The organism is Halomonas sp. GFAJ-1, from assembly GCF_000236625.2.
In the GTDB taxonomy this organism is placed as follows: domain Bacteria; phylum Pseudomonadota; class Gammaproteobacteria; order Pseudomonadales; family Halomonadaceae; genus Vreelandella.
Genome location: NZ_AHBC01000040.1, coordinates 115,343 through 172,340 on the forward strand (window position 1 = coordinate 115,343; position 56,998 = coordinate 172,340).

At 53.9% G+C, this 56,998-nt stretch carries 56 protein-coding genes (2 of these 56 cut by a window edge); 37 read left to right on the forward strand and 19 right to left on the reverse strand.

Features of this window, described 5'->3' with window-relative positions; translation table 11 throughout:
* From tsaE to MOY_RS11745, 10 genes are all read left to right on the forward strand, one after another.
* Positions 1-115: the end of a tRNA (adenosine(37)-N6)-threonylcarbamoyltransferase complex ATPase subunit type 1 TsaE gene (tsaE, locus tag MOY_RS11700; RefSeq protein WP_009099940.1), read on the forward strand. It extends 383 nt beyond the left edge of the window; 115 of the gene's 498 nt are visible here — the last part of the coding sequence; its start codon lies off the left edge, out of view; it ends in the stop codon at positions 113-115.
* Entirely contained in the window at positions 106-1,584 is a 1,479-nt protein-coding gene (locus MOY_RS11705; protein ID WP_009099942.1) for an N-acetylmuramoyl-L-alanine amidase, read from the forward strand. The genes tsaE and MOY_RS11705 overlap by 10 nt, the downstream gene beginning before the upstream one ends.
* A gap of 46 nt (positions 1,585-1,630) precedes the next feature.
* Positions 1,631-3,547, forward strand: coding sequence for a DNA mismatch repair endonuclease MutL (mutL, locus tag MOY_RS11710; protein WP_009099944.1), 1,917 nt, complete (start codon positions 1,631-1,633; stop codon positions 3,545-3,547).
* A gap of 37 nt (positions 3,548-3,584) precedes the next feature.
* Positions 3,585-4,523, forward strand: coding sequence for a tRNA (adenosine(37)-N6)-dimethylallyltransferase MiaA (gene miaA, locus MOY_RS11715; protein WP_035540674.1), 939 nt, complete (start codon positions 3,585-3,587; stop codon positions 4,521-4,523).
* Between the two features lie 137 nt (positions 4,524-4,660).
* On the forward strand, positions 4,661-4,909 hold the full coding sequence (hfq, locus tag MOY_RS11720; protein WP_009099947.1) for an RNA chaperone Hfq: 249 nt from the start codon (positions 4,661-4,663) through the stop codon (positions 4,907-4,909).
* A gap of 36 nt (positions 4,910-4,945) precedes the next feature.
* A complete protein-coding gene (gene hflX, locus MOY_RS11725; protein ID WP_009099950.1) occupies positions 4,946-6,256 on the forward strand; it encodes a ribosome rescue GTPase HflX in 1,311 nt (436 codons plus the stop codon).
* Positions 6,257-6,420: 164 nt separating this feature from the next.
* Positions 6,421-7,695, forward strand: a complete 1,275-nt coding sequence (hflK, locus tag MOY_RS11730; RefSeq protein WP_009099952.1) for an FtsH protease activity modulator HflK — start codon at positions 6,421-6,423, stop codon at positions 7,693-7,695.
* Positions 7,696-8,580: a protease modulator HflC gene (gene hflC / locus MOY_RS11735; RefSeq protein WP_009099954.1), complete on the forward strand. Its 885-nt coding sequence runs from the start codon at positions 7,696-7,698 to the stop codon at positions 8,578-8,580. It abuts the gene before it with no gap.
* Between the two features lie 199 nt (positions 8,581-8,779).
* Positions 8,780-9,973 carry an ATP phosphoribosyltransferase regulatory subunit gene (locus MOY_RS11740; protein WP_009099956.1) on the forward strand — a complete coding sequence of 398 codons (1,194 nt, stop codon included), beginning with the start codon at positions 8,780-8,782 and terminating at the stop codon, positions 9,971-9,973.
* Entirely contained in the window at positions 9,973-11,268 is a 1,296-nt protein-coding gene (locus MOY_RS11745; RefSeq protein ID WP_009099957.1) for an adenylosuccinate synthase, read from the forward strand. Before MOY_RS11740 ends, MOY_RS11745 begins: the two co-directional genes overlap by 1 nt.
* Before the next feature lie 103 nt (positions 11,269-11,371).
* Here MOY_RS11745 and cobO read toward each other — a convergent pair whose 3' ends face one another.
* Positions 11,372-11,971, reverse strand: coding sequence for a cob(I)yrinic acid a,c-diamide adenosyltransferase (gene cobO, locus MOY_RS11750; RefSeq protein WP_009099959.1), 600 nt, complete (start codon positions 11,969-11,971; stop codon positions 11,372-11,374).
* A 211-nt stretch (positions 11,972-12,182) separates the two neighbouring features.
* On the opposite strand from cobO, the gene MOY_RS11755 reads away from it, so the two are divergent.
* From MOY_RS11755 to MOY_RS11770, 4 genes are all read left to right on the forward strand, one after another.
* Positions 12,183-12,668, forward strand: a complete 486-nt coding sequence (locus MOY_RS11755; protein ID WP_009099961.1) for a YajQ family cyclic di-GMP-binding protein — start codon at positions 12,183-12,185, stop codon at positions 12,666-12,668.
* A gap of 80 nt (positions 12,669-12,748) precedes the next feature.
* Positions 12,749-15,379 carry an aminopeptidase N gene (pepN, locus tag MOY_RS11760; RefSeq protein ID WP_009099964.1) on the forward strand — a complete coding sequence of 877 codons (2,631 nt, stop codon included), beginning with the start codon at positions 12,749-12,751 and terminating at the stop codon, positions 15,377-15,379.
* 39 nt (positions 15,380-15,418) lie between these two features.
* The gene (yegS, locus tag MOY_RS11765; RefSeq protein ID WP_009099966.1) at positions 15,419-16,378 is read left to right on the forward strand and encodes a lipid kinase YegS; all 960 of its coding nucleotides are present in this window, start codon (positions 15,419-15,421) and stop codon (positions 16,376-16,378) included.
* Positions 16,379-16,443: 65 nt separating this feature from the next.
* Positions 16,444-17,283 (forward strand): hypothetical protein, encoded by an 840-nt coding sequence (locus tag MOY_RS11770; RefSeq protein ID WP_009099968.1) that lies wholly within the window; start codon positions 16,444-16,446, stop codon positions 17,281-17,283.
* Positions 17,284-17,414: 131 nt separating this feature from the next.
* Here the strand turns inward: MOY_RS11770 and MOY_RS11775 are convergent, their stop codons facing one another.
* The gene (locus MOY_RS11775) at positions 17,415-17,618 is read right to left on the reverse strand and encodes a cold-shock protein (RefSeq protein WP_009099969.1); all 204 of its coding nucleotides are present in this window, start codon (positions 17,616-17,618) and stop codon (positions 17,415-17,417) included.
* 134 nt (positions 17,619-17,752) lie between these two features.
* On the opposite strand from MOY_RS11775, the gene MOY_RS11780 reads away from it, so the two are divergent.
* The gene (locus MOY_RS11780) at positions 17,753-18,409 is read left to right on the forward strand and encodes a LysE family translocator (protein WP_035540677.1); all 657 of its coding nucleotides are present in this window, start codon (positions 17,753-17,755) and stop codon (positions 18,407-18,409) included.
* Positions 18,410-18,446: 37 nt separating this feature from the next.
* Here MOY_RS11780 and MOY_RS11785 read toward each other — a convergent pair whose 3' ends face one another.
* Positions 18,447-20,396, reverse strand: a complete 1,950-nt coding sequence (locus MOY_RS11785; protein ID WP_009099971.1) for a transglycosylase SLT domain-containing protein — start codon at positions 20,394-20,396, stop codon at positions 18,447-18,449.
* A 100-nt stretch (positions 20,397-20,496) separates the two neighbouring features.
* On the opposite strand from MOY_RS11785, the gene MOY_RS11790 reads away from it, so the two are divergent.
* The 4 genes from MOY_RS11790 to sixA all read left to right on the forward strand — a co-directional run bounded on the left by MOY_RS11790 (position 20,497) and on the right by sixA (position 24,503).
* A complete protein-coding gene (locus MOY_RS11790) occupies positions 20,497-20,844 on the forward strand; it encodes a YkvA family protein (protein ID WP_035540639.1) in 348 nt (115 codons plus the stop codon).
* A gap of 100 nt (positions 20,845-20,944) precedes the next feature.
* Positions 20,945-22,849 carry a molecular chaperone HtpG gene (htpG, locus tag MOY_RS11795; protein ID WP_009099973.1) on the forward strand — a complete coding sequence of 635 codons (1,905 nt, stop codon included), beginning with the start codon at positions 20,945-20,947 and terminating at the stop codon, positions 22,847-22,849.
* A 99-nt stretch (positions 22,850-22,948) separates the two neighbouring features.
* Entirely contained in the window at positions 22,949-24,016 is a 1,068-nt protein-coding gene (locus MOY_RS11800; RefSeq protein WP_009099974.1) for an NAD(P)H-dependent glycerol-3-phosphate dehydrogenase, read from the forward strand.
* The gene (sixA, locus tag MOY_RS11805; RefSeq protein WP_009099975.1) at positions 24,009-24,503 is read left to right on the forward strand and encodes a phosphohistidine phosphatase SixA; all 495 of its coding nucleotides are present in this window, start codon (positions 24,009-24,011) and stop codon (positions 24,501-24,503) included. Before MOY_RS11800 ends, sixA begins: the two co-directional genes overlap by 8 nt.
* Before the next feature lie 91 nt (positions 24,504-24,594).
* Here the strand turns inward: sixA and gatB are convergent, their stop codons facing one another.
* The 3 genes from gatB to gatC all read right to left on the reverse strand — a co-directional run bounded on the left by gatB (position 24,595) and on the right by gatC (position 27,890).
* On the reverse strand, positions 24,595-26,049 hold the full coding sequence (gatB, locus tag MOY_RS11810; RefSeq protein WP_009099976.1) for an Asp-tRNA(Asn)/Glu-tRNA(Gln) amidotransferase subunit GatB: 1,455 nt from the start codon (positions 26,047-26,049) through the stop codon (positions 24,595-24,597).
* Positions 26,049-27,509, reverse strand: a complete 1,461-nt coding sequence (gatA, locus tag MOY_RS11815) for an Asp-tRNA(Asn)/Glu-tRNA(Gln) amidotransferase subunit GatA (protein ID WP_009099978.1) — start codon at positions 27,507-27,509, stop codon at positions 26,049-26,051. The genes gatB and gatA overlap by 1 nt, the downstream gene beginning before the upstream one ends.
* 93 nt (positions 27,510-27,602) lie before the next feature.
* Positions 27,603-27,890: an Asp-tRNA(Asn)/Glu-tRNA(Gln) amidotransferase subunit GatC gene (gatC, locus tag MOY_RS11820; protein ID WP_009099979.1), complete on the reverse strand. Its 288-nt coding sequence runs from the start codon at positions 27,888-27,890 to the stop codon at positions 27,603-27,605.
* Positions 27,891-28,119: 229 nt separating this feature from the next.
* On the opposite strand from gatC, the gene MOY_RS11825 reads away from it, so the two are divergent.
* The 7 genes from MOY_RS11825 (at position 28,120) to tldD (ending at position 38,163) form a co-directional block, all read left to right on the forward strand.
* The gene (locus tag MOY_RS11825; protein ID WP_009099980.1) at positions 28,120-29,157 is read left to right on the forward strand and encodes a rod shape-determining protein; all 1,038 of its coding nucleotides are present in this window, start codon (positions 28,120-28,122) and stop codon (positions 29,155-29,157) included.
* A gap of 23 nt (positions 29,158-29,180) precedes the next feature.
* Positions 29,181-30,122, forward strand: coding sequence for a rod shape-determining protein MreC (gene mreC / locus MOY_RS11830; RefSeq protein WP_009099981.1), 942 nt, complete (start codon positions 29,181-29,183; stop codon positions 30,120-30,122).
* On the forward strand, positions 30,122-30,610 hold the full coding sequence (gene mreD, locus MOY_RS11835; protein ID WP_009099982.1) for a rod shape-determining protein MreD: 489 nt from the start codon (positions 30,122-30,124) through the stop codon (positions 30,608-30,610). Before mreC ends, mreD begins: the two co-directional genes overlap by 1 nt.
* Positions 30,611-30,692: 82 nt before the next feature.
* Positions 30,693-31,331 carry a Maf family protein gene (locus tag MOY_RS11840; RefSeq protein ID WP_009099985.1) on the forward strand — a complete coding sequence of 213 codons (639 nt, stop codon included), beginning with the start codon at positions 30,693-30,695 and terminating at the stop codon, positions 31,329-31,331.
* Between the two features lie 57 nt (positions 31,332-31,388).
* Positions 31,389-32,852 carry a ribonuclease G gene (rng, locus tag MOY_RS11845; RefSeq protein ID WP_009099987.1) on the forward strand — a complete coding sequence of 488 codons (1,464 nt, stop codon included), beginning with the start codon at positions 31,389-31,391 and terminating at the stop codon, positions 32,850-32,852.
* Positions 32,852-36,712 carry a YhdP family phospholipid transporter gene (locus MOY_RS11850; RefSeq protein ID WP_009099988.1) on the forward strand — a complete coding sequence of 1,287 codons (3,861 nt, stop codon included), beginning with the start codon at positions 32,852-32,854 and terminating at the stop codon, positions 36,710-36,712. Before rng ends, MOY_RS11850 begins: the two co-directional genes overlap by 1 nt.
* Positions 36,709-38,163, forward strand: coding sequence for a metalloprotease TldD (gene tldD, locus MOY_RS11855; protein WP_009099989.1), 1,455 nt, complete (start codon positions 36,709-36,711; stop codon positions 38,161-38,163). Before MOY_RS11850 ends, tldD begins: the two co-directional genes overlap by 4 nt.
* A gap of 7 nt (positions 38,164-38,170) precedes the next feature.
* On the opposite strand, the gene yjgA is transcribed toward tldD, so the two are convergent.
* Complete coding sequence (gene yjgA, locus MOY_RS11860) at positions 38,171-38,692, reverse strand: ribosome biogenesis factor YjgA (RefSeq protein ID WP_009099990.1); 522 nt, start codon at positions 38,690-38,692, stop codon at positions 38,171-38,173.
* 97 nt (positions 38,693-38,789) lie between these two features.
* On the opposite strand from yjgA, the gene pmbA reads away from it, so the two are divergent.
* On the forward strand, positions 38,790-40,130 hold the full coding sequence (gene pmbA / locus MOY_RS11865; protein ID WP_009099992.1) for a metalloprotease PmbA: 1,341 nt from the start codon (positions 38,790-38,792) through the stop codon (positions 40,128-40,130).
* Between the two features lie 40 nt (positions 40,131-40,170).
* On the opposite strand, the gene MOY_RS11870 is transcribed toward pmbA, so the two are convergent.
* From MOY_RS11870 to MOY_RS11915, 10 genes are all read right to left on the reverse strand, one after another.
* The gene (locus MOY_RS11870) at positions 40,171-40,440 is read right to left on the reverse strand and encodes an HPr family phosphocarrier protein (RefSeq protein ID WP_009099995.1); all 270 of its coding nucleotides are present in this window, start codon (positions 40,438-40,440) and stop codon (positions 40,171-40,173) included.
* 61 nt (positions 40,441-40,501) lie between these two features.
* Positions 40,502-41,419 carry an RNase adapter RapZ gene (gene rapZ / locus MOY_RS11875; protein WP_009099996.1) on the reverse strand — a complete coding sequence of 306 codons (918 nt, stop codon included), beginning with the start codon at positions 41,417-41,419 and terminating at the stop codon, positions 40,502-40,504.
* Positions 41,420-41,494: 75 nt separating this feature from the next.
* Complete coding sequence (ptsN, locus tag MOY_RS11880) at positions 41,495-41,965, reverse strand: PTS IIA-like nitrogen regulatory protein PtsN (RefSeq protein ID WP_009099998.1); 471 nt, start codon at positions 41,963-41,965, stop codon at positions 41,495-41,497.
* A gap of 4 nt (positions 41,966-41,969) precedes the next feature.
* Positions 41,970-42,278, reverse strand: a complete 309-nt coding sequence (gene hpf / locus MOY_RS11885; protein ID WP_009100000.1) for a ribosome hibernation-promoting factor, HPF/YfiA family — start codon at positions 42,276-42,278, stop codon at positions 41,970-41,972.
* Positions 42,279-42,365: 87 nt separating this feature from the next.
* Positions 42,366-43,781 carry an RNA polymerase factor sigma-54 gene (locus MOY_RS11890; RefSeq protein WP_009100001.1) on the reverse strand — a complete coding sequence of 472 codons (1,416 nt, stop codon included), beginning with the start codon at positions 43,779-43,781 and terminating at the stop codon, positions 42,366-42,368.
* Positions 43,782-43,886: 105 nt separating this feature from the next.
* Positions 43,887-44,654 (reverse strand): LPS export ABC transporter ATP-binding protein, encoded by a 768-nt coding sequence (gene lptB, locus MOY_RS11895; RefSeq protein WP_009100003.1) that lies wholly within the window; start codon positions 44,652-44,654, stop codon positions 43,887-43,889.
* An 11-nt stretch (positions 44,655-44,665) separates the two neighbouring features.
* Positions 44,666-45,157 (reverse strand): lipopolysaccharide transport periplasmic protein LptA, encoded by a 492-nt coding sequence (lptA, locus tag MOY_RS11900; RefSeq protein WP_009100005.1) that lies wholly within the window; start codon positions 45,155-45,157, stop codon positions 44,666-44,668.
* Between the two features lie 8 nt (positions 45,158-45,165).
* On the reverse strand, positions 45,166-45,738 hold the full coding sequence (lptC, locus tag MOY_RS11905) for an LPS export ABC transporter periplasmic protein LptC (protein WP_009100008.1): 573 nt from the start codon (positions 45,736-45,738) through the stop codon (positions 45,166-45,168).
* Positions 45,738-46,280 carry a KdsC family phosphatase gene (locus tag MOY_RS11910; RefSeq protein ID WP_009100010.1) on the reverse strand — a complete coding sequence of 181 codons (543 nt, stop codon included), beginning with the start codon at positions 46,278-46,280 and terminating at the stop codon, positions 45,738-45,740. Before MOY_RS11910 ends, lptC begins: the two co-directional genes overlap by 1 nt.
* 29 nt (positions 46,281-46,309) lie before the next feature.
* Entirely contained in the window at positions 46,310-47,296 is a 987-nt protein-coding gene (locus tag MOY_RS11915; RefSeq protein ID WP_009100012.1) for a KpsF/GutQ family sugar-phosphate isomerase, read from the reverse strand.
* A 305-nt stretch (positions 47,297-47,601) separates the two neighbouring features.
* On the opposite strand from MOY_RS11915, the gene MOY_RS11920 reads away from it, so the two are divergent.
* From MOY_RS11920 to hisD, 9 genes are all read left to right on the forward strand, one after another.
* A complete protein-coding gene (locus tag MOY_RS11920; protein ID WP_035540681.1) occupies positions 47,602-48,423 on the forward strand; it encodes an ATP-binding cassette domain-containing protein in 822 nt (273 codons plus the stop codon).
* Positions 48,424-49,224: a lipid asymmetry maintenance ABC transporter permease subunit MlaE gene (mlaE, locus tag MOY_RS11925; protein WP_009100015.1), complete on the forward strand. Its 801-nt coding sequence runs from the start codon at positions 48,424-48,426 to the stop codon at positions 49,222-49,224.
* A 16-nt stretch (positions 49,225-49,240) separates the two neighbouring features.
* Positions 49,241-49,705, forward strand: a complete 465-nt coding sequence (gene mlaD, locus MOY_RS11930; protein ID WP_009100017.1) for an outer membrane lipid asymmetry maintenance protein MlaD — start codon at positions 49,241-49,243, stop codon at positions 49,703-49,705.
* A gap of 67 nt (positions 49,706-49,772) precedes the next feature.
* Positions 49,773-50,432 carry an MlaC/ttg2D family ABC transporter substrate-binding protein gene (locus MOY_RS11935; protein ID WP_009100019.1) on the forward strand — a complete coding sequence of 220 codons (660 nt, stop codon included), beginning with the start codon at positions 49,773-49,775 and terminating at the stop codon, positions 50,430-50,432.
* Positions 50,429-50,767: an STAS domain-containing protein gene (locus MOY_RS11940; RefSeq protein ID WP_009100021.1), complete on the forward strand. Its 339-nt coding sequence runs from the start codon at positions 50,429-50,431 to the stop codon at positions 50,765-50,767. The genes MOY_RS11935 and MOY_RS11940 overlap by 4 nt, the downstream gene beginning before the upstream one ends.
* A gap of 86 nt (positions 50,768-50,853) precedes the next feature.
* A complete protein-coding gene (locus tag MOY_RS11945) occupies positions 50,854-51,105 on the forward strand; it encodes a BolA family protein (RefSeq protein WP_009100024.1) in 252 nt (83 codons plus the stop codon).
* Between the two features lie 11 nt (positions 51,106-51,116).
* A complete protein-coding gene (gene murA / locus MOY_RS11950) occupies positions 51,117-52,379 on the forward strand; it encodes a UDP-N-acetylglucosamine 1-carboxyvinyltransferase (RefSeq protein ID WP_009100026.1) in 1,263 nt (420 codons plus the stop codon).
* A 28-nt stretch (positions 52,380-52,407) separates the two neighbouring features.
* On the forward strand, positions 52,408-53,061 hold the full coding sequence (gene hisG, locus MOY_RS11955; protein ID WP_009100028.1) for an ATP phosphoribosyltransferase: 654 nt from the start codon (positions 52,408-52,410) through the stop codon (positions 53,059-53,061).
* A gap of 13 nt (positions 53,062-53,074) precedes the next feature.
* Positions 53,075-54,391 (forward strand): histidinol dehydrogenase, encoded by a 1,317-nt coding sequence (gene hisD / locus MOY_RS11960; protein WP_009100031.1) that lies wholly within the window; start codon positions 53,075-53,077, stop codon positions 54,389-54,391.
* A 23-nt stretch (positions 54,392-54,414) separates the two neighbouring features.
* Here the strand turns inward: hisD and MOY_RS11965 are convergent, their stop codons facing one another.
* Positions 54,415-55,659: a Do family serine endopeptidase gene (locus MOY_RS11965; RefSeq protein WP_009100033.1), complete on the reverse strand. Its 1,245-nt coding sequence runs from the start codon at positions 55,657-55,659 to the stop codon at positions 54,415-54,417.
* Between the two features lie 138 nt (positions 55,660-55,797).
* On the opposite strand from MOY_RS11965, the gene MOY_RS11970 reads away from it, so the two are divergent.
* Positions 55,798-56,559, forward strand: coding sequence for a Nif3-like dinuclear metal center hexameric protein (locus tag MOY_RS11970; protein ID WP_009100035.1), 762 nt, complete (start codon positions 55,798-55,800; stop codon positions 56,557-56,559).
* A gap of 116 nt (positions 56,560-56,675) precedes the next feature.
* On the opposite strand, the gene MOY_RS11975 is transcribed toward MOY_RS11970, so the two are convergent.
* On the reverse strand, positions 56,676-56,998 hold the 3' portion of the coding sequence (locus MOY_RS11975) for a ZapG family protein (protein ID WP_009100037.1). 133 nt of this gene lie beyond the right edge of the window; the window shows 323 of its 456 coding nt (coding positions 134-456); its start codon lies off the right edge, out of view — the gene reads right to left on this strand; its stop codon occupies positions 56,676-56,678.

A 56,998-nucleotide genomic window follows, 5' to 3' on the forward strand; every position in this document is an offset into this window, starting at 1 on the left:
AGGGCGACGGGCGCTGTTGACGGCAGGCAGTACCTTCGGTGAGAGCGTTGTGGAAGCCCTTGCCAAGCAAGCAGATAACATGCAACAGGAGCATGGTGTGACTCAATGGATATGAACGGCACGCTAAAGCACCTGGCTCGCATATTCGTAGCTGGGTGTTTAGCCCTCACAGCAAGCGTTTCATCGTTACAAGCGGCAACGGTTGAAAGTATGCGGCTATGGTCAGCCCCTGATCACGCGCGCCTGGTGTTTGACCTTTCTGCAGCGGCCACTGCCAATGTTTTCTCGCTGGATAACCCTGCGCGCCTGGTGATCGATCTTGACGAGAGTCGAATGGACACCGACGCCTCCACCTTGCCACTGGACGGCAGCGCTATTGATGCTGTCCGTACTGGAACCCGAGACGGCGGTGGCCTGCGGGTTGTGTTGGAGCTTAACCGTGAAATATCGCCGCGCCATTTTACGCTTCCCCCTAATGATCAGTACGGCCATCGCTTGGTGGTCGACCTTGAGTACCCGGGTGAGAGTGCGGTAGAAAATCCCATTGACCCTATTGAGGCGATGATCCGCGATCAAGAGATAATGGCCCAGCGCGCTAATGTTCAGGCGGATGCGCAGGTGCCCGTTAGCCAAGCAGCGCCGGCCGCTGAGCAGCGTCCAGCGGAAGTTCAGCCAGCCCAGGCGCACCCGCAGCGCGATATTATCATTGCCATTGATCCAGGGCACGGTGGTGAAGACCCAGGCGCAATTGGCCCTGCAGGCACCCGAGAAAAAGATGTCGTGCTGGAGATATCTCGGCGCTTAGCGGCAGAGATAAATAGTGCCACTGGCTTTAAAGCGGTATTAATTCGCGATGGCGATTACTATCTTGGGCTTCGTCAGCGCACTCAGCTTGCCCGAGAGCAGAAGGCCGACTTTTTTGTCTCTATTCATGCTGATGCCTTTACCAGCCCACGCCCTCAGGGCAGCTCGGTGTATGCGCTTTCTCAGCGGGGTGCATCGTCAGAAACTGCTCAGTGGTTGGCCGATAGCGAAAACCGTGCAGATTTAATCGGCGGTGTTGATGGCAATCTTTCCCTGCGCGATAAAGACCAGGTACTGCGCGGAGTGCTGCTTGACCTCACCATGACCGCCACATTAAACGACTCGCTCTCTATTGGGGGGCAGGTGCTAGAGCAACTGGGGCGCGTTAATCGTTTGCATAAGTCGCGAGTCGAGCAAGCGGGCTTTATGGTGCTTAAATCACCGGATATTCCTTCTTTGCTGATCGAGGTTGGGTTTATTTCTAATCCCGATGAAGAGCGACGTCTTCGTGACCCAGTGCATCAGCAGGGGCTATCCACTGCTATCTTTAAGGGCATGCGCGAGCACTTCGAACGCAACCCGCCTCCGGCAAGCCTGCTGGCCTGGCAGCGTGACAACCATCGCCGACCCAGTAGTAATGAGTATCGAATCCAGTCGGGGGATACGTTATCGGCGATTGCAATTCGCCATGGAGTGCCCGTTAACCAGCTCCGGCAGGCCAACGACCTAAATGGCGATGTGATTCGTGTTGGCCAAGTGCTACGCATTCCTAGTTCATGATGATGAGTTTCTGAGGTGCCGGTTGACTGAATTGATCGCTACGCCAATGCGTATTCATGTGCTTGACCCCCGTTTGGCTAACCAAATAGCCGCGGGGGAAGTTGTTGAACGTCCGTCATCGGTGACCAAGGAACTGATTGAGAATGCGATTGATGCGGGTAGCCAGCGCATTGAGGTGGAGATTGAGCAGGGCGGTGCTCGGCTGATCAAGGTGCGCGATGACGGTATCGGTATTGGCGAGCAAGACCTGCCGTTAGCGTTGGCGCGTCACGCTACAAGCAAAATCAACAGCCTTGAGGATCTAGAAGGGGTTAGCTCGCTGGGCTTTCGTGGTGAGGCATTGGCCTCAATCAGTTCGGTATCGCGGCTAGAATTAGTCTCGAATGCCGAGGATGACCCGCGCCAAGGCTGGCGAGTCGTGGCTGAGGGGCGTGGTATGGAGGCGCGGGTGACACCTGCTCCTCATCCTCGTGGTACTAGTGTCGCGGTGCGCGACCTATTTTTTAATACGCCAGCGCGGCGCAAGTTTTTGCGCACTGAAAAAACCGAGTTTGCCCACGTTGAGGAGGCATTTCGGCGCCAAGCGCTGTCCCGTTACGATATTGCCTGGGTGCTGCGCCATAACCAGAAGGTGGTTCACCAACTGCCGCCGGGCGCTACGCCTGCCGCTCGTGAGCGGCGCATTGCCTCGCTGCTGGGCAAAAGCTTTATCGAACACGCCCGCTATATCGAGCGCGAAGCGGGGGGGCTGCGATTAAGCGGCTGGGTAGGCCTGCCGACGCACTCCCGCTCCCAGGCGGATCAGCAGTATTTCTTTGTGAATGGCCGTGTGGTGCGTGACCGCTTGGTGGCGCATGCGGTACGCCAAGCCTACCGTGATGTATTGTTTAACGGCCGCCATCCTGTATTTGTGCTTTACCTTGAGCTTGATCCAGATGTGGTGGATGTCAACGTGCACCCTACCAAGCATGAAGTTCGCTTTCGCGATGGCCGCATGGTGCACGACTTTCTTTACTCTAGCCTGCATCACTGCCTGGCTGCTTCTAAGCCGGATGATGATCAGCAGCAGGGTCATGCTCAAGGCACGCAAAACCCCGAGCAGAGTGGTGCTGTCGCCAATGAAGCGCCGGGTGAGTCGGTAAATCAGCCCTCTGCGCCGCGCTGGCAGCAGCAGGGCATGCCGCTGGCAGATAGCCCTGAGCGCCACCCCGGTGCCGAGCGGGTGCGCCGCTTTATGCAAGGCTATCAAGCGCTGCACCCCGGCCACGAAGAGACCCTGTTAACACCACAGCCAAGTGGCCCAAGTGTTAATCCCGCAAAGGCCAATGAAGTACGAGAAGCGCCGTTAAGCATGCCTGAATACGATGCCACCGCGGCGCCCCCGTTGGGCTTCGCCCTAGGTCAGTTGCATGGCGTATATATTCTGGCGCAAAACGCGAAAGGCTTAGTGTTAGTGGATATGCATGCCGCTCATGAACGAATTGTTTATGAGCGTATGAAAAATCAGCTGGCGGCAGCCAAGGGGATTGATGCCCAGCCGTTGCTAGTGCCTGTTTCTCTGGCCGCAAGCCGCACGGAAGTGGCCACCGCAGAGAGCGAGCGCGATGCCATTATCCAGCTAGGCGTTGAGTTAGACGTAGCCGGGCCTGAAACCCTGCTAGTGCGGCAACTCCCTGCTCTGCTGGCCCAGGCGGACCCCGAAGCGCTGGTGCGTGAAATGCTTGAAGAGCTTTCGCGATTTGGCCGAACTCACCAAGTGGAAGCACGCATCCATGAGCTGCTTTCAACCATGGCTTGCCATGGCAGCGTACGTGCCAACCGGCGGTTAACCGTCGATGAAATGAACGCGTTACTTCGCGATATGGAGCGTACAGAGCGCAGTGACCAGTGTAACCATGGCCGCCCGACCTGGACGCAAATGAGCATGAAAGCGCTCGATCGGCTGTTTCTGCGTGGTCAATGAAAAAAGGGGTGGTATTTAAATGGAGGGCAGCGAGCTAATGGCGGATACACGCCCCTTGGCTATTTTTTTAATGGGGCCTACGGCGGCCGGAAAAACAGATACCGCCATCGCATTGCATGAAAAATTAGGGCACGAAATAATCAGCGTCGACTCAGCCATGGTGTATCGGGGCATGGATATTGGCAGTGCGAAACCTAATGCCGCAGAACTTGCCCGGGCGCCGCACCGTTTAATTGATATTCGTGACCCCGCTCAGCCCTATTCCGCGGCGGATTTCCGTGAAGATGCGCTGCAAGAGATGCGGCAAATTAGCGCGGCAGGTAAGGTTCCCCTTCTGGTAGGCGGTACCATGCTGTACTACAAACGCTTGGTTGAAGGCGTGGCTAATTTACCTGCCGCCGATGCTTCCATTCGTCAGCGCTTAGAGGCTCAACGCCAAGCAGAGGGGCTTGAAGGGCTGCACCGCTCGCTTATGAAGGTGGATCCCGCTTCGGCTGCGCGCATACATCCCAATGATCCGCAGCGCTTAATGCGTGCGTTAGAGGTGTACTACGCCAGCGGAAGGCCAATGAGTGTGCTATGGGCAGAGCAGGAGCCGGAAACCTTTCCTTGGCGGGTGCTGTCGATAGCTTTAGCGCCTAATGATCGCTCTGTTTTACACAGCAGAATTGCCCGACGTTTTAAAACAATGCTGGAAGAGGGCTTGATAGATGAGGTGGCTGCCCTCAGAAAGCGCAGCGAGTTTCATCTTAATTTGCCCGCTATGAAAAGCGTTGGCTATCGACAGGTGTGGGAATATTTAGACGGCGAGTATGACCAAGCAGCGTTGTTAGAGCGCGGAATTATTGCCACCCGCCAGCTTGCTAAGCGACAGTTAACGTGGTTAAGAAGTTGGCCATCGCTTACATGGGTAGATTCGCAGCAGCCAGACGCTTTGGATAAGGTGCTGAAATTCGTGCGTGAAAGCAGTCCTTAGCGTAAGATAGTCAGTTCGTAAGCAAGTGTTTTCGAGTGGCCGGTTGACCAGGCCTTTCGGGCAACAAGATTGCGGCGTAGCACCAGTAGGGCACGCCATTAATAACCAACCCCAACGACAGTTTTAGGGAGAGCAACATGTCCAAAGGGCAGTCCCTTCAAGACCCGTACCTGAATATTTTGCGCAAGGAGCGCATTCCGGTCTCTATCTTCCTGGTAAACGGCATTAAGCTGCAAGGCCAGATTGAATCGTTTGACCAGTTTGTCATCTTGTTGCGTAATACCGTCAGTCAGATGGTTTATAAACATGCTATTTCTACGGTAGTGCCCTCGCGCAATGTGCGCTTGCCAGCACAAGATCCAGCCGCGCCTGACGCGGACATCTAAGCCCGCTGGATAGCAAGAGAGTCTATGAGGTATTGATTGTTTTTTGAACGCCCAGATGCCGGTGAAACGGCAGTACTTGTTCACGTTGACTTCCATGATGAACAAGCACGTGAAGACCCGGGTGAGTTCTTGGAACTCGTGCGCTCTGCTGGTGCAGAGCCCGCGACATTGCTCACAGCTAGCCGCCAGCGTCCTGATTCCCGTACGTTCATAGGGACAGGTAAGTTGGAGGAGCTGCGGGCAATGCTCGCTGCTCACGAAGCCGAACTGGTGATCTTCAACCACACGTTAAAACCTTCCCAAGAGCGCAATCTTGAGCGTGAGCTTAAGTGTCGTGTGCTTGACCGTACTGGCTTGATACTTGATATCTTCGCGCAGCGGGCAAGAACTCACGAAGGCAAACTGCAAGTAGAGCTTGCCCAGCTTGAATACATGTCTACGCGCCTTATTCGCGGGTGGACTCACCTTGAGCGCCAGAAAGGCGGTATTGGCCTCCGTGGCCCTGGTGAAACTCAGCTTGAAACCGACCGTCGCTTGTTGCGTGTTCGCATTAAATCGATCCATAAGCGACTGGATAAAGTGCGCAGCCAGCGCGAGCAGAACCGTCGCGCTCGCTCGCGGGCAGAAATCCACAGTGTATCGCTGGTAGGCTATACCAACGCGGGTAAGTCAACGTTGTTTAATGCGTTGACGAACGCTGAGGTATACGCGGCTGACCAACTATTCGCGACGCTCGATCCAACGCTTAGGCGCCTTGAAATTGAAGATGTTGGTCCCGTTGTGTTGGCCGATACGGTAGGCTTTATTCGTCATCTTCCCCATAAGTTGGTCGAGGCGTTTCGTGCCACCTTGCAAGAGGCGGCCGAAGCATCGCTGTTGGTGCATGTGATTGATGCGGCTGACCCAGACAGAGACTTGAACGTAGAGCAAGTGAATCGCGTTCTAGAAGAAATAGGCGCCGACAGTGTGCCTGTTCTTAAGGTCATGAATAAAATTGATAGGTTGGATAGTGCGCCACGCATCGAGCGCGATGGCCACGGTTCACCTGAAGTTGTTTGGCTGTCTGCTCAGCAAGGTCAAGGGTTAGAATTGCTACATGAAGCGCTAACCGAGCGCCTGGCAAATGATGTTATCGGCTTTTCGCTGACGCTTTCGCCTGAGCAGGGCAAATTAAGAGCGGGACTGCATGAATTAAACGCTGTACGGGAAGAGTCTTTTGACGAGCATGGGCACTCAGTATTAGATGTGCGTTTGCCAAGGCGAGACTTTAATCAGCTAATGGCCCAGCTAGGCGAGCGCGCTAATACCTATTTACCGCAAGCGCTGCGCGAAACTGATGAATGGTAGCTTTTGACGCTGATAGTAGGCCCTAGCAACACGCCTGCTTTCAGTTTTTATCTACTTGTTTGTAGAAAAATGGTACAAGATTGATATAGCAATAATATTAAAAAGCACGACGGCCCTTTCTGAACAAGGCCGCGTGTAGGTGAACACCTTAGTGGAGACGAAGTATGGCCTGGAACGAGCCTGGTGGTGGTAACCAGCACGACCCCTGGAGCAGCGGTGGCCGACGCGGTAATAACAGCGGCGGAGATCGTGGTGGCAACGGCGGTAATAATGGTGGCAATAACGGAGGTAACAACGGCGGCAATAATCAAGGGCCTCCCGACCTTGACGAAGCGCTAAAGAAATTCCAAGACAAGCTTAACGGTATGTTAGGCGGTGGCAAAAAAGGGGGTGGTGGTAAAGGGAGTGGTAAAGGGGATGGTGGTAAGCCCCGCAACTCCTTGGCCCTACCCGGTCTGCTGGTTATTGTTGCCTTGGCTATCTGGGCTGCGTCAGGCTTCTATTTGGTTGACCAATCGGAACGCGGTGTCGTGCTACGCTTTGGTGAATACCAGGGCATTGTCGACCCTGGCTTACAATGGAACCCACCGCTTATTGATGATGTGCGCATGGTGAACGTGACGCGGGTGCGTTCAGTATCGCAAACCCAATCAATGCTTACCCGCGATGAGAACATCGTCGAAGTGGAAATTTCCGCTCAGTACCAAGTGGCTAACCCGCGTGATTTCGTACTTAACGTTCGAGATCCAGGGCTTTCTATCGAGAATGCTCTGGACTCCGCACTGCGTCACGTAGTGGGTGGCACCGACATGATTGATATTTTGACATCGGGTCGTGAAATTCTAGGTAGCTCGGTGGCAAGCCGTCTTCAGTCTTACCTAGACGCCTATGGAGCAGGTATTCGTCTACAAACCATCAACATTGAGTCAACCTCAGCGCCCGAACCGGTTATTGATGCCTTTGATGACGTTATTCGTGCTCGTGAAGATCGTCAGCGTACGATTAACGAAGGTATGGCGTATGCCAACGCTATTATTCCAGCTGCACAGGGTCAGGCGCAGCGTGTGGTAGAGCAGGGGCAGGGTTATCGCGAGTCGGTAGTTGCTGAAGCACAGGGTCAGGCTAACCGCTTTAATGCGCTGTTAACCGAGTATCAAAATTCGCCCGCGATTATGCGCGAGCGTATGTACCTGGATGCTATTGAAGAGGTCTTCGGTAACACACCTAAGGTCTTGCTAGATATTAGTGAAAATGCACCACTGATGTATCTGCCCTTAGATCAAATGAGAGGCGGTTCAAGTGGCGGTAGCTCTAGCAGTAGTAACAGCAGCAGTAATAGCAGTGAGGCGATTGATCCGCGCGTATTAGATTCTCTGCGCAGTGGTCAAGGTAGTTCGTCGTCCTCAGGTAATAGCTCCATTCGCAGGGAGGGCCGCTAAATGATTAATAATCGATCCCTGCTAATCGTAGGTGGCCTTGCCGCCGTGGCATGGTTGGCCAGTAACAGCCTGTATGTGGTGGATGAAACCGAACGTGCTGTTAAGCTCCGTTTTGGTGAGGTTATTGAAGAGAATATCCAGCCGGGTCTGCACACCAAAATACCGATTGCTCAAACAATCCGTAAGTTTGATACCCGTCTGCTTACGTTGGATACCGACACAAGTCGTTACCTGACCCTTGAGCAGAAAGCTGTCATCGTTGATTCCTACGTAAAATGGCAGGTAATCAACCCGACACGTTACTACGAAGCGACTGCGGGCGATGAGTTGATGGCTATTCGCCTGATTCAGCCGCGTGTCGACGAGAGCCTACGTAACGAGTTTGGTCGACTTAACTTGCAGGAAATCATTGCAGAACGTCGTGATGACCTGATGACAGGGCCAACATCTGAACTCGACGAGCTAATGCGTGAAGAACTGGGTGTGGCGATACGTGATATCCGTATCAAGCGTATTGACCTCCCGCAAGATGTTTCGGCGGCGGTATTTGAGCGGATGCGCTCTGAGCGTGAGCGTGAAGCCCGTGAGTGGCGTGCTCAGGGTCAAGAAGAGGCCGAGCGGATTCGCGCCAATGCGGATCGCCGTCGTCAGGTACTGCTAGCCCAAGCTAACGAGCGTTCTGAAACGCTGCGTGGTGAGGGTGATGCCGAAGCGGCCGCTATCTTCTCCCAGGCGTATAGCCAGGATCAGGAGTTCTTCGCTTTCTGGCGTAGCTTGAACGCTTATCGTGAAAGCTTCGCGGGCGATAACAACTTGCTGGTGCTTGAGCCAGATAGCGATTTCTTCCGCTACCTGCGCAGCGCAGCGCCCAACACCGGCGAGTAAGTTTGCTGCCGGAACCCCAGCAGGCATGATGCATGACTGCTGGGGTTCATCTGGCGCACAAACGTGATAGACTTTATTGACCGGGCGTCGCCCGGTTTTTTTGTGGCCCTCGTTTCACTAATGCTCTCCTGGATGCGCATCTAACGCGTAGCAGAGGGGCTGGGTAGAAGGGCCTTCATCGTCTCGCAGGATTGTTCACATGACCATCGCTGACCGCTGGCTACTGCCCGACGGCATGGATGAGGTGCTGCCGCCTCAGGCAAGCCGCATGGAAGAGCTGCGCCGTGCGCTGCTTGATCTCTACCATTGCTGGGGCTACGACCAAGTAATGCCGCCGCCGGTGGAGTTTTTGGACTCTTTGCTCACCGGTACCGGCACCGATTTAGATCTCCAGACGTTTAAGCTGACAGATCAATTAACCGGCCGCATGATGGGGGCGTCTGCTGATGTTACCCCACAGGTAGCGCGTATGGACGCTCATTCGCTAAAGCGTCAAGGGCCGGTGCGTCTGTGCTACTGCACTAATGTGCTACGTGCCAAAGCTGACCAGCACCAAGGCGGGCGTAGCCCGGTTCAAGTAGGCGTTGAGCTGTTCGGTCATGCAGGCTTGGAGGCTGACGGCGAAATTATTCATTTGGCGCTGTCTAGCCTAAAAGCCGCTGGGGCTGAAGAGGTCCACTTAGCGCTAGGCCATATTGGCATCTACCGGAGTCTGGTAGAAGCAGCTGCGTTGAGCGATGAGCAAGAGCGAGGGCTGTTTGCAGCGCTGGCGTTAAAGTCGCCCGGGCAGTTGGCTGAGCAGGTCAGTGCTAGTGTTAGTGACCCCGTGCTGGCCGATATGCTAATGGCGCTGGGCGAACTGCATGGCGATGCAAGCGTGCTGGGCGAGGCCCGCGAGCGTTTTGCTGGTGCGCCTGCCTCAGTGACCGCAGCGCTTGATCAGTTAGAGGCGCTCTATAAAGGAGTGTTGGCACGTTTTGATGTATCGCTCTATTTTGATCTAGCAGAGTTGCGCGGCTATCAATACCACACGGGTATGATGTTTGCGGCTTATGTACCAGGCTATGGACATGCGCTTGCAAAAGGCGGACGCTACGACGATACGGGCCGTGCCTTTGGTAGAGCGCGACCAGCGACTGGCTTTTCAATGGATTTAAAACAGCTGGCATCGTTGTCGTTAGCATCACCTAGCGGTGGGGCTGTTTGGGCGCCTGCCCAAGAAGAGGAGTCGCTTAACACGGCCATTGCTGCGCTACGCGAGCAGGGTGAACGCGTTATTCAAGCGCTGCCTGGGCAGCGTACTGGGCCGGCGGAGCACAGTTGTGACCGCCGTCTTGAGTTTATTGATGGCCGTTGGCAGACAACGGCCCTGACACAAGAGACGAGTGCATAATGGGTAAGAATGTCGTAGTCCTGGGTACCCAGTGGGGCGATGAAGGTAAAGGTAAAATTGTCGACCTGCTTACCGAGTCAGCCTCAGCGGTTGTTCGCTTCCAAGGCGGCCATAATGCTGGTCACACGCTGGTGATTGACGGTGAAAAAACAGTTCTTCACCTGATTCCCTCAGGCGTGTTGCGTCCCGGCAAAACCTGCGTAATTGGCAACGGTGTGGTGCTATCGCCCGAAGCGCTCATCAAAGAGATTCGCGAATTGGAAGCCAAAGGTGTGCCGGTGCGTGAGCGCCTGCGCCTTTCGCCTGCCTGTCCGCTAATTCTGCCTTATCACGTTCGCTTGGACCAAGCGCGTGAAAAAGCCCGCGGCGTGGCCAAAATTGGCACTACCGGGCGTGGCATTGGCCCTGCCTATGAGGATAAAGTGGCGCGCCGTGGCCTGCGTTTGGGCGATATGCTTCACCGCGAACGTTTTGCTTCCAAGCTTGGCGAAGTGCTGGATTACCACAACTTCGTCCTGGTGAACTACCACGGTGAAGAGGCGGTAGACTTCCAGGAAGTATTGGACAGCGCCATGCAAATGGCTGAAGAGCTTCGCCCGATGGTGACCGATACGGTCAGCATGGTGCATGACCTTCGTAAAGCGGGTGATAATATTCTGTTTGAAGGCGCCCAGGGCTCGCTGCTGGATATCGACCACGGCACCTATCCCTACGTAACCAGTTCCAACACCACCGCAGGTGGTACGGCAACCGGATCAGGCGTTGGCCCGCTATACCTGGATTACGTGCTGGGTATCACTAAGGCGTACACCACCCGCGTTGGTTCCGGTCCGTTCCCTACCGAGTTATTTGACGTTGACGGACGCCACCTGGCCGAGCGTGGGCATGAGTTCGGTGCCACCACTGGCCGCCCGCGTCGCTGTGGCTGGTTTGACGCCGTAGCGCTGCGTCACGCGGTGCAAATCAACTCGGTATCAGGTATCTGTTTAACTAAGCTTGATGTACTGGACGGCTTGGAAAATATCCGCGTGTGCGTTGGCTATCGTAGTAAAGATGGTGAAGTGCTGGATAATCCGGTTGATTCGGAAGGCTACGAGGCAATCGAGCCGCTTTACCATGACCTACCAGGCTGGAAAGAGTCTACGCTGGGCGCTAAACGCGTAGAGGATTTGCCTGCTAACGCTCGTGCGTATATCAGCTTCTTAGAAGAGCAGGTAGGCACCAGCATTGACATTATTTCCACTGGACCTGATCGTGTCGAAACTATTGTGCTGCGTAACCCATTTCACGACTAAGAATACGTTGTGATTTAGCAGCATAAAGTAAGTCGCGTTAAGCTGCGTAAGCAAAGGAAGGGGCGATTTGATCGCCCCTTCCTTTTTTTAGCGGCACAGAACGTTAGAAATCGATACCGCGGCGTGCCTGTAGGCCGTTATTGAAGGCATGACGCACTTCCTGCATTTCAGTCACTGTGTCTGCCATGGCCACCAGCTCACGGTGGGCATTACGCCCAGTCATAATCACAGTCTGTTCCGCAGGACGATTGATGAGCGCCTGCTTAACGGTGGCAATATCTAAATATCCGAACTTCAGCATATAGGTAATTTCATCTAGCACAACTAAGTAGGTGTCAGGGTCGGCGAGCATTTTCTCCGCCTCTTGCCATACCGCTTGGCAAGCCTGGGTGTCAGCCTCTCGGTTTTGGGTATCCCAAGTAAAGCCAGTGGCCATAATTTCAACGCTTAAATTTGGGTCTTCCTCCAAACGGTTGCGCTCACCGCACTCCCACTGGCCTTTAATGAACTGCACCACACCTACTTTATAGCCGTACCCTAGCGCCCGGGTAACGGTGCCCCAGGCAGCCGTTGTTTTGCCTTTGCCGTTGCCAGTATTTACCAGCAGCAGCCCACGCTGCTCAGTGGCATTGGCCACTTTTTCATCTACGCGGGCTTTCAGTTTTTCCATGGACGCCTTGTGGCGTGCATCGCGATCACTCATGGTGGCTCCTGGGTGCTTGGTTAGCTTGACGTTGGTTAGGGTAAGCGATCTTTAAGGAATTAACACCATTGCGCATAAGGTTTGTATAAAATTGCTTGTTGCTTGGATAAGTGTTTGCCTAACTAAAAATCTCGCTGTTTAGGAAGAGGATTAGCCGGGCAGGGGCTTGCTGCTCTAGAATAGTGGGTCATGTCTTGTCAGGAATTACGCCATGCCCTCATTTGATATTGTGTCCGAATTTGATCAGCACGAAGCATCTAACGCCGTTGACCAAGCAAATCGCGAAGTCCAAACCCGTTTTGATTTTAAAGGGGTCGATGCAAGCTTTACTCTGGAAGGCGAGAAAGTTCAGCTGGAAGCGGAAGTCGATTTTCAGCTCAAACAGATGATTGAAGTGCTGCGCAACCGTTTGATTGCCCGTGGTATTGACGCCCGTTGCATGGATATTCAAGACGCGCTGCTTTCGGGCGTTAAAGCACGCCAGGAAGTGGTGCTTAAGCAAGGGCTTGACCCGGCAGAAGCCAAAGATGTGGTGAAGCGCATCAAAGCTAGCAAATTAAAAGTACAGGCTCAGATCCAGGGCGAAAAAGTACGTGTGACGGGTAAAAAGCGCGACGACTTGCAAAACGTGATGGCGCTGCTGCGTGGCGAAGAAGGTCCTGAGTTGCCGCTGCAGTTTGATAACTTCCGCGATTAATCTGCACGCTACTCATTTGATGCGATAGCGCCCGATGCGGCGCTATCCTCCCACTTAAAAGCTTACAGGAGTCACGCACTATGTCTGATCCGCAGCCGGTTTACTTAAGCGACTATCAGCCGCCCGCCTACCACGTTACCCATACCGAGCTGACGTTTGATCTTGACCCCGCCGCGACTCGCGTTAAAGCGCGATTAATGATTGAGCGCCACGCTGAGGCAAGTGCTGATGCTCCTCTGGTGCTAAATGGCGAACACTTAACACTAGTTAAGCTCGCTATTGATGGCAAACCTCTCACCGATACAGATTACCAGCGTGATACCGACACGCTACGTATTGAGCGCGTACCCGCAACGTTTAGCTTGGAAAGCGAAGTGGAAATTGCGCCTAGCAGTAACACCGCGTTAGAAGGGCTCTACCAGTCCAACGGTATGTACTGCACCCAATGCGAAGCAGAGGGCTTTCGGCGGATTACTTTCTATCCTGACCGTCCCGATGTGATGGCGACCTTTAAGGTCACCGTGATTGGCGACGCTACGAGCGAGCCAGTGCTTTTAGCCAACGGCAATCCCGTTGATCAAGGTACAGTGGATGGCGGCCGTCACTTTGTGACCTGGGAAGACCCGCACCCTAAGCCGTGCTATTTATTTGCGTTGGTAGCCGGTGACCTGCGTAAAGTTGAAGATCACTTTACGACCATGAGTGGGCGTGACGTGACGCTTCAGCTTTGGGTAGAGCAGGATAATCTCGATAAAACAGAGCATGCTATGGCATCGCTTAAGCGTGCCATGACCTGGGATGAGCAGACCTATGGCCGTGAATACGACCTAGATCTATTTATGATTGTGGCAGTAAACGACTTCAACATGGGGGCCATGGAGAACAAAGGGCTTAATATCTTCAACTCCGCAGCGGTACTTACGCACCCTAACACTGCAACAGATTCAGCTTATCAAAATGTTGAGGGTATTGTTGCCCATGAATATTTTCATAACTGGTCGGGTAATCGGGTTACGTGCCGTGACTGGTTCCAGCTGTCATTGAAAGAAGGTTTTACGGTTTTTCGCGACCAATGCTTTTCAGCGGATACCAATTCAGCACCCGTTAAACGCATTCAAGACGTATCATTTTTCCGTACAGCGCAGTTTGCTGAAGACGCCGGGCCAACGGCACACCCGATCCGCCCCGACCACTTCATTGAAATCACCAACTTCTACACCCTGACGATTTATGAAAAGGGTGCAGAAGTGGTGCGTATGCTGCGTAATCTATTGGGCTGGGAAGCGTTCCGTCGCGGCTCTGATCTCTATTTTGAGCGCTTCGATGGCCAAGCGGTCACTATTGAAGATTTCGTTGGCTGCATGGCGGAAGTCTCAGGCGCTGATTTAGGCCAATTTATGCGTTGGTACGCCCAGGCAGGCACGCCGGAAATTGATGCCCATGGCGAGTATGACTATGCCCATGGCGAGTATCACCTCACGCTACGCCAGCGCACGCCCTCAACCCCGGGCCAGTTTGATAAGCTGCCGCTGCATATTCCTGTGCGGATGGGCTTGGTGGGTACCAAGTCAGGGCAAGACCTAATGCTGACCCTGGAAGGCGAGAAGCTAGGTAAAGACGCAGTTATTCACCTGCGTGAAGATGAGCAAACATTTGTATTTACCGATGTGGCAGAAGCGCCGGTTCCTTCATTGTTGCGCGATTTTTCGGCACCCGTAAAACTGCACTTTCCATACTCCCGTGAAGACCTAGCCTTCCTGCTTACCCACGATAGCGATGGCTTTAACCGTTGGGATGCAGGGCAGCGTTTGGCCATGCTGGCGCTGGATGATCTAATTGCCGCTCATCGTAACGGCGTCGAAAAAGTCATGGATGGACGTGTCGTTGAGGCGTTTAGAACGCTGTTAACGGGGCAAATGAGCGACAAAGCCGTGCTGGCTGAAATGCTGACACTTCCCTCAGAGGCATACATTGCTGAGCAGCAGCCTATTATTGATGTTGATGCGATTCACGCTGCCCGCGAGTTCGTGCGCCAATCGCTAGCGATGGCGCTACGCGATGAATTTCTCACTATCTACAATGACAACGTAAGTGAAGAACGCTACGCCCCGTCGCCAGAGCAAATTGCTCAGCGGGGCCTTAAAAATGTAGCGCTGACGTATTTAATGTCGATTGAGGATGATCAGGGGCTGGCACTGTGTGAAGCGCAATTTGCTGCGGATCATAATATGACCGATGTGCGTCATGCGTTAACGCTGCTGGTGCATAGCGACCGCGATGACCTTGCCTCCCCAGCGCTTAAAGCATTTGGGCAGAAGTGGGCGCATGATCCGCTTGTTATGGATCAATGGTTCACGATTCAGGTATCGCGGCCGCAGCCAGATGTTCTGGAACGAGTCGAGTATTTAATGCAGCACCCGGCGTTTTCAATTAAAAACCCTAATAAGGTGCGTGCGTTGATAGGGGCCTTTGCTCAGAATAGAGTCAATTTCCATCGCCTAGACGGCAAAGGCTACGCTTTGCTAGCGGATGTGGTGATTGAGCTTAACCGGATAAATCCTGAAATAGCCGCGCGACTGATTACGCCGTTAACTCGCTGGCAGCGTTTTGATGACGTGCGCCAGCAGTTGATGCGTGAGCAGCTTGAGCGCATTAAGCGCGAGCCGCTATCATCAAATGTGTTTGAGGTGGTCGAGAAAGCGCTGGCCTGATAGGTGCTGGCGAATTAACCATGGAAAGGGAAAACCTAGGTGGACGATTCACAGCAACGTTATTTACTCATTATTAATGGTAAGTCTGCCGGTAATCCGGAACTTCGCGAAGCCGTTGAAGAGCAAAGAGAGGCAGGCAAGCAGATTATCGTTCGTTCAACCTGGGAGGGGGGAGACGCGGCTACATTTGCTGCTCAAGCGGTTGAACTGGGGGCAACCTGTGTGGTTGCCTGCGGTGGCGATGGAACTGTCAGCGAAGTGGTTAATGGCTTGATGCAGCTAGCGCATGATCAGCGTCCTGCAATGGGTATTGTGCCCCTTGGCAGCGCCAACGATTTCGCTACATGTGTTGGGTTGCCACTGGAGCCAGGGCCTGCATTAGCCGCGGCGTTGACGCTTTCAGCGTCGCCCATTGACGTGGTGCGCGTAACAGCAGAAGCGCAAGGCGAGGAGTTCACCAGCTACTATGTCAACATGACGACAGGTGGCTTCGGAGCTGAAATTACCTCATCCACCCCTAAAACGCTAAAGCGCATGCTGGGTGGGGGGGCTTATTCGTTGATGGGCGCACTGAAGGCATGGCGGCACCAAAGCTATCGCGGCACGCTGCACTGGGGCGATGAGGAGCGCAGTGCTGAATTACTGCTATTAGCACTAGGTAACGGGCGCCAGTCGGGTGGAGGACAAGTATTAGCCCCCAGCGCCAAGTTAGATGACGGCCGCTTAGATGTGCTGGTGGTTAAGGATTTCACTTCTGTTTTAGAACTGCCAACGTTAATCAGCGAGTTGCAGCAGTTCCCTAAAGAGGGTCGCTATGTGAGCTACTTCACCGTCAGCCAGCTAACGGTGACCACCCAACAAGATGATCCTCCCTGGCCGTTAACGCTGGATGGAGAAGCGCGGCATTATGACCGATTCTGCGTTGAGATTGTGCCACTGGCATTGAAGGTGCTGCTACCTGATGAGTGCCCGCTATTGGCAGCGAATGATCGATGCTAAAGGCGGCTGCTATTTTTAGCGGCTGCTACAATTTTAAAATATAGCCACCTGAGGAGAATGGTTCGATGGTAAATCGTTTATGGATACCTGCGCTTGCTGCCCTAGCACTGCTGCTAAGTGCCTGTGGTGAAAGCCAGGAAGAGCCTACTGTCGCCCCTGAAGAGAGTGCATCATCAGTATCGGATGATGAGGTGGTTCAACAAGAGGATGCGCCTGCAGCAGCAGAGAATGCCGCAGAAATGCCCGATCCTGAAGAAATTGAGGATGATGTAGAAGCGCGTCAAGCCGCTGAAGAGCTTGAGCAGGCCGAAGCGTTACGCGCTGAAGGCGAAGATGAGTTGGATGAAGAGCAGCCCCAAGGCGCTGAAGAGATACAGGCTGGAGAAGACACCTTAGCTGCAGACCCAGAAGATGCATTAGATGAAGCAAGCGCAATGCCTGGGGAAACAACACGTTCAGATGTCGATGATGTTATTGCTGAAACAGAGCGCCGTTTTGAAGAGGCCCAGCGCCGCTTGGAGCAACAGTTCCAGGAAGTAGAGCAGCAGTCCACTGCTCTGGAGCCGATGGAGAGTGACGATTTTTCCTCAAGCTGGGAAACGGAGAGCAGTTTGCCAGAGAGCCCTCGTTTAGAGGATGACCTGGAAGCTACCGATGTTGATGCGCTAATCGAAGATACTGAGCGTCGTTTTGAAGAAGCTCAGCAGCGATTAAACGAGCAGTTTGAAGAGATTGAACGGGAACGTACCAATGGTGCAGGTATCGATGGCTTAGAACCTTACAGTTCTGAAATGGATAGTTCAGAGGGGGCTAATAGCCAAGAAGATGGCTCAGAAGAAGCGGACACAGAAGAAAACGCTGATGATACAGAGGTAGAGCTTGAGAGCTTAAACGCCACTCAATAAGCCCTCACGCGTGAGTTTACCCACAAAAAAGGCCCGCACTTCGGGCCTTAGGGATATGCGTAGTTGGCGCTGTTTTGACTGCTTTAAGACGGGGTGTTGTTGGTCACTCCACCGTCGCCAATTGTTAATGGCTAGGCTAGGCGGATGTTTGATGCCTGAAGGCCTTTTTTACCCTGGGTGACGTCAAAGCTAACCTTTTGACCATCAGGCAGGGTCTTAAAACCCTCCGCTTGGATTTCAGAAAAGTGTGCGAATAGATCATCGCCACCGTCATCAGGTGCGATGAAGCCATAACCTTTGGTGTCGTTAAACCACTTGACAGTGCCAGTTGCCATTGTTCATATCCTTAACATGCTTAGTGAAGTAACGAGCAGGGTGATTGTGTGCTCGCCAAAATCACTTTAGAAGCAAAAAAACAGCGCGTCCAGCGACGAATGAGCAACGCTTTTTAACCTATTGGGCTTATATGATGGTGCAAATCACCTTTTTAGATGGGCAATTTATTTCTTTTTTGATTGCGATTACGCTGCTTTCAATAAGTCCTGGAGTGGATACTCTGCTGGTAATACGTAATACCGCTCGCGGTGGCGTTCGAGATGGCGTAGTAACGAGTATCGCTATTTGTTGCGGGCTATTTGTGCATGCCACTATTTCAGCGCTGGGTATCTCTTTAATTCTGCTGCAGTCAGCATGGGCTTTTCATCTGCTTAAGCTTGCCGGGGCGGCTTACTTGATTTGGCTTGGTGTGGCTAGCCTGCTGGCGGCTCGCCGAGGTACCGCATTGCCCGTCCAAAGTGTTTTGCAAACCGCATCGCCAGTATCTATCTGGCAACCGGTTAAAGAAGGGTTGCTCTCTAACGTACTTAACCCCAAAACGGTCGTGTTCTATATGGCTTTTTTGCCACAGTTTATCGCGCCAACAGACCCTGCTTTATTAAAGTCGCTGTGGCTAGCCGGTGTTCATTTTGTGATTGCCAATATTTGGCAAATTAGCGTTGTGTTAATGGTAGGTGGGGCAAGTAAATGGCTGGCCAGCGCTCGTTTTGCGCAAACATTAAATGCAGCCACTGGGGCTGTGTTGATAATGTTTGGTGTGCGCTTAGCCCTAGAGCAGCGCCCGGTATAACCGGGCGCTAGCTCAAGCAATTAAGTCCGTTAAGTGATTAGCGGCGAACGAGGAGGGCCCGGTCATAGTGTACGGCTTTCTCATTCTCACTGAGTAGAGATACGCCGTCGCTATTCCCGCCGTTGGCTAAGCTTTCGAAAATAACGCGGTAGCTAAGGACTGCTTGAACATAATCGCGGGTTTCTCGGAACGGAATGCTCTCCACGAACAAATCAAATGACTCCACGCCGCTACCCAGCCACTGGTCTACCCGCCCGGGGCCTGCATTATAGGCGGCTGCAGCGGCTAGGCGATTGCCCTGGTAGCGCTCAATTTTGTCGCGTAGATAATTGCTACCCAAGCGGATATTGAGTTCTGGATCTAGTACGCCATAGGGGCCTGGGTCGTTAAGACCTAACTGGCGGCTGACCTGGCTTGCTGTGCCTGGCATTAGCTGCATGAGGCCCCGTGCACCTGCTGGCGAAAGAGCAACAGGGTTATAAGCGCTTTCACGACGGGTAATGGCCATTAATAGGAACGGGTCGACGCCGGTTAAACGCCCCCAGTGCATAAAGCTGTCGTGATAAGCGGGGGGGAAGCGCCAGTCAAGGGCATCCCACATCTCAGCAGCAATGGTGGTTTGCACTAAGCGCGCGTGCCACTGCTGGTTTGCGGCGTAGTCAGCAAGGGCGCGCGCCTGCTGAGGAGTGCCATTGCGCACAGCGTGTAGCCACTCACTGTTGGCAAGCCCCTCTTCACCAATACGCAGTAACGCCTCGGTACGCTGTACGGCGGGCAGCTGCGCCGTTAGTTCTCTGGATGCCTCATCAAAATGATTGCGTTCTAAGTTGAGCTGATAAGGCTGATTAAGCCGTTCAGCAGCGGCAAAGCCGTAAAAGCTGCGGTCAGTAGCCGCCTGGCGATAGCGTGCTTCGGCAGCATCGTGGTTACCGAGCTGATGGTTGGCCCGTGCCAGCCAATACTGCCAGCGGCTCCTCTCTTGCTGGCTGGCTGGCATTTCTGCAATCCAATGCATGACTTCTGTCCATTGACGCTCGGCCAGGGCGCGGCGAACCCGAAGTTCCAGTACGCGCTCACTTTCTAGGCTGGGTAATACACTGTCTATCCAACTTAAGGTGCCTGGCACATCGCGTACTAAGGCATAAAAAGCTAGCTCTTCTTCAATCGGCTGCCGGTCGGCGGCTGCTAAGCTCAAACGTGGCCCGATCTCCTGCCAAGCCGAAAAGGCAGCGGGGGTATTTTCCCGCGTGTAGCGCTGCATGGCGGCTTTGTAAAAGGCGGATGTAGCGGCACATTCAGGGCCAAGGCAGGCGGGTGCTGAGGTGAGTGCGCGGGAGTTATTGCTAACAGACTCAACCGTCTCGCGGGCCGTTTGCCATTGGCCACTTAGAAGCCCGCCTAGGTAACTGCTTAAACGCTCCTCGCCCGCTTGCCACGCAAGCATTTTTCGTTCCCAAATAGCCGTGGCATTAATCGTTCCATCTGATCTTAGGCGGCTAAATAGTGCGTTACAGGCATCAGGCTGTGAGCTGCCGACCCGCCATAGCGCAAGGCCTGCTTCTCTAGCCTGCTGAGGCTCTCTGTCCAGCAGGGCCGTATAGTAATAGCACTGGCGAGCGGTGCCTGCGGGCTCGCCGTCAGCGACTGCTAGCAGATCGCCAAAGCGGCCTGCGTGGCCGTACTTGGCGATGGCTTGACCCCGCATCCACTCGGATAAGGGAGAGTCGGCATGCTGGTCTATAAAGCGCTGTATTTGGCTAGACGAAACATTCGGCAACTGGCCACGCAAGCGGTGATACTCAACGTAGCCATTAAGAATATGCCCCTCAATTGCGCGCTCATCAACCTGCTGCCACTGCTGCTGACGCGCTGCTTCAAGGGCATCGCGCATAGCGGCGTCAGAGGCTGCCCAAGAGACAACCGGTAACCCTACCAATACAGCCGTACAGAGGCTGCGAAGGGTGGAACGAAATGGCGAAGCCTGCATGACACGTCCTCTTGCTGGCTAGCGGGCTAACAGCCGCTATGGTGAACTTAAAGCGTAAACAGTGTTCTGACAATCGTGACACTTAGAGGATTCAATTGCGATGACCCCATTATCCACTTGGTGGTTATTACGTCGACTAAAAACCCGCGTATGGGCAGTTAGACGCATTGGTCGTGCATTAAAGACATTTGTGCCGATGACCCGTGATGTACTGCGCGGCGATTTCCGTCCGGTACCCTGGTCTGCATTTGGCATGACGGCGTTTGCCCTGGCCTATTTGATCATGCCCTTCGACCTCATTCCCGACTTTCTGCTGATTATTGGCCTTGTCGACGATGTAATAATTGTAGGTTGGTTGTTAAACCGCATTGATCTGCGCCTCGTTGACTACCGTGCTTGGAAGTACGCCAGCGTCGATACTTATGCTTCTCCACATTCAGCTTCTTGAAATCGCGCTGCCTAACCCCATATTGAGTTCACATCTTTTTCGCTTCTGTCTTCTGTAGGCGGAAGCATCCAGTAAAACGTGAACAATGAGGGCTAAGCGCATGACGACTGCGACCCACGAAGAAACTCTTGGCTTTCAAACGGAAGTTAAGCAGCTCCTAAACTTGATGATTCACTCCCTGTACTCCAACCGGGAAATTTTCTTACGCGAGCTTATTTCTAACGCCGCTGACGCCTGCGATAAATTACGCTACGCCGCGCTAGACAACGATGCGCTGTACGAAGGCGACAGTGAGCTGCGTATTGAAATTGAGCACGATAGCGACGCTAACACCATTACCTTGCGCGACAACGGCATTGGTATGAATCGTGAAGACGTGATTGCTAACCTGGGTACCATTGCCCGTTCAGGCACTGCCGAGTTTCTTAAGCAGCTTTCCGGTGAGCAGCAAAAAGACGCCAAGTTAATTGGCCAATTTGGTGTGGGCTTTTACTCAGGATTTATCGTCGCTGATGAAGTGTCGGTACGCACCCGCAAAGCGGGCACAGCCGCCTCTGATGGGGTTGAGTGGCGCTCGAAAGGCGAGGGTGAGTTCACGGTTGCTGATATTGAGCGTGAGGTTCATGGCACCGAAATTACCCTGCATCTTAAAGAGGATGCTAAAGAGTTCGCAGATGACTACCGCCTGCAGAGCTTAGTGCGTAAGTATTCAGATCACATCGAAGTGCCGGTGCGCATGCCGAAAATCGAAACGGCAAAAGACGACGAGGGCAACGAGATAGAAGGTAGTGAAGTGACTACCTGGGAAACCGTCAATGAAGCCACCGCGCTTTGGGCACGCCCGAAAAGTGAGGTGTCCGACGACGAATATAAAGCGTTTTACAAGCACGTTGCCCATGACTTCAGCGACCCGCTAACCTGGAGCCACAACAAGGTTGAGGGCAAGCTCGAATACACTAGCCTGCTCTATGTACCTGGTCGTGCGCCGTTTGATATGTTCGAGCGTGACGGCGCTCGTGGCGTCAAACTCTACGTTCAGCGCGTGTTTATTATGGACGACGCCGAACAGTTCTTGCCGCTTTACCTGCGCTTTATTAAAGGCGTGCTGGATACCCGTGATCTATCGCTGAATGTGTCCCGCGAGCTGCTTCAGCAAGATCCCAAGGTTGATAAAATTAAGGGTGCATTAACTAAGCGCGGCTTGGATATGCTCAAAAAACTGTCCAAAGACAGTGAGCAGTACCAGACGTTCTGGAATACCTTTGGTAGCGTGCTGAAAGAGGGGCCGGGTGAAGATTTCGCTAACCGTGAAAAAATTGCCGGTCTACTGCGCTTTGCTTCTACCCATACAGACTCTGCTGCCCAAGAGCACTCCTTGGCAGATTATGTTGAGCGCATGAAGGAAGGCCAGAAGAAGATCTACTACGTGGTGGCGGACAGCTTTAATGCGGCAAAAAACAGCCCACACTTGGAGATTTTCCGTAAGAAAGGTATTGAGGTGCTGCTCCTCTCTGACCGCGTTGATGAATGGTTAATGAGCCACCTGACTGAGTTTGACGGTAAATCCTTTGCCGATGTGGCAAAAGGTGAGCTAGACCTTGGCGATGTGGAAGACGAGGCCGAGAAAAAAGCGCAGGAAGAGACCGCTAAAGCGAAGGAAGACTTGGTGAAGCGCGTTAAAGAAGCGCTAAGCGACGGCGTGCAGGACGTAAAAATTACCCATCGCTTAATAGACTCGCCGGCCTGCGTTGTTCTGCCGGAACATGAAATGGGCTACCAGATGCGCCGCATTATGGAAGCCGCCGGCCAAAAAATGCCGGAAGTAAAGCCTATTTTAGAATTGAACCCTGAGCATGCCCTAGTGGCGCGTTTGGAAAACGCCGAAGGCGATCTGTTCGGTCAATTAGCCCATATTCTGCTGGATCAGGCCATTATCGCTGAAGGTGGCCAGCTAGACGACCCAGCTGCTTACGTTAAGCGACTCAACAGTGTATTAACTGCCTAATGAACAGCTAACGCTGCCACGGCCCGCTTGAAACCCAAGCGGGCCGTTTAGTTTGGTAAGGTATGCCGCATACGAGTGAACAACTACCAGGATATCGTTATGGCTGAACAGCAGATCAATGTCGCGGTACTTGGCGGCGGCAGTTTTGGGACTGCGCTGGCCAGCATTGCCGCAGATAACGGCGCTAATGTGCGCCAGTGGATGCGCGATGAGGCGCTGGTAACGCAAATTAACCACGAGCATCGCAACGGGCGCTATTTGCCGCACTACGCCATTAACCCGGTGGTACAGGCGTCTACGGATATGCAGGCCGTGCTTGAAGGTGCCGAGTTGGTATTAATTGCAATACCTTCCAAGGCCTTTCGTAGCGTTGTGCAGGCTGCAAAGCCTTGGCTGACGTCTACGCAAATTTTGGTCAGTACTACCAAGGGTATTGAGCAAGACAGCTTTTTACTGATGAGCCAAGTGCTTGAGCAAGAGACAGGCTTTACGCATATTGGCGTGATTGCAGGGCCTAATTTGGCATCTGAAATAGCTGACAAGCAGCTAACCGCTACGGTGATTGCCAGTGCCGACGCGCTTACCCGCACACGAGTGCAGCAAGCGCTAGGCTGTGGCTATTTTCGTGTGTACGCCAGCAATGACCGCCACGGTGTTGAGCTGGGCGGCGCGCTCAAAAACATTTACGCCATTGCCGCTGGTATGGCGGCAGCGCTCGGCATGGGCGAAAACACCCGCAGTATGCTGATGACCCGTGCGCTGGCTGAAATGAGTCGCTTTGCGGTCGCCCAGGGAGCTAACCCTATGACGTTCTTGGGCTTAGCCGGGGTGGGTGATTTAATTGTTACCTGTTCGTCTAACTTGTCTCGTAACTACCGAGTAGGCTTTGCTATGGGTGAAGGGCGCAGCCTAGAAGAAGCTGTCTCGGCGCTTGGGCAAGTCGCAGAGGGCGTGAACACGGTTAAACTGGTGTGTGAAAAGGCTCGCGAAATGGGCGTTTACATGCCGCTGGCGGAGGGGTTAAACCGCGTGCTGTTCGAGGGCGTGCCTGCTCAGGAGATGGCGGGAACGCTGATGATGGGCGAGCAAAGCAGCGACGTGGAGTTTATCTTGCCCCGCGAGGCCGTTCAGCAGGCGCACCGCAACAGCGGAGGCTGGCATGAGTAGCGGAGCGCGCCAGCTGCTGATTATGCGCCATGGGGAAGCCGCCCCTGGCTTGCCTGATCACGCTCGGTTGCTTACGCCACGTGGCGAACAAGAAGCCGATAGCATGGCGCGCTGGCTGGCAGCGCGAATTGAGCAGGGCGAATTAGCGCAACCCATACTGTATGCAAGCCCTTATGTGCGTGCCCAGCAAACGGCCCAGCGCTTTAGCGATGCCTTAGGTGTGGCGCTTCATACCCTGGACTTTATTACGCCGGATGATTCGCCTGCTGCTGTGAGTGATTGGCTGCTGAGTCAGCCTGAAGGTGACGCGATTATGTTGGTCAGTCATATGCCGCTAGCGGGCGATTTGACGGGGCTTTTAGTAGAAGGGGCCGCTAGCCAAGGGGTAGGGTTTCCTACTGCGGCAATCGCGGAGCTGGACGCTGACGTTTGGGCCGCAGGCTGCGCGCGATTAACCCGTTTTACTCAGCCTGGTGAGTTGTTATAGCGATACAAAAAAGCGGCTGCCAAGGCAGCCGCTAGGATCCATACAATATACGTCAATATTAAGGGTGCTTTAGACCGTTGCACTCGGTTTTTTACAACAGCGCATCCAGTTTCTCTTTGAGCAAGCCGTTTACCTGCTGTGGGTTAGCGGTGCCCCGAGAGGCTTTCATTACCTGCCCCACAAAATAGCCAATCATCTTGCCGCGTTTTTCTGGCTCAGAATCACGGTATTGGGCCACTTGGGCCGGGCTTTCAGCGATCACTTGGTCGATCATCGCTTCAATGGCCCCGCTGTCAGTCACCTGCTTAAGGCCTTTGGTTTCGATGACCTCATCGGCCGACTCACCCTGACCATTCCAGAGCGCCTGGAAGACCTCTTTAGCGGCCTTGCCATTAATGGTGTCGTCCAGTACGCGGCTGATCAGTTCGCCTAGCTGGCGCGCAGACACTGGGCTGTTAGTAATGCTCAAGTTTTCGCGGTTTAGCGCGCCTGACAGCTCGCCTTGCACCCAGTTAGCGGCCTGCTTAGCATCGCCGCATACCCGGTGTACTTCCTCAAAAAACTCAGCCATTTCACGGCTGGCAGAGAGTACGTTTGCGTCGTAAGCAGATAGCCCAAGCGCGGCTTGAAAGCGCGCCCGTTTGTCAGCGGGTAGCTCGGGCAGTTGGCTTCGCAGGTGCTCAAGGTACGCCTGATCTAACACCACCGGGAGTAGGTCCGGGCAGGGGAAGTAGCGGTAGTCGTTAGCTTCTTCTTTGGTACGCATGCTGCGAGTTTCATCGCGTTCGGGGTCAAACAGGCGGGTTTCCTGTACCACCTTACCGCCATCTTCGATCAGCTCGATTTGACGCTCAACTTCAAAAGCGATGGCCCGCTCGACAAAACGAAACGAGTTGACGTTTTTAATTTCCGCACGGGTGCCAAAGGCTTCCTGGCCTTTCGGGCGCACCGACACGTTAACGTCGCATCGCATGGAGCCTTCGGCCATGTTGCCGTCGGAAATGCCCAGATAGGTCACGATGGAGTGGATTGCTTTGAGATACGCCGCAGCTTCTTTCGCGTTGCGCATGTCTGGCTCAGAGACTATTTCCAGCAGCGGCGTGCCTGCTCGGTTTAAGTCAATACCGGTCATGCCGTGGAAGTCTTCGTGCAGCGATTTGCCTGCGTCTTCCTCAAGGTGAGCGTGGTGAATGCGAATACGTTTAGTGGTGCCGTCATCCAGGGTTATCTCAACTTCACCGGCACCCACAATTGGATGATACATCTGGCTGGTTTGATAGCCTTTGGGCAAATCCGGATAAAAATAGTTTTTGCGGTCAAACACTGACACTTCAGGAATGTCGGCATGAACCGCAAGACCGAACTGCACCGCCATGGCGACGGCCTGCTCGTTAAGTACTGGCAAGACGCCTGGCAAGCCTAAATCAACGGCGCAGGCCTGTGTATTTGGCTCTGCGCCAAAGGCAGTCGAGGCGCCGGAGAATATCTTTGAGCGTGTTGCAAGCTGAACATGGACTTCAAGCCCAATCACCGTTTCCCATTGCATTAGGCGTTCTCCTCGGCAAAAGCAGGACGTTTTAAGTGCCAATCGGTGGCTTGCTGAAACTGATGTGCCACGTTAAGCAGCTGCGCCTCGGCAAAGTGGGTGCCCAGAATTTGTAGGCCGATAGGACGACCTCCCGCAAAGCCCGCGGGTACGCTAATGCCTGGAATGCCTGCAAGGTTGACGGCAATGGTGTAGATATCTTGCAAGTACATTGATACTGGGTCTTTTTTAGCGCCAAGATCAAAAGCAGGCGTAGGCGAGGCTGGGCCCATCAGTACGTCCACATCTTCAAAAGCGTCTAAGAAATCCTGGCGTATTAGGCGGCGTACTTTTTGCGCTTTAGTGTAGTAAGCGTCAAAAAAGCCTTCGGACAGCGTGTGGGTGCCGATCAGAATGCGGCGTTTAACTTCTTCACCAAACCCCTCTGCCCGCGAGCGGGTGTAAAGGTCAATCAAGTCAGCCGGCGCATCGCAGCGATGGCCAAAGCGCACACCGTCATAGCGGGAGAGATTAGAAGACGCTTCGGCCGGAGCAATGACGTAGTAAGCGGGAATCGCATAATGGGTGTGCGGCAAGCTAACTTCTCTCACCGTGGCACCTAACGATTCATAGACCTTCACCGCTTCGCGGACGGCTTTCTCAACCTCAGGGTCAAGGCCGTCGCCAAAATACTCTTTCGGCAGGCCGATTTTGAGTCCTGACAGCGGTGCATTAAGGGTTTCGGTGTAGTCAGGAACGCCGCGGGCAACGCTAGTGGAATCGCGCACATCATGCCCGGCAATCACGTTGAGCAGATGGGCACAATCTTCTGCACTGCGCGCCATGGGGCCTGCTTGGTCAAGGCTTGAGGCGTAGGCGATGATGCCGTAGCGGGAGACGCGTCCGTAGGTAGGCTTCAGGCCTGTGATGCCGCAAAATGCCGCGGGTTGGCGAATAGAGCCGCCGGTATCAGTGCCCATGGCGGCGGGTACTAGCCCTGCTGCTACGGCAGCGGCGCTACCACCTGAGCTGCCACCGGGCACTGCTGATAAATCCCAGGGGTTTTTCACCGCGCCGAAGTAGCTGTTTTCATTGGATGAGCCCATGGCGAACTCATCCATATTGGTTTTGCCCAGGCTGATGGTGCCGGCCGCGCTGAGTTTTTCTACCACGGTGGCATCATAGGGCGCGATAAAGTTATCGAGCATTTTTGAGCCGCAGGTGGTTTTCACTCCGTGGGTACAGAAAATATCTTTCAGTGCCAGGGGAATGCCTGCCAGCGCTCCGGCGTTGCCCGCTGCGCGTGCTTGGTCGGCAACGTCGGCCTGATTGAGCGCTTGCTCAGCGGTCACAGTGATAAAGCTATTGAGCGTCCCATCGGCTTGCTCAATGCGCTGTAAAAAGTGCGAGGTAAGCTCGCGGCTGGAAAACTCGCCGCTTTTAAGCGCAGCGGCCAGTTGGGTAACGGTTTTGTCATGCATGACCCGGAAGCTCCGTTCGGGGGCGAAAAGGAGAGGCGGAGAGAAAACAGCGCCGCCCGCTGGGCGGGCGGGGGTTTCCACTCATTCCACTATTTATTCCACGACGCGCGGTACAAGGTAGAGGCCTTCTTCCACCGCGGGGGCGCAGCGTTGGAAGTTATCGCGCTGGTTGGTTTCCGTTACCTCGTCAGCACGCAGGCGCTGGGTGGCATCCAGCGGGTGTGCAAGCGGCACAACACCTTCTGTATCAACGCTTTGCAGTTGATCGACCATGTCCAGGATGCGGCTTAGGTCGTCCACAAAGCCACTGGCTTGGTCATCGCTAACGGCGAGTCGGGCCAAGTGCGCGGCCCGGCGCACATGAGAGTCTTCAAGCGCCATGATCGAGATTTCCTCGCAAATGTGATGGAACATATTCCGCGTTCAGCGGTATACATACGGTCATCTTAAATTCGTCTTGTGTTGCAGACGTAGAAAATAGCCGCAAAAGGTACCACATATTGGCCCTTGCGGGCAGTGTTAGGCGAGACTCGCGCTTGCTGCCAAGGGGTTGCGGTGATACCGTTTGCATCCGCACAGGGTTCCCGGTCTGCACTAGGTAACAACATCCATGTTCAAACGTCTGAGGGGGCTGTTTTCCAGCGATCTATCGATCGACTTGGGTACGGCCAACACACTGATTTATGTACGCGGTCGTGGCATCGTTCTCGATGAGCCGTCCGTGGTTGCCATCCGCCAGTCTGGCAATATGCGCAGCGTGGCGTCGGTAGGCACCGATGCCAAACGTATGCTTGGCCGCACGCCAGGCAACATTACCGCCATCCGCCCGATGAAAGATGGCGTTATCGCCGACTTTACCGTTACCGAGCAGATGCTTCAGCACTTTATCCGTAAAGTCCATCAGAGCACTTTCCTCACACCAAGCCCTCGGGTTCTGGTCTGTGTGCCGTGTATGTCCACCCAAGTGGAACGACGTGCAATCCGCGAATCAGCGGAAGGCGCTGGCGCTCGTGAAGTGTTTCTGATTGAAGAGCCAATGGCAGCGGCCATTGGTGCTGGGCTTCCGGTAGAAGAGGCTCAAGGCTCGATGGTGGTGGATATCGGTGGTGGTACCACTGAAATTGCCATTATCTCGCTTAATGGCGTGGTTTATTCAGAGTCTATTCGCGTCGGTGGTGACCGTTTCGATGAAGCAATCACTGCGTACGTGCGCCGTCACTACGGAAGTCTAATTGGCGAAGCCACTGCTGAGCGCATCAAAGAAGAGATTGGTTGCGCTTACCCCGGCGGCGAACTGCGCGAGATCGATGTGCGCGGTCGTAACTTAGCTGAGGGTATTCCGCGGAGCTTTACACTTAATTCCCACGAGATTCTAGAGGCGCTGCAGGAAACGCTTGCCTCTATTGTGGCGGCGGTGAAGAGCGCACTTGAGCAGTCTCCGCCAGAGCTTGCCTCTGACATCGCTGAGCGTGGTTTGGTGCTAACTGGCGGTGGGGCTTTGTTACGCGATCTTGATAAGTTGATTGCTGAAGAAACAGGCTTACCCGTGATTGTGGCGGAAGATCCGCTTACCTGTGTCGCGCGAGGCGGCGGTAAGGCGCTTGAAATGATTGATCAGCATACCTTTGAGTTGCTGTCTAGCGACTGATAAGAGCGGTTTATCGCGGGGGATTGCCTATTAAACCGCTGTTTTCGCACGGGCCGTTGCCGGGTTACCGGCTGTTCTTCTGCGTGTTGGCAGCAAGCGTTTTAATGTTTGTTGACCAGCGATTTACGCGCATGGAAGATGTTCGCGCTCAAATGACCATGATTGTGGCCCCTATTCAGTGGGTAGTTAGCGTGCCTAGCGATCTACTGAACTGGGGGGCGCTTGCGCTTTCTGATCAGCAAGCGTTGGTAGACGAAAATCGCCGCTTACGTGAGCAGATTCTAACGCTTTCTCACCGCGGTCAGCGTTTAGCCAGCTTAACCGCTGAAAATGCTGAGCTGCGTAGCCTGCTACAGGCCGCAGAGCGACATGAAATTCCCTACATGACCGCCGAGCTACTCTCCCTGGATAACGATCCTTTTAGCCACCAGATGGTGGTTGACCGCGGGCATCGCAATGGTGCCTATGTTGGCCAACCAGTCATTGACGCATTTGGTCTAGTGGGGCAGGTGACGGCCGTGTCGGCATACTCTAGTCGTGTCCTTTTACTCGCAGATGCAAGTCATGCGCTTCCTGTTCAGGTGAATCGGAATGGGCTGCGTTTTATTGTGCAGGGTACTGGACGCTATGGCAGCGTTAGCGTACTGCATGTGCCGGATACCGCGGATATTCGCGAGGGTGATTTGCTGACTACCTCTGGGCTGGCCGAGCGCTTTCCGCCCGGCTATCCAGTAGCGAGAGTAACCGAGGTGTATCATGACCCGGGCCAGCCGTTTGCCCAGGTAACCGCTGAACCCTCCGCCCAGCTGCAGCGTTCGCGGCATTTTCTGTTGCTGTTTCCCCCTCCGCCCGAGGAGTTAGGCGATGCGGATTGGGATGAGGACATGGATATATCAGCCAGTGCGATCCACGCGGCGCAGCGCCTTGGGCTACCCAATCAACCAGTGACTCAGGAGGTGCCCTAATGGCACGAGCACCCGCGGTGCCACTGGTAGTGGTGTGGTTGAGCTTTTTACTGGCGCTGTGTTTGCAAGTAATGCCTCTGGCTGATGGTTGGCAGGTATATCGACCCGAGTGGATTGGCCTCATGTTGGTCTACTGGTGTATGCGGGCGCCTAGTCGGGTAGGGGTGTTTCACGGTTTTGTGATTGGTATTTTGATGGATTTAATTGAGGGAACATCGCTCGGCCAACATGCGGTCATACTTTCGCTGTTGGCATTTTTATGTGCGTTGGTTTACCCGCGCTTTCGTACCTATTCCTTAGTTCAACAAGCGGTATTAGTGCTGGTTTTATTGGGCATTGTGCAGTTGATTGAGCAGTGGTTGCGCACGCTAACGGGTGATTTTTCGATCCACTTATCCTTCTTAATACCCTCTATAATTAGCGCGTTGCTATGGCCATGGCTTGCGACCATGCTGCGCGCATTGGAGCGCCGCTTAGCAGGTGCCTGATACAGGCGTTGAGTAATGATGAGTATCTGGTGTTTACAGGCCTATATGCCGGTGCGAACTAACCGCATACAGAGAGGCTCTGATGAGTAAGCCGCAGCGATTAGACGCTACCACAGCGCCGCGTAAAGAGCCTGCGCCGGTGCTATGCCTGGCCTCTGCGTCACCAAGGCGCAAAGCGCTGCTGGCCTCTATCGGTGTTCCCGTGAGTGTGTTGCCCAGTGATGTAGATGAAACGCCTTTAGTTGGCGAGATGCCTAGCGCTTATGTTGAGAGACTGGCGATTGCCAAAGCACAAGCGGCAGTGCCGCAAACCAAGTTGCCGGTGTTAGGGTCGGATACGGCGGTTGTGATTGATGGCACCATAATGGGCAAGCCTCGCGACGAACAAGACGCCGCCGCAATGCTCTCAGCGCTTTCTGGGCGAACCCATCAGGTGCTAACGGCGGTCGCGGTGGTGGGCCCCCAGGGTGTACTCTCTTGCTGTGTCACCACGCAAGTGAAGATGCGTGTAATTGATCAGGATGAAATAGCTTGCTACTGGCAAACCGGCGAGCCAGTGGATAAGGCCGGTGGCTATGCGATTCAAGGCCTAGCAGCGGTGTTTGTTGAGCAAATTCACGGTAGTCACTCCGCCGTCGTGGGGCTGCCGCTATTCGAAACAACGCGCTTGTTGTGCCAGCAAGGGGTGCCTATATGGGCGGGGCGTTATCGAAGTACGTGACCGCTGTTTCACCGCCTGCTGTGCTGGCAAGGATTATGACCCAATAAGGAATTTTGCATGAGCGGTGAAGTCCTCATAAATTTAACGCCAATGGAGACCCGCGTTGCGCTGGTAGAAAATGGCGTGCTACAAGAGGCGCTAATTGAGCGCTCACGTCGGCGCGGCATCGTAGGTAATATCTACAAAGGTAAAGTAGTGCGGGTACTGCCTGGTATGCAGGCTGCCTTTGTTGATATTGGCTTAGAGCGTGCAGCATTCATTCATGCCCATGAAGTGATGCCGCCGGGCACGCCCAGTGATGAGCAGCAAACGATTGGTCAGTTACTCCATGAGGGGCAGGCGCTGGTGGTGCAGGTCACCAAAGACCCGATTGGCAGCAAAGGTGCGCGACTGACAACGCACCTTTCAATTCCTTCACGCTACCTTGTTTACATGCCTGACTCGCCACACCATGGCGTCTCCCAGCGTATAGAGGATGATCGCGAGCGGGAGCGGCTTAAAGCCCTGCTGGATAAGGGTATAGAAGAGCAAACCATCGATGTGACCGGGGGGTTTATCGTCCGCACAGCGGCTGAAGGCGTGGGCGAAGAAGAGCTGGCAGGGGATATGTATTTTCTGCTGCGCATCTGGCGCAAAGTAAGTGAGCGAAAAATCACGGCTGTTCCGCCTAGCGTCATCTACGACGACCTACCGCTTTTTATGCGCACGTTACGCGATGTGATGCGTGATGATATTGAAAAAGTGCGTATCGACTCCCGGGAAAACTTTGTCAAACTCGTGGAGTTCGCCGAAGAGTTTATGCCTGAGGCGGTGGATCGTATTGAGTACTATCCCGGCGAGCGCCCTATTTTTGACCTTTACAGCGTTGAGGATGAAATTCAAAAAGCGTTAGGGCGTAAAGTGCAGTTAAAGTCGGGCGGCTACTTAGTGATTGACCCCACTGAAGCCATGACCACCATTGATGTTAATACCGGGGGCTATGTCGGTCACCGTAATCTCGAAGAAACCATTTTTAAAACCAATCTTGAAGCGGCGACGGCGATAGCGCGTCAGCTGCGGTTGCGCAACTTGGGCGGTATTATCATTATCGACTTTATCGATATGATAGATGTTGAGCATCAACGTCAGGTGTTGCGCGTACTGGAAAAAGCCCTAGAGCGGGATCACGCTAAAACCAAGTGTACCGGGGTAACCGAGCTTGGCTTAGTTCAGTTGACCCGCAAGCGTACGCGCGAAAGCTTGGAGCAGACATTGTGTGAAGCGTGTCCTACGTGTAGCGGACGCGGTACATTGAAAACTCCTGAAACTGTTTGCTATGAAATTTTTCGTGAAATACTGCGCGAAGAGCGAGCTTACAGCGCTGAGACGTATATGGTACTCGCATCCCAGCCAGTGGTAGACCGCTTGTTGGATGAAGAGTCCGCAGCAGTGGCTGACCTGGAGAGCTTTATCAACAAAACGATCCGTTTTCAGGTTGAGCAGCACTACTCCCAAGAACAGTACGATATTGTGCTGATGTAATGATAGCGCTACGTTCGTGGGTACGGTGGCTCCTGGTTGCATTTGCGTGGCTGCTTGGCATGCTGGCCATACTGCTTTTGGTAGTAAGGCTGCTGATTAGCCAAGTAGGGGCGCTAACGCCCAACATTGAAGCGCTCCTTGAAGCGCGTATCGGCGTACCGGTGACTATTGAGCACCTTTCTCTATCCCTTGAGCGCAACGATTTATTTCTGCGCTTAGAGGGCTTAGAAGCAGCAACGCCGCAAGGGCAACGGCTGCTATCCCTTGAGCAGGCCCACCTGCGGCTTGATAGCTGGGCCTCGCTCCTAAGTGTTGCCCCCATTTTTAACGATGCCCGTATTACTGGGGCTGAGTTTCATCTTTACCAGCAGCAAGACGCTGCTTGGGGCTGGCCAAACCCTGCCGAGCTACCCGAGTTTATAGCGCCAGAGCCTACGCTGGATTTAGCCAAAATTGATAAGTGGACAGGCATTATCCTGCGCCAGCGCTTGTGGGTGGATAACACACGCGTTGTGCTGCATGGAGAAGAAGATGAGGTGGCCATGCATGCGCCTACCTTATTGCTCAACGGTGATGAGCGGCGCACACGGCTAGAGGGGGTCGTGAATATTCTAGAAACCCCCGACCTAAGTGATGAAGAGGCCCTTCCTGCGCTGAATATGCAGGTGGAAATGCAGCCAGGGCAGCGAGGATTTAGCGACTTCTCTGCGGCGCTTCAGCTCGATATGCAGCTTGATCACTTGCTGTCATTAGCGGCGGTATTTCGGCCGGACTATATGCCCCACCTAGAACAGGCAGGGGGCGAAGTTAAGCTATGGGGACGGTGGCATAGCGGTCGGCTCGATGAAGCGCGCCTGGCGGTGGGTATCCCCGAGCTTACTCTGCGCCATGAAATTCAATACGCGGTATTACAAGATATTGAGGCAACGGGCCTTTGGCAGCGTGATGGTGAGGGTGGCAAAGCGTGGCTAAGTGCCGACGCTGACAGTGTTGAGTGGGCGCGCCCCTCTGGCATTAGTGATGGCCCAGCGCTACCGAACCACTGGTATTTGTCGCACCAAGCTGATTTTTGGGAGCTTCGCACAAGTGCTTTTGAACTCTCTTCACTGACCGCCTGGCGCGACTATTTGCTGTTGCCCGAATCAGTAACCCGGGTGCTTCAAACCCTTTCCCCCAGTGGCCAAGTTCAAGGGCTAAGTGTTGGCCAGCATGAGGGGCACTGGGGGGTTGATGCGGCGCTGACCAATGTTGCCGTTTTGCCCTGGCAGCAGGCGCCCGGCGGCGGCCCACTGGATGCCTGGGTACAAGCGCGGGATTTTCGTGGCCGAGTGACCTTCAGTAGCGCGGGAGATAGTTCGCTACATTTTCCTGGGTTATTTATTGCCCCCATGCAGCTTAGTCATGCCCAAGGCGTGGTGGAGTGGGTCTATGATGGCCCCAATACAATGATTAGTGGTCGTGATTTAGCCGTGGAGTGGGATGGTGCAGAGGTTAGCGGCGGCTTTGGGTTAATTAGGGATAAAGAGAGTGGTCAATTTGGTTTAGATATCGATTTTGCCAACGTCGATGCTGTGGAATACCCCTTGTCTCACTGGCTGCCCATCTACGCGTTTGAACCCGGAATGCGTGAATGGCTGCTCAACGATATCGGTGGCTATGTGCCCAGCGGGTCTCTCCAACTTAGCCTGCCCTTAGCTACCGACCAAACAGCCGATGAGCTCTCTGCGACGCTGGCTCTGTCGGTAACACAGGGGCATATGCCTATCGCGCCCGACTGGCCACGGCTAGAGCACGTGGAGGGGCGGTTGACCTGGAAAGAGCAGGTGCTTGAGGCCCACATTGAGTATGCCGAGAGCCACGGTGTGCAGGCGTCTGAAGGTGAGTTGATAATGGCCGATGAGCAGCTAAGGCTCTCAGGGCAATTAAAGAGCGATGGCCAATCGCTACTTCAGTTTCTCAAGGCTATTCCTAATGTCGATATGTCGCTGCTTGACGATGTGCGTGCTGAAGGCCACGTGGAGGGAGATATTGCCCTTTCGGTACCGCTTAATGCGCCTGACACCTTGCAGGTGGAAGTCAATGCCCGCCCGCAGTTTTCAAGCATCGCCTATCAGCCCCTAGAGTTACCCTTAACCAATGTTGAGGGAGCGCTGACCTGGCAGCAGCATGACGAAAAGTATGTTTTGTCAGGTAATGCCAGTGGTCGGCTGCTAGGTGGCCGAATTGTGGCGGATGTTAATAGCCAGCAAGACCGAATCGACTTACGTGGCGATGTTAATACCGCTGCGCTGTTCCGCTTGGCAGACATACCTGCTGAGCAGGCTCGCCAAGTATTTGAGGGCAGTGCTGAGTGGCGTGGTCAGGTCCGCCTTGAGCCGACGCCTAAGGTAACTCTCGAAAGCCGTTGGCTGGGCGTGGTGAGTCACTTACCTGAACCCTTCGCTAAAACCGCTGAGCAGCCCTGGCCCTGGCTCTTTACGGCCGATATAGAGAGCGGGCGACTGGAAACCCAGCTAGCCGAGCTTATTCATGCGCGTGGGCAGCCGTTAGCAAATGGCGAACTAGCCGGCGAGTTGGCGCTGGGGACTGCGTCGTTGCCGGAAGGCTGGCTGCGCCAGGCAGGTTTTAACGTCGTCGCCGAACTACCTGAAATAGACCCAATGGCATGGCATGCAGCGGTTGCGCCGTTGATGCAAAGCCAGTCGTCGGTAGATATTGATTACGAAGAGAGCGAAGCACCTATCTCGCTAAGGGTAAGTACCCCGTGTTTACGCTACCGCAGCGAATGCTTTGGTGAAATTAACATGTCGGGCGATATCCATGGGCAGCAGATGGGAATGCTGCTTAACGGTGACTTAATCTCGGGTCGGGTTGAGTATCGCCCCAAGACCGCGCGGCCTCTGGATATAATGATTACTTCGCTGGAGGCCGAGCGATTGCTCGACATGCCCTCTAAAGAACATAGTAGCAGTGAAGCTTCACCCGCCTCATGGGTAGAGGCAGTGGAAACACGGTACTCAACGTCGGCACCCATTCCTTCATGGCTGGCCGAGCTGCCCAGTGGTCGGTTACGACTTGCAGAAATCAGCTTGGGTGGGGGGCGGTTTGGTCCGCTAACGGCCTATTGGCAAACCGATGATCGACGCTTTTCGCTGTCACCCGTTGGGTTGACCCTTGGCCAGCTTTCGGCTCGGGGCGAACTATTTTGGGAAGGCAGTGCGGTGAACAGTCAAACTCGGGCCGATATTTCAATCCTCGGAGGGGATGTGGGTACTGCTCTAGAGCGGCTTGGCCAGCCGGTGGCGATGCGTAGCCGTTCAACGGACATCAACGCTGAGCTAGCATGGCCTGGCGCACCCTGGCAGCTTGACTTGAGCCGAGCGGGCGGCGAGATTGATATCGATATCCGCGATGGCCGTTTTGTGACATTGGAGTCCGCGCCCGCAAGGTTGGTTGGGCTGCTTAATTTTGACAACATATTGCGCCGATTACGTCTGGATTTTTCTGATGTTACGGGTCAAGGCACCGCTTTTGATAGGGTATATGGCACAGCGGATGTGGCTGGTGGGAAATTAATGATGCGCGGGCCGTTGCATATTGAAGCCCCGGCAGCCTCAATGACGCTTACCGGCAACATCAACCTAGCGCAGCGTGAACTCGATCAGCGTTTAGGCGTCACACTGCCAGTTAGCCAAAGTTTACCCATCGCGGCCATTGCCGTGGGCGCCCCCATTGTGGGGGGCGCCTTATTCCTCGCCGACCAGCTGTTTGGCGATGCGTTTGATCGAGCGACGACTATTCACTATCGCGTGCGAGGTCCTTGGACATCGCCGCAGGTTACCTTAGAAGGCCCTCAATGACCGCACTTAAAAGCGATTTAGATACCGCTGTTTCCATTCTGTTAACGCCGAGTGGTCTTGACCTAGATGCGTTGGACACAGGGCTTGGCTATGCCATGGGGGCAGGCATCGACTACGCCGATCTCTATTTTCAGCGCACCTGGCAAGAGGGATGGGTGTTGGAAGATGGCGAGGTAAAAGAAGCCAGCTACAACATTGATGGTGGGGTGGGTGTACGTTCGCTAGCAGGCGAAAAAACCGGCTTTGCTTACTCAAACCAGATTACCGCCGATGCGCTGGTGGACACTGGCCGCACCGCAGCGGGGATTGTACGTAGCGGCAAGCAGCTCTCCGGGCAGGCGGTAAGGCCTGTTTCTGTAGCACCCTTTTATGCGGGCATTGACCCGCTAGCAGGCCTCACAGCAGAAGATAAGGTTGCGCTACTGAAAGAGGCCGACCGCGTGGCGCGTGCGGCTGACCCTTGTATCAGTCAAGTAAGCGCTTCTCTGTCCGGTACCTACGAGGTCGTGCTGGTACGTGCCAGCGATGGCACTTTAGCAGCAGATATCCGCCCGCTAGTGCGTTTTAATGTCAGCGTTATTGCCTATAAAAATGGCCGTCGCGAACGCGGCAGTGCAGGGGGGGGTGGGCGTTACTCCATGGCAAGGCTGCGAGATGAGGGCGTTGCCGCGCGTTACGCCAAGGAGGCGGTGCGCCAAGCCCTGGTAAATTTAGATGCAGTGGACGCGCCTGCAGGGCAAATGCCAGTAGTACTCGGCGCCGGGTGGCCAGGCATCCTGCTACACGAAGCGGTCGGCCATGGCTTGGAGGGAGATTTTAACCGTAAAGGTAGCTCGGCATTCGCTGGGCGAATGGGTCAGCGTGTTGCTGCCAAAGGCGTGACTATTGTCGACGATGCTACGTTATTAGATGGGCGTGGGTCGCTCAGCGTTGATGATGAAGGCACGCCTGGGCAAAATACGCCACTCATCGAAAACGGTATTTTAACGGGTTATATGCAGGACAAGCTTAACGCCCGGTTAATGAACATGGCGCCGACCGGCAATGCTCGACGCGAGTCATTCGCCCACCTGCCGATGCCGCGGATGACCAATACCGTCATGTTAGCTGGCCAGGATGAGCCGAGCGATATTATTAAGAGCGTCAAGCGCGGTATCTATGCGGTGAGTTTTGGTGGCGGGCAGGTGGATATTACGTCGGGCAAGTTTGTGTTCTCGGCTAGCGAAGCCTATCTCATCGAAGATGGCAAAATCACTGCGCCTGTAAAAGGCGCTACCCTCATCGGTAATGGGCCAGAAGCCATGGGAAGAGTCTCTATGATTGGCCACGATGCGGAAATGGACACAGGTATTGGGGTGTGTGGCAAAGAGGGGCAAGGTGTGCCGGTCGGCGTTGGTCAGCCCACCTTGAAGCTAGATGAGCTGACCGTTGGTGGCACCCAGTCGTCTTAACCCAAACTTAGAGGGCCAACGTCTCGCGTAGGTGCTTGAAAAGCTTACGCGAGCTGGTAGGTGGCTTGCTTTGTTCGCGCTCTTTTCGTGCATTGCGCACTAGCTGGCGCAGCGTCTGGCGGTCGCCGTCAGGGTACTCGGCAAGAAATAAGTCAACACCGTCATCGCCTTCGTCGATTAAACGGTCACGCCATTTCTCAAGGCGATGAAAGGCATGGTCACGCTGCTCTTTCTCTTGTTCAATGCCGTCAAATACCCCTTGAATAGCGACGAGGTCCTCTTTGCGAATAAGTTTTCCCACGTACTGCATGTGGCGCCGACGCCCTTCATGGGAGCGGATGCGGGAGGTTTCCTCAATGGCTCGCAGCATGTCATCAGAGAGCGGAAAGCGCGCCAGTTCTGCGGGCTTCATGGCAATAAGTGTTTCGCCAAGTGCCTGTAACGCATGCATTTCTCGTTTTAGCTGAGATTTGCTCGGGCGTTCTTCCTGTTCATCACTATCGAAGGGTTCGGGGCGTTTCTTAGGCATACTAGAACTCACTGATCAGATTCGTTTGCAGCATTATATCAGCTGCGACAACAACATTGATTCGCCAATGCGATTCTGGCGAAAAGGAGGCCACAACATGGCACAGGCATTTGACGCAACCTCACAGCAGGCGCTGTTAACTACACATGCAGAAGAAGCGTTGGCGCTGGCAAAGCAGCTCGGTGCAGATGCAGCCGAAGTAGGTGCAAGCGTCGACCAAGGCGTGGGCATCAGCGTGCGCTTGGGCGAGGTGGAAACGGTAGAGCTTTCACGCGACCAAGGAATCGCCGTGACGCTGTATGTGGGGCAGCGTAAAGGCAGCGCGTCGTCTTCCGATGCAAGCAGTGCCTCTATTAAAGCGACGGTGGAAAAGGCCTTGGCGATTGCCCGCTACACAGGGGAAGACCCCGCTGCAGGGTTGGCTGATGCTGCTCTGATGGCATCGCATTTGCCCGATTTAAAAGTGCATTACCCTTGGCCGCTAACCACCGATGAGGCTATTGAAATAGCCTTGGCCTGCGAGCAGGCTGGCCGCAGCGTGGCGGGGATTCATCAGTCGGAGGGGGCATCGCTTTCTAGTGGTGAAGGCGTGCGTGTCTATGCCAATAGCCACGGTTTTTTGGGAACGCAAAAGGGTAGCAGTCACTCGCTTTCCTGCATGTTAATTGCCCAGGATGAAAATGGCATGCAGCGGGACTATGACTACACCTCGGCGCGAAATCCGAGCAAGCTTCGTGATCCTGAAAGCGTGGGACAAGAGGCGGCTGCTCGGACACTTAGGCGCTTAGGCGCGAAGCGCCCACCGACAGGCACCTTCCCCGTACTTTTTGATCCTACGCTTGCCAGTGGGCTAATTGGCCACCTGATGGGTGCGTTAGCGGGCGGCGCGCTCTATCGTCAGGCATCTTTTTTATGCGACCGATTAGGGGCGCCACTTTTTCCCAACTGGTTTAGCCTAGAAGAGCGGCCGATGGAAGTGGGGGCAACCGCAAGCTCTCCCTTCGATGGCGAAGGCGTGCAAACGCGCAATAACCGCTTTATTGACCAGGGAAATATCGCAAGCTATATGCTTTCATCCTACAGCGCTCGCCGTTTAGGGATGCAAACCACGGCTAATGCTGGCGGTGCGCGTAATATTCGATTGGTAAACCCTGCCACGAGCCGGGACGCGCTGCTGAAAGAGATGGGTCGGGGGATTTGGGTAACCGAGCTAATGGGGCAGGGCGTTAATGGCGTTACCGGTGACTATTCAAGAGGGGCAGCGGGTTTTTGGGTTGAAAATGGGAAAGTGCAGTACCCTATAGAAGAGTTCACCATCGCTGGGAATCTCAACACCATGTTTGCGGGCTTGGTCGGTGTTGCTGATGACATAGACACCCGTGGCAGTATTCACACCGGCAGTTGGTTAATTGATGCCATGACGGTCGCAGGCAGCTAGCAACTCATGTTTGGGGATGGCGGTTAGCTGATTAGTTCCATCATTGATCCTCATCAAATCTCGCGTCGAACAGGCTTTGGATAGCCTCCAACGCCTGTTCAGCGTCATCGCCCTCTGCGATAACCTTTAACTCGGTGCCACAAGGTGCTGCTAGCATCAGTAGCGACATAATATTAGCCGCGTCGGCCTTTTGCTGTTGCTTGTAAACGAAAATGTTGGCTGAAAACTGTTGCCCGCATTTGACCAGTTTAGTCGCCGCTCGCGCGTGTAAGCCGCGCTGATTGGTAAGGGTTAAATTTCGTTCTGGCACCCTGGTTCCTTTTTGCCGAGTGGTGTCGTCTTGTTGGATACGTGCATCTAAGGTGTTAAAGCTACTCAGGTTCGACTGGTTCTGAAGGTGATGGTTGCGCCGGTTGTTCACCGAGAGTGTACTGAATTCCCAGTTCTCGATGCCTTAGCTGTACTTCCCCTATGTGTTTTACGAGCCGTTGCGCGAGTTCCTCCACCATGTAAACAGAGCGGTGCTGGCCGCCGGTACAACCGATTGCAATGGTCATATAGCTTCTCTGGCTGTTTTGGTAAGCCGGCAGCCACTTCTCTAACCAGCTGTAAATGTCGTTGCTCATCGCATCGACAATGGGGTAACTGCTGAGAAAAGCCACAATGTTAGCGTCTCTGCCAGTGTACTGACGTAGCGTCGGGTCCCAGTAGGGGTTAGGTAAGCAGCGCACATCAAACACAATATCGGCATCTAGGGGTACGCCCCGCTTGTAGCCAAATGACTCAAAGGTGAGGGTTAGCTGGTCGCTATGCTGATGGGCGACTTGATCAGTAATACGGCGACGTAAGTCGTGCACCGAAAGCCGTGAAGTGTCGATCATGAGATCAGCAAGGTCGCGTATCTCAAGCAGCGTTTCTTCTTCTTTGTTAATGGCTTCCTCAAGCGTCATGTCGCTATCGCGAGTTAGCGGATGTCGACGACGTGTAGCGGAGTAGCGCTCTAATAAAATTCTTGCATCGGTGGTCAGGTAAATTACCTGGAAACGAATCTGCCGCTGGTTGAGCTCTTCAAGTAGCGTTGGCAGGCGCTCAAGAGCTGCTGGCAGGTTACGGGCATCAATGCTTACCGCTAAATGGGTACGCCCACCCTGAACACGCAGCTCATCTACTAAAGAGCCAAGCAGCATCGCAGGTAAGTTGTCGATGGCGTAGTAGCCAAGATCTTCTAACGCTTGTAAGGCGATAGATTTACCGGACCCAGAACGGCCGCTAATGATCACCAATTGCATAGAGTTTCTCTTGGGCTGCCAAAAAAAATGAGGCTTAAAATGAAGAAAGGTAGCGGCTAGCGTCGAGGTAGACGCTTAGTGCGCCGATTTTTCACGAATTTTTGAGGTGATAAGCTCAAGAAGTTCACGCTGGCTAGTACTTTTCCGAAGCTGCAGGCGCATATCAGCCTCGTTCATGATGGTGGCAACTTGCCCAAGTAATGCTAAGTGCGTGTCGTCAGCTTCTTCCGGCACCAACAAGACAAACACCAGATCGACAGGGTCGCCATCAATGGCATCGAAATCGACTGGCTCGGCAAGCTTTAAAAAGCCGGCAATAGGGGCGATGCAGTGGGGGCTTCGAGCATGGGGAATGGCAACGCCATTACCTATACCAGTACTTCCCAGGCGTTCGCGACCAATTAAACGGCTAAAGACTTCCTGGCTATCCAGGCTAGGGGTGTTTTGGGCAATAAAAGTGCTGAAAAACTCCAGCACCCTTTTTTTGCTGCCCCCGGGCACGTCGTATAGCACGCGCTCCGGGGGGAGTATGGTTTCCAACGTCATTGAATTAACGCACACCAGCGCCTTGGGCGCGAGCTTGTGCTTTTTCCTTGTGTTTAACGAGTTGACGATCGATCTTATCCGCTAAAGCATCAATAGCGGCGTACATGTCATTATCTAATGCTTCGGCGTGAAGATCAGCCCCGGCTGCGTGCAGTGTGCAGGCAGCTTGCTGTCGCTCTTTCTCAACAGATAAGGTCACTTGTACTGTCGTAATGTTGTCGTAGTGGCGCTCAACGCGCGCTAGTTTTTCATTGACGTAGTCACGCAAGGCGTCAGTCAGATCTACATGATGACCAGTGATATTTACTTGCATTGACGTGCTCCTTATCCATGGGACTGTACTTCGATTGTAACCCTTTTTACGCTGTTGCAAAGCCCTATAGCGGTGTTTCCTTGTTCACTAGCGTAAACGGCGCCGTTCACTTGAAGAGGGAATGCCCATTGACTCTCGATATTTGGCGACTGTGCGCCTTGCAACACTAATTCCGCCTGCTTCCAAGAGCGTCACCAAACGGCTGTCGGAAAGCGGCTTGCCCGGTGGCTCATCTTGCACGAGTTTCTTAATCCGCGCGCGGATAGCGGTGCTGGAGTGGCTGTCGCCACCATCTTGGCCACTGACCTGGCTGGAAAAGAAATACTTGAGTTCAAATACTCCTCGGGGCGTATGAATATACTTTTGAGTGGTCACCCGGGAGATGGTGGATTCATGCATCTCCACGGCTTTGGCTATGTCCGCTAAAATTAACGGTTTCATCGACTCTTCACCATGCTCTAAAAAGCCAATCTGGCGCGCGATAATTTCTCGACCCACTCGCAGCAGCGTATCATTTCGGCTCGAAAGGCTTTTAATTAGCCAGCGGGCTTCTTGAAGGTGCTCTTTAAGGAACTGGTTATCTTGGCTTTTATCAGCACGCTTTATCAAACTTGCGTAGTCAGGCTGAATGCGTAGCCGGGGCAACGCTTCTGGATTAAGTTCCAGGTGCCAGCCTTCATTATCGTGCCGCACGACCAAGTCTGGGGTTATATAGCTATCATCGCTGTCGCCGTAGGCACTGCCGGGGCGCGGGTCAAGGCTGCGAATGAGGCGAATAACATCATCGAGTTGTTCATCATCCAGGCTCAAGCGTCGTTTAAGCAGCCGTATATCGTCTTTGCCGAGTGCCTCAAGAAATTGACGCACCAGCCGTTTGGCAGGTACTAAAAGCGGCGTCTCCTCGGGGAGCGTGGCTAGCTGAAGCATTAGGCACTCGCGTAAGTCCCGCGCGAAGACCCCGGTGGGCTCAAACTGCTGTAAGCGCAACAGGGTGTTCTCTACTTCACGCTGGCTTAGGCCGTCCAGGCCCTGAGCTTTTAAGCCTTCGCGGATGTCGTTAAGCGGCTGAGTGATGTAGCCATTGGCATCGAGGGCATCGATCAAGCTTTCGGCAATAGTGTGCTCACGTAGCGTGAAGTCGGTCATGGCAAGTTGCCAAAGTAAGTGACCGTGCAGGCTTTGTCCTGCTGCCTGGCGCTCAAAATCAGGCCCTTCGCTGCTACCGCCCGTGCTGCCCATATCTTGGTAGGTGTCGGACCAGTCACTATCCACAGAAAGCTCACTAGGGATACTTTCGGCCCATTCTGCTTCCGGCGTCTCGGTGACCGCCTGCTCGCCAAATTCATCCTCTTGTTCCAGCATTGGGTTAGCGTCGAGCGCTTGCTGAATTTCTTGCCGCAGGTCGAGTGTTGAGAGCTGGAGCAGCGCAATTGCCTGCTGCAGCTGAGGTGTCATGGTCAGCTGTGTGCCGATACGCAGTTGAAGAGAAGCTTTCATGACCATCTGAGAACCACTCGTTAATCAGAAAGCTCCACCCTAGTGCGAGTTATCCTCAGGTGCAAGTGCAATAAGCATGCCATTAAAAGTAATTAGTCGGTAGGCGCCTGTTTATAGGCGGAAATCAGCCCCGAGATAGACGTCGCGCACCTTCTGGTTATCGAGGATAGACTGTGGGTCGCCGCTAGCAATGATTTGGCCATCGCCAACGATATAGGCGATATCGCAGATATCGAGCGTGTCTCGTACGTTATGGTCGGTGATGAGGACACCGATATGTCGCTGTTTGAGCGCGCGTATAATCGTTTTGATATCACCCACTGAAATAGGGTCTACGCCTGCGAACGGTTCATCTAGCAGAATAAACGCAGGCTCGGTTGCCAGTGAGCGGGCAATTTCAACGCGCCGACGCTCGCCACCGGATAGGCTCATGCCCAGGTTGTCGCGGATATGGGTAATGTGGAAGTCTTCAAGTAGCGATTCTAGACGCTGTTCACGGGCGCTACGGTCAAGCTCCTTTCGAGTTTCAAGTATTGCCATGATGTTGTCGGCGACCGAAAGCTTACGAAAAATAGAGGCTTCCTGGGGCAGGTAGCCAATGCCTGCAATAGCCCGTTCATGCATGGGTGCGCGGGTGAGGTCTAGATCATCAATACCGACGCTGCCTGCGTCAGACTTAACCAACCCAACGATCATATAAAACGAGGTGGTTTTACCCGCTCCGTTCGGGCCGAGTAGCCCCACAACGCTGCCTTGGGTAATCTCTAGGTTAATATCTTTCACCACCCGGCGACGCTTATAGCTTTTAGCCAGGTGATGAGCATAGAGCGTTTTTACCGGAGCAGTTTCGTTAGTTGCTGTGGTGCTGGGGGTTGTCACAAATAAACTCCCTATTGCGCGGGCTGTAGGGTCATGCGAATACGCTGTGATTCGCTTCCGTCGACTTCTGAGCGGGCCTGCACGACCTCTCGGTCAATGAAGTATTCCAAGCGCCCCCCCTGGAAACGATCACCTCGTTGCGTAAGCTCTGCCTGATCGATGAGTTCAACCCGGCGTTCGGCGACATGATAGATAATACGACGTGCCCAGCCTTCCATGGGTGTTGTTTCACCGTCTAGCTGGTTCCGTAGGTAAGCGCGCTCACCCGTGGCGATTGCGCGGGCAAGTTCGCCAGCATCATTGCGCTGAATTTCGACACGCTCCCCGCGAAGCTGCATCTCACCCTGGCGAATATTAACATTGCCGCTATAGACTGCCGTGCCAGCGCGCTGATCAAGATCTAAGCGGTCTGCTTCAACTTCAACCGGCGCTTGCGTTGTTTGGGCAGCCGCTGAGAGCGGCACCGCTAGGGCTAAAAGCGCGGTGCAGATTAAAACTTTCATAGCGACTCCTAAGGCGTCTGGGTGGCGGGCGGGTGGAGGCCGCGCACATTATCGGTTAAACGAACCTGGCTAGTGTCAAGCCACACATCCATGCGTGAAGCGCTGATCCGCTGTGGCGGTTGCTGCAGAAGCACCGGCACGTCGCTCCATGCATGGCGTGTCATGCCGTTATAGTGTAATAACTCCGTATCCAACTGCCAGCCTTCATCCGGTGCCAGTAGTCTGGCTGCGCCGGTTAATGTCAGCGCGTGTGTGTCCGTATTGAGCGTGCCTGCGTTGGCGGTAGCTAGCCACTCTCGCTGTTCACCATCAAATAGCGTTACTCGGGGCGAGGTGGCTTGCGTCATGGCCCGCTGGGGGGTATGAACTAAATAGGGCGTGACCAGCGACTGTTGAATAGCACCCGTTTCGCCAAACAAAGTGATTTCAGCGTTTTCTAGCACATAGCCAGGCTCATCGGCTTGAGCATCTGGGTCTGGAGCGATGTCTTGCGGGCCGCGGGGGTCTATCCATACCAGCAGGGTGCCCAGGGCAACCACAACCCCGGTTAGCCAGACGCGCTTTTTAACCCGCCGAGTCATTACGAATGCCTGTGTAGATAGGTGTCCATCACGGCATCCCAGTGGCCTTGGGACATGAGCAGCGTATCGCAGATCTCACGAACCGCGCCGTGGCCACCAAGGCGATCGGTGATCCAGTCCGCGTGGGTATGCATGTAGTCGGGTGCATTGGGAACGGTAATGCCTACTCCAGAGCGCTTGATAGGGGCCAAATCTGGTAAGTCGTCGCCGCAGTAGGCAACTTGCTCTAAAGTGATGTCAAGGCGCTTACAAAGGTCTTTGAGTGTGGCGAGCTTGTCTTCACAGCCTTGATGGACATGGGTAATGCCCAGAGACGCGGCGCGTTGACTGACCATGGTAGAGTCTCGGCCGGTAATCAGCGCCACATGAATACCAACGCGTTTTAATAGCTTTAGGCCGTGGCCGTCCTGGGTGTGAAACGCCTTAATCTCAATGCCATCCGCTTGGAAGTAGAGCCGGCCATCTGTCAATATGCCGTCGACATCAAGAGCGAGTAGACGTACACGACGAATGCGATCAAGTAGAGCATCAGGTAGGGCCATAGAGCCTCCTTGTAAGTGTTCAATAGTTTTCAGATAACGCCGCTAATCAAAAGATCATGCATATGTAAAGCGCCGATAGGTCGCTGCTGTTCATCGACCACGGCAAGCGCAGTGATACGGCTATCCTCCATGATCCGAACAGCTTCTGCAGCAAGCACATCAGGCCCAATACGTTTCCCAGGCCGTGTCATGACATCGTCAACACACACCTCTCGCAGGTCATGAAATTGATCGAGGGTGCGGCGTAGGTCGCCATCGGTATACACGCCGGCTAAGCGTCCATCGCTATCGACGACACAGGTGAAGCCAAGGCCTTGCCGGGTGATTTCCAACAGGGCATCCCGAAGTGGGCTACCCAGCGCAACTTGGGGAAGGCGAGCACCGTCATGCATGACGTCTTTAACACGCAGTAGCAAACGTTTGCCTAAGCTGCCGCCAGGGTGAGAGAGGGCAAAGTCTTCAGCGGTGAAGCCGCGAGCTTCTAAAAGTGCGACGGCAAGTGCATCTCCTAGCGCTAGCGCTGCGGTAGTCGAACTGGTAGGCGCAAGGTCGAGCGGGCAAGCTTCTCGCTCAACACCACTGTCCAGGTGGGCATCAGCATGTTTAGCCAGCGTGGAGCCGGGGCGGCCGGTCATGCTCACCAGGGGGGTGCCGAGTCTTTTAAGTAGCGGTAAAAGAGCGGTTACTTCGGCCGTTTCGCCAGAGTTCGATAGCGCTAATACCACATCGGCACGGGTAATCATGCCAAGGTCACCGTGGCTAGCTTCCCCAGGGTGGACAAAAAAAGCAGGTGTTCCAGTACTGGCAAGGGTAGCGGCTAGCTTGCCAGCAATGTGGCCAGATTTTCCCATGCCGGTGACCACTACCCGGCCTTGGCAGGCAAGAATCAATTGACAGGCATGATCGAAGCCTTCGTCAAGCTTCGCCTGCAGGCCCCCAATAGCGGCTTGCTCAATTTGCAGGGTGCGCAGCGCACTTTCACGCAGCTGGCTGGGTGTAGAGGGTGGCTGGCGCATGATGTTGATAGTCTCGTTAGCGTTCAAAAATGGATAGGTAAGAATAACATCTCGTTGCGCTTTATAGGTAAAGCGCTTCGTCGCTTAGCTGCTTAAAAAAGCGGCAGGATCCGTTGCAGTGGCCTGAGATAGCGACAACGAGAGGTGCTGTTACTGCACGCTGTTACTAAAGATAGTGTTAGGATACGATGTTCGATAATATTTAGAAAACGCTGTTTCTTTAGCGATGAATCCTACACTAAGCGGTGTGCGATGATCCTATACTAACCCGCTACGGCGAGGCGACAATGAAGGTCAATCAGCCTATGACAGATGTTCCCTTCATAGAAATTGAAGATTTGTACTTCTCTCGGGGCGATCTCGATATTTTTCGGGGGATCAACATGACGATCCTGCGGGGGAAGGTGACGGCTATCATGGGGCCAAGTGGCACGGGTAAAACAACGCTGCTTAAGCTTATTGGCGGCCAGCTGACGCCAGACCGGGGTCGAATTTTGATTGATGGTCAGGATGTCCATCGTTTGTCACGCAAGGCCCTGTTCGCGCTGCGTAAACGGATGGGCATGCTATTTCAAAGTGGCGCGCTTTTTTCTGATCTTGATGTGTTTGAAAACGTTGCGTTTCCTCTGCGGGTTCATACGGACTTACCTGATGCGATGATTCGTGACCTTGTGCTGCTTAAGCTTCAGGCCGTTGGGCTTCGCGGTGCTCGTCAGCTAACGCCCGCAGAACTTTCGGGCGGTATGGCGCGTCGCGTGGCGCTGGCGCGGGCGGTGGCGCTAGACCCAGAGTTAATCCTCTATGACGAACCGTTTGTAGGACAAGACCCCATTTCCATGGGCGTTTTAGTGCAGCTAATCAAGCGGCTAAATCAGGCGTTAGCGCTCACGTCGGTGGTCGTTTCTCACGACATAAAAGAGACGCTGAGCATTGCCGATTACCTATACTTGATTGCCGATGGTCAGGTCGTTGCCCATGGCACCCCCAAAACGTTGGATACTAACCAGGATCCGCGAGTTAGTCAGTTTATTCACGGCGAACCCGATGGGCCTGTGCCGTTTCATTATCCCGCTGAGAGTTTCTATCGCGATATTCTTGGGCAAGCTTCGGTCACAAGGGCAGGATAAATGCAGTCAAAACTCAAGCAAGGCACCGCTCATATTGCCCGTTTAGGTCGTAAAGGGTGTGATGCTATGGAAGCGCTGGGCCGAGCAGGCGTTTTTCTAGCGCAGTCTGCTGTGGGCATCCCGTCCCGGGAGGGGTGGGGGTTATGGCTTAAGCAGGTGCATTTCGTCGGTGTTCTATCGCTTGCCATTGTGTTGGTGTCGGGCCTGTTTATCGGTATGGTGCTGGCGCTACAGGGCTATACCATCCTGGTCGATTTTGGGGCTGAGCAGGCGTTAGGGCAGATGGTGGCGCTTTCGCTATTACGTGAGTTAGCACCTGTAGTAGCTGCATTGCTATTTGCTGGGCGGGCTGGGTCTGCATTGACGGCTGAAATAGGGCTAATGAAAGCAACCGAGCAGTTGACCAGTATGGAGATGATAGGCGTCGATCCACTGCGCCGTGTAGTGGCGCCGCGACTCTGGGCGGGCTTTGTAGCGCTGCCCATTCTCACCGTTGGGTTTAGCGTGGTGGGAATTTGGGGTGGCTATCTGGTAGGGGTTGAATGGCTGGGCGTCTTTGAAGGCTCATACTGGGGCAATATGCAGGCCAGCGTGTCATTTATAAATGACATTGGTAACGGCATGATCAAAAGTATGGTTTTTGCCGTGGTCGTAACCTGGATTGCGGTGTTCCAAGGTTATGATCTTATACCTACTTCTGAAGGTATTTCCCGTGCCACTACGCGCACCGTTGTGTATTCATCGCTAGCCGTCTTGGGGCTTGATTTTGTACTAACCGCCGTCATGTTCGGCGGCCTTTAATGGGTGGAGCAGTTTCATGAAGCGCACTAAAACCATGGAGTTTGGCGTTGGCCTCTTTATGCTGGCAGGTATTTTGGGGCTTGTGTTTCTGGGCTTGCGAGTCAGCGGGCTTACGCTTTCAGCTCCTTCCGAGACATTTCGGCTTGAGGCCAACTTTTCCAACATAGGTGGCTTAAGGCCCCGTGCCCGCGTCACCATGGCGGGGGTAACCGTTGGACGGGTTGAGGCTATTGAGCTGGATACTGAGTGGTACGATGCCCGCGTTGTGTTAAGCCTAAATAGCGATTTGGAAGGCCAGCTATCCCGGGACACTACGGCAGCCATTCTAACCGCTGGCCTGCTAGGTGAGCAGTATATAGGGCTAAGTGTTGGGGGAGATCCTGATGTTTTGCAAGACGGTGACACTATCCGCGACACCCAGTCTGCATTGGTATTAGAAGAACTAATCCAGCAATTTATATCCAATATGGTTAGCAACTAACGGCTGAAGACGACCCGTTATACACAGCCTGGACATACGACACTTAGAATGACGAGGTGAAGAGATAATGCAATATATCGATAAAGTAACTGCTCGCTGGCTGTTTGCCGTTGTAATGACGATGGTCATGTTGTTGCCAATGAGTGCCCAGGCGCAGACCCAAACGCCTGAAGCGCTTATTCGTGAAAATGTCAGCGCTTTCATGGCTGAACTTGAAGGGAGAGAAGAGTACTTCGCGAATAATCTTGATGAGTTAAAAGCCTTAGTTAACGACAGCCTTGATGAAGTGGCAGACTTTCGCTACATCGGTGCCAGCGTAATGGGAGGCTATTTCCGCAATGCGACGCCAGAACAGCGTAGTCGATTCGCTAACGTCTTTCGTCAAACACTGATTGATACCTATACTCGCGGGTTAGTAACTTTTGATTACGATGAACTTCGTGTGCTGGATAACCAGCGTGGTCAGCGCCATGAAGACCAGGCTAGTGTCGATATGGAAGTTGTTGCTAATAATGGTCAGGTTTACCCGGTAAGCTACAGCCTGCGGCTTTCCGATGGTGAATGGCGTGTAGTGAACGTGATCGTTAACGGCATTAATCTGGGCTTAACGTTCCGTAATCAGTTTGATCAAGCCATGCGCGAAAATAATCGCGACTACGATGCGGTTATTCGCGGGTGGTCCCCTGAGATTGGGGTTGACGAGCTAGAGCAGGGGGGCGATGCGTGACGCTGCTACTGTCACAGCCCAGCGTTTCCCTTGAAGTACAGGGGCGAACGCTTAAGGTAAGTGGAGATGTAGATGTAAGCGCAGCGGCCGAGTTGGCCGCTGCGGGCGTGAAATGGCTGAAAGCCAGTGGCTTGGACGAAGCAGCTTTTGACTTTACCGCTGTTTCAATGGCCAGCAGCGTCGCTATCAGCGTTCTCTTTGAGTGGATGCGAACCTGTAGCCGTCAAAAAATTGCCATCGAATCCATTGTACTGTCGGCACCTCTGATGCGGCTCGCATCGTTAGCAGAGCTTGATGAACTGATTGCACACCCAAGTGCGGCGCTAAGCGCGTAGACCAACATCGCCAAGCGCGCTGCTTTTCTTTATCATGTTTGCCTATTTCAAACTATCCAAATGGCCCCCAAGGAGTTTCCTGTCCCATGCAACCCAATGAAGTAAAAGCACTGCTCGAATCCCGCATCGAAGGATGTGATTTTCATATCCAGGGTGAAGGCTGTAATTTTCAGGTGATTGCGGTTGGCGAAGCCTTTGAAGGTCTCTCTCCTGTTAAGCGTCAACAGCTTGTTTACGCAGCATTAAGCGATGAAATCGCTTCCGGCGCGCTTCATGCTATTAGCATCAAAACGTTTACTCCGGTGCAGTGGCAAACTGCCCCGGAGAACGCCCAATAACGGGCGCGCTCATGGATAAATTACTTATTACCGGAAACGGTTCGGTTGACGGTGAAGTGTGGGCAAGCGGTGCTAAAAACGCGGCATTACCAATTTTATGCGCTAGCTTGCTTGCTAATGGCCCCGTGGTCATTGGTAACTTGCCTCACCTTCAAGATATTACCACGACGCTAGAGCTGCTCGGGCGCATGGGCGTTGAGCCAGTAATGGGCGAGAAGCTCAGTATTCAGCTAGACGGCTCTCAAGTTACTCAGTGTCATGCGCCTTATGAGCTTGTTAAGAAAATGCGAGCGTCTATTTTGGTGCTGGGTCCATTGCTTGCGCATTTTGGTAAAGCAGATGTGTCACTGCCTGGCGGCTGTGCTATTGGTTCACGTCCGGTTGACCTGCATATCCGCGGTTTGGAAGCCATGGGCGCTGAGATTCATGTCGAAAGCGGCTACATTCGTGCCACTGTAGATGGCCGTTTAAAAGGTGCCACCATTTACTTCGACACAGTAACGGTAACCGGTACTGAAAATCTATTGATGGCCGCGACCCTTGCTGAGGGTAAAACCGTTCTAGAAAATGCGGCACGCGAACCTGAAATAGTGGATCTTGCCGAATGCTTGATCAAGATGGGCGCTAACATTCGCGGCCATGGCTCCGATACGATCGTCATTGAAGGTGTTGAGTCGCTGCATGGCTGCGAGCATGACGTAATGCCTGACCGTATCGAAACCGGCACCTTTTTAGTCGCGGCAGCGATGACGGGTGGCCGAGTTAAAGTAAAGCGTACCCGGGCGGATATTCTGGAAGCAGTGCTCGCCAAGCTCGAAGAGGCCGGTGCTGAAATAACCACGGGCGATGACTGGATTGCCTTGGATATGCATGGCAAACGTCCTAAGCCGGTCAATATTCGGACAGCGCCTTACCCAGCGTTTCCTACCGATATGCAGGCGCAGTTTGTGGCTATGAATGCGGTGGCTGAGGGGGACTCTCGGGTAGTGGAGACTATCTTCGAAAACCGCTTTATGCACGTGCAGGAGCTGAACCGCATGGGGGCTAATATTGTGCTGGAAGGTAATGCGGCCCTTATCAAAGGCGTCGATAAACTTTCAGGTGCCCCGGTAATGGCGACAGATCTCCGCGCCTCAGCATCGCTAGTAATTGCAGCTATGATGGCGGAAGGCGAAACGCTCGTTGACCGCATCTATCATATTGATCGTGGTTACGAGTGCATTGAAGAAAAATTACAGCTGCTGGGTGCGAAAATTCGCCGCATACCCGGCTAAGCCATGCTATTAACCATTGGCCGACACAATGAGCAAGCAACTAATCTTAGCCCTTTCAAAGGGGCGTATTCTGGACGAAACGCTGCCGCTCTTAGCGGATGCGGGCATTACTCCCGCAGAAGATTTAAGTAAAAGTCGTAAACTGTTGTTCGATACCAACCTGCCTGATGTGAAGCTTGTGGTAATTCGCGCAACGGATGTACCTACCTATGTTCAGCTTGGTGCGGCCGATTTAGGGATTGCAGGTAAGGACGTGCTGTTAGAGCACGGCGCAGAAGGGCTTTATGAGCCTCTGGATCTTGAGATTGCGCGGTGTAAGTTGATGACTGCTGGCGTCACGGGTCAGCCTCCAGCCCACGCCCGCCGCCGAGTAGCCACCAAGTTTGTTAACGTGGCGCGCCGTTACTACGCGCAGCAGGGGATACAGGCAGAAGTCATCAAACTTTATGGCGCGATGGAATTAGCCCCGTTAATGAACTTGGCCGATGAAATCGTCGATATTGTCGATACGGGAAATACCCTGCGTGCTAATGGTATGGAGCCCCGTGAATTGATTGCCCATATCAGCACGCGCCTGGTTGTTAATAAAGCGTCCATGACGATGAAGCATGACCGAATTAAGCCATTGCTGGCCCGTTTGGACAGTGCGGTTAAGCAGCGCCAGACGCAGTTGACTGAATGACGCGAGGTTCTCCATGAGCGATAAGTCCATAGCCACAGTAGCCCGCCTCTCAACGGCTGATACGGCATTCCATCAGCGCCTTGATGCCCTGTTGGACTGGGAGGGCGTGTCTGATAAAGCAGTGCAGGCACGGGTTGAGGAGATATTGGCCGATGTTAAACAGCGCGGTGACGCGGCTGTAATTGAGGCAACGAACCGTTTTGATCGGATGGATGTGCAGCATATCGATCAGCTCCGGCTTTCTGCTGAACAGCTAAAAGCAGCCTTTGATGGGCTACCCGATCATCAGCGTGACGCGCTAGCTGTCGCCGCTGAGCGAATCAAGCGCTATCACGAGCGCCAAAAGCCCAGCTCATGGCAGTATGAAGAGGCCGATGGCACTGTATTGGGTCAAAAAGTAACGCCCCTTGATCGTGCGGGTATTTATGTGCCTGGCGGTAAAGCGGCTTACCCTTCCTCAGTATTAATGAATGCTATTCCCGCTCATGTGGCGGGGGTGCGTGAAATTGTTATGGTAGTGCCAACTCCTGATGGCGTGTTGAATAATCTGGTGTTGGCCGCTGCTCACCTAGCGGGTGTAGATTACGTTTTCACTATTGGCGGGGCTCAGGCGGTGGCTGCCCTCGCTTATGGTACTCAAAGTGTTCCACGGGTTGATAAGATTGTGGGCCCTGGCAATATCTATGTTGCAACGGCCAAGCGGGCAGTCTTTGGTCAAGTAGGTATTGATATGATTGCGGGGCCGTCGGAAATTATGGTGGTTTCTGATGGCAAAACCGATCCTGAGTGGCTGGCGATGGACCTTTTCTCCCAAGCGGAGCACGATGAAGATGCTCAGTCGATACTGGTGAGTTGGGATGCCGACCATCTTGATGCCGTAGAAGCCGCTATCGAACGTCTCCTGCCCACGCTTGAAAGAGAGGATATCGTACGGGCGTCGCTAAGCCGCCGTGGCGCGTTGGTTCTTTGCCAAGACCAAGCCGAAGCAGTTGAGATGATTAACCGTATCGCGCCGGAACACCTTGAGCTGTCAGTGGCATCACCGGAAGCTTGGCTTGATGATATTCGTCATGCAGGGGCAATTTTCATGGGACGCTATACCGCAGAAGCCCTGGGCGATTACTGTGCTGGCCCTAATCACGTGTTGCCTACCTCTGGCACCGCGCGGTTTTCATCGCCACTGGGTGTTTACGATTTTCAGAAGCGCTCATCCATTATTCACTGTTCTGCCGAGGGAGCATCGGAGCTAGGTAAGGTGGCATCGGTGTTGGCAAGGGGTGAGTCACTGACCGCTCATGCGCGGTCAGCGGAGTATCGTATTCTAGAGTGATCGGCTTTAACGCCAGAGCTGGCTCAAGAGCCGCTCTGGCGCTCGCTTAGCGTTGCATTATCGGGTGCCGGGCGCTCGCCTACTTCCAGTGTCATTTCCATACGCTCACCGCTGCGGACGATAGTCAGTGGTAACGAGGTTCCGGGCGGGATGGAAGCAATATCACTCATTGTTGCTCGTGCATCGAGTATCGCCTGACCATCAATCGACAGCAGTACGTCCCCAGGCTGTAAGCCGGCTTTTGCTGCCGGCCCTTCACTCACCACCCCAGCTACGATTACCCCCTGCGGCGTACGCAGGCCAAATGATGCCGCAAGCTCCCGGGAGAGTGCTTGTGCCTCAATGCCCAGCCAGCCGCGAATAACACGTCCTTGCGTTACCAGTTCATTGAGAATGCTGTGGGCTAGGTTGGCTGGGATGGCAAAGCCTATTCCCTGTGACCCACCGGAGCGTGAAAAGATAGCGGTATTAATACCTACCAAAGCGCCATCAGGGTTTACTAATGCGCCGCCAGAGTTGCCGGGGTTGATGGCTGCATCGGTTTGAATAAAATCTTCGTAGGCATTTAGTCCAAGATGGCTTCGTCCAGTGGCACTAATAATGCCCATCGTAACGGTTTGGCCGACGCCAAAGGGGTTGCCGATGGCTAGCGCGACATCACCCACGGCGACATCTTCAGAGTTGGTCAGCTCAATAACAGGCAAGTTGTCGAGGTTAATACGCAGCACCGCCAGATCGCTCTCTGGATCAGTGCCGACGACTTCAGCCAGTGTTTCGCGGCCATCGCGTAGGGCAACTTGAATTTGGTCGGCACCATTAATGACGTGGTGGTTGGTCAGTACATAGCCATCTTGACTCACGATGACGCCAGAGCCAAGACTGGACAGCATACGCTGGTGAGTCGTTGCGTCGTCTCCACTGAAAAACTGTTGAAAAAAGGGGTCCGACATTAGCGGGTGCTGGTCACGCTCCACTATACGTGATGAATAGATGTTAACAACCGCAGGGGCGGCTTGATTCACGGCGTGGGAGTAGCTGGCTGGCCCCTGGTTGCGAGTCAGTGGTTCGGCCTGCCGTATTTCTGGAGGCGGCCGATTTGCTGGCTGTTCGCTACTGGTGGAAACCAGCGAAGGCTGCGTCTCAACAGAGGCGGGCGGTGACTGCCGAAAAGGATTGGGCAGTTTTTCAGGAAAGGCAAACAGCAAAAGAGCAGCAAGTAGTAGCCCGGTTATAATTGGCCATAAGTAGGGCAGCACAAAACGGTGCATGCGTAAATTCCTCAGCGGGTGGCAGTCTTAACGGTCGCGAGGTTCGCGTAAGCGCGAAGCGAGTTTTACAATGCGCGTATGGTAACACTTTATTGCTTAGTTCCTTAGCGCACCTAATAAATCAGTCAAGGAGTCAGCGTGATCCATCGCGACCAACTAGTAGCAGCGTGCGACCATCAGTTGCGGGCTTCACAATTTAAAGATTATACCGTTAATGGTCTTCAGGTTCAGGGGCGGGAAACGATTAAACGTGTGATGTCGGGGGTTACTGCCTGCCAATCACTTTTGGATGAGGCGGTGGCTTGGCAAGCTGACTTAGTATTGGTGCACCATGGCTACTTTTGGAAGAATGAGCCAGTTGCTATTACAGGCATGAAACAGAGGCGAATTAAAACGCTGTTAGAGAATGAGATTAATCTATTAGCGTACCACCTGCCGCTTGATGCCCATGCAGAGCTTGGAAATAATGCAGAATTAGCCAAGCGTTTAGGTTGGAAAGTGGAGGGGTGCCTGGACGGTGAGCTAGGAGAGGGCTTGTTATGGTCGGGTCGGGTGGCTGAGCCTCAATCCCTCAGCGAGTTGGCGCAGCAAATAGCTGGCGTGCTAGGGCGTACGCCGTTAGTTGTTGAAGCGCCGGGAGTGGGTCACGTGGATAAGATCGCATGGTGTACAGGTGGCGCGCAGGACATGATTTCCGCTGCCTGCGAAGCGGGTGCGCATGTATTTATTTCAGGGGAAATATCAGAGCGCACGACTCACCTGGCTCGGGAAATGGGTATTCACTACATTGCCGCGGGGCACCATGCTACCGAACGATATGGAGTGCAAGCGTTAGGCGAGTGGTTGGCAGGTGAGTATGGTGTGGAGCATCGCTTTGTGGATATTGATAATCCGGCATAGCAAGCTGTTTTGGGGCGTTTGGTTTTTGGGGGGGGCTAACATGAAAGCGGCGGTATCAGTAAGCTGATACCGCCGCTAATGAGTGGAAGTGTGTTTTGTAAATTATGCTTCAGTGACTAGTAGCGAGGCGGCTGTGGCGGTGTAAGGTCCTGTTCGTTAGTGCTCTCTTTTAGGCCAAAGTCTTCAGACAAGGTGCCACTTTTGCCATCCGCGTAGTCTCTAGGCATGTCGAGGGTTTCATCAATGCCTGAGAGGCTCTGAATTGGCGTACCTGTTTCCAATGTTTTGGCGGCTGCTTTTTCTAACTTCCATTGCGTGGCCTCGTCTTCAAGCTGCTGTTCTAACAGGTCGGCTTCGGCGCGAATGTTTTCAAGTCGCTTGCGAACGTCCAGGCTCAGTCCGCCCATGGCTTTTTTAAGTTCGGCTATGTGGTGTTCAC

Coding starts and splice junctions, on each gene's coding strand:
- MOY_RS11705 (WP_009099942.1), top strand. CDS start 106: ATGGATATGAACGGCACGCTAAAGCACCTGGCTCGCATATTCGTAGCT.
- mutL (WP_009099944.1), top strand. CDS start 1,631: ATGCGTATTCATGTGCTTGACCCCCGTTTGGCTAACCAAATAGCCGCG.
- miaA (WP_035540674.1), top strand. CDS start 3,585: ATGGCGGATACACGCCCCTTGGCTATTTTTTTAATGGGGCCTACGGCG.
- hfq (WP_009099947.1), top strand. CDS start 4,661: ATGTCCAAAGGGCAGTCCCTTCAAGACCCGTACCTGAATATTTTGCGC.
- hflK (WP_009099952.1), top strand. CDS start 6,421: ATGGCCTGGAACGAGCCTGGTGGTGGTAACCAGCACGACCCCTGGAGC.
- hflC (WP_009099954.1), top strand. CDS start 7,696: ATGATTAATAATCGATCCCTGCTAATCGTAGGTGGCCTTGCCGCCGTG.
- MOY_RS11740 (WP_009099956.1), top strand. CDS start 8,780: ATGACCATCGCTGACCGCTGGCTACTGCCCGACGGCATGGATGAGGTG.
- MOY_RS11745 (WP_009099957.1), top strand. CDS start 9,973: ATGGGTAAGAATGTCGTAGTCCTGGGTACCCAGTGGGGCGATGAAGGT.
- cobO (WP_009099959.1), bottom strand. CDS start 11,971: ATGAGTGATCGCGATGCACGCCACAAGGCGTCCATGGAAAAACTGAAA.
- MOY_RS11755 (WP_009099961.1), top strand. CDS start 12,183: ATGCCCTCATTTGATATTGTGTCCGAATTTGATCAGCACGAAGCATCT.
- pepN (WP_009099964.1), top strand. CDS start 12,749: ATGTCTGATCCGCAGCCGGTTTACTTAAGCGACTATCAGCCGCCCGCC.
- MOY_RS11770 (WP_009099968.1), top strand. CDS start 16,444: ATGGTAAATCGTTTATGGATACCTGCGCTTGCTGCCCTAGCACTGCTG.
- MOY_RS11775 (WP_009099969.1), bottom strand. CDS start 17,618: ATGGCAACTGGCACTGTCAAGTGGTTTAACGACACCAAAGGTTATGGC.
- MOY_RS11780 (WP_035540677.1), top strand. CDS start 17,753: ATGGTGCAAATCACCTTTTTAGATGGGCAATTTATTTCTTTTTTGATT.
- MOY_RS11785 (WP_009099971.1), bottom strand. CDS start 20,396: ATGCAGGCTTCGCCATTTCGTTCCACCCTTCGCAGCCTCTGTACGGCT.
- MOY_RS11790 (WP_035540639.1), top strand. CDS start 20,497: ATGACCCCATTATCCACTTGGTGGTTATTACGTCGACTAAAAACCCGC.
- htpG (WP_009099973.1), top strand. CDS start 20,945: ATGACGACTGCGACCCACGAAGAAACTCTTGGCTTTCAAACGGAAGTT.
- MOY_RS11800 (WP_009099974.1), top strand. CDS start 22,949: ATGGCTGAACAGCAGATCAATGTCGCGGTACTTGGCGGCGGCAGTTTT.
- sixA (WP_009099975.1), top strand. CDS start 24,009: ATGAGTAGCGGAGCGCGCCAGCTGCTGATTATGCGCCATGGGGAAGCC.
- gatB (WP_009099976.1), bottom strand. CDS start 26,049: ATGCAATGGGAAACGGTGATTGGGCTTGAAGTCCATGTTCAGCTTGCA.
- gatA (WP_009099978.1), bottom strand. CDS start 27,509: ATGCATGACAAAACCGTTACCCAACTGGCCGCTGCGCTTAAAAGCGGC.
- gatC (WP_009099979.1), bottom strand. CDS start 27,890: ATGGCGCTTGAAGACTCTCATGTGCGCCGGGCCGCGCACTTGGCCCGA.
- MOY_RS11825 (WP_009099980.1), top strand. CDS start 28,120: ATGTTCAAACGTCTGAGGGGGCTGTTTTCCAGCGATCTATCGATCGAC.
- mreD (WP_009099982.1), top strand. CDS start 30,122: ATGGCACGAGCACCCGCGGTGCCACTGGTAGTGGTGTGGTTGAGCTTT.
- MOY_RS11840 (WP_009099985.1), top strand. CDS start 30,693: ATGAGTAAGCCGCAGCGATTAGACGCTACCACAGCGCCGCGTAAAGAG.
- rng (WP_009099987.1), top strand. CDS start 31,389: ATGAGCGGTGAAGTCCTCATAAATTTAACGCCAATGGAGACCCGCGTT.
- MOY_RS11850 (WP_009099988.1), top strand. CDS start 32,852: ATGATAGCGCTACGTTCGTGGGTACGGTGGCTCCTGGTTGCATTTGCG.
- tldD (WP_009099989.1), top strand. CDS start 36,709: ATGACCGCACTTAAAAGCGATTTAGATACCGCTGTTTCCATTCTGTTA.
- yjgA (WP_009099990.1), bottom strand. CDS start 38,692: ATGCCTAAGAAACGCCCCGAACCCTTCGATAGTGATGAACAGGAAGAA.
- pmbA (WP_009099992.1), top strand. CDS start 38,790: ATGGCACAGGCATTTGACGCAACCTCACAGCAGGCGCTGTTAACTACA.
- rapZ (WP_009099996.1), bottom strand. CDS start 41,419: ATGCAATTGGTGATCATTAGCGGCCGTTCTGGGTCCGGTAAATCTATC.
- ptsN (WP_009099998.1), bottom strand. CDS start 41,965: ATGACGTTGGAAACCATACTCCCCCCGGAGCGCGTGCTATACGACGTG.
- hpf (WP_009100000.1), bottom strand. CDS start 42,278: ATGCAAGTAAATATCACTGGTCATCATGTAGATCTGACTGACGCCTTG.
- MOY_RS11890 (WP_009100001.1), bottom strand. CDS start 43,781: ATGGTCATGAAAGCTTCTCTTCAACTGCGTATCGGCACACAGCTGACC.
- lptA (WP_009100005.1), bottom strand. CDS start 45,157: ATGAAAGTTTTAATCTGCACCGCGCTTTTAGCCCTAGCGGTGCCGCTC.
- lptC (WP_009100008.1), bottom strand. CDS start 45,738: ATGACTCGGCGGGTTAAAAAGCGCGTCTGGCTAACCGGGGTTGTGGTT.
- MOY_RS11910 (WP_009100010.1), bottom strand. CDS start 46,280: ATGGCCCTACCTGATGCTCTACTTGATCGCATTCGTCGTGTACGTCTA.
- MOY_RS11915 (WP_009100012.1), bottom strand. CDS start 47,296: ATGCGCCAGCCACCCTCTACACCCAGCCAGCTGCGTGAAAGTGCGCTG.
- MOY_RS11920 (WP_035540681.1), top strand. CDS start 47,602: ATGACAGATGTTCCCTTCATAGAAATTGAAGATTTGTACTTCTCTCGG.
- mlaE (WP_009100015.1), top strand. CDS start 48,424: ATGCAGTCAAAACTCAAGCAAGGCACCGCTCATATTGCCCGTTTAGGT.
- mlaD (WP_009100017.1), top strand. CDS start 49,241: ATGAAGCGCACTAAAACCATGGAGTTTGGCGTTGGCCTCTTTATGCTG.
- MOY_RS11935 (WP_009100019.1), top strand. CDS start 49,773: ATGCAATATATCGATAAAGTAACTGCTCGCTGGCTGTTTGCCGTTGTA.
- MOY_RS11945 (WP_009100024.1), top strand. CDS start 50,854: ATGCAACCCAATGAAGTAAAAGCACTGCTCGAATCCCGCATCGAAGGA.
- murA (WP_009100026.1), top strand. CDS start 51,117: ATGGATAAATTACTTATTACCGGAAACGGTTCGGTTGACGGTGAAGTG.
- hisG (WP_009100028.1), top strand. CDS start 52,408: ATGAGCAAGCAACTAATCTTAGCCCTTTCAAAGGGGCGTATTCTGGAC.
- hisD (WP_009100031.1), top strand. CDS start 53,075: ATGAGCGATAAGTCCATAGCCACAGTAGCCCGCCTCTCAACGGCTGAT.
- MOY_RS11965 (WP_009100033.1), bottom strand. CDS start 55,659: ATGCACCGTTTTGTGCTGCCCTACTTATGGCCAATTATAACCGGGCTA.